Below are 57,671 nucleotides of genomic sequence, written 5' to 3' on the forward strand. Positions count from 1 at the left end.
ATGAACCGGCGCTACGCGAAGGTTTACCGCTGCGTCGCAGCGACTGGGATGCCTATCTCCAGTGGGGCGTGGAGGCTTTCCGTATCAACGCTGCCGTAGCGAAAGATGACACGCAAATCCATACTCACATGTGTTACTGCGAGTTCAACGACATCATGGATTCTATTGCGGCGCTGGACGCAGACGTCATCACAATCGAAACCTCGCGTTCCGACATGGAGTTGCTGGAGTCGTTTGAAGAGTTTGATTATCCGAATGAAATTGGCCCTGGCGTCTATGACATTCACTCGCCGAACGTACCGAGTGTGGAATGGATTGAATCCCTGCTGAAGAAAGCAGCACAACGTATTCCGGCAGAGCGCCTGTGGGTCAACCCGGACTGCGGTCTGAAAACGCGCGGCTGGCCAGAAACCCGCGCGGCGCTGGCGAACATGGTGCAGGCGGCTCAGAATTTGCGTCGGGGGTAAATACAAATCGGGTGGTAACACCACCCGTGAGATTGCTGACAAACGCAAAACTGCCTGATGCGCTACGCTTATCAGGCCTACGAAGTTCCTGCAATATATTGAATTTGCGCATTTTTGTAGGCCGGATAAGGCGTTCACGCCGCATCCGGCATGAACAACGTGCACTTTGCAAACAATCTGTCGGGTGGCAACGCCACCCGTTTTTCTCATTACAGCGACTTCTTCCCACCATACTGCGTAAACCATTCCAGCATTCGCTGCCAGCCATCTTTCGCCGACTCGGCGTGATAGCTCGGGCGATAATCCGCATTGAACGCATGCCCGGCATCCGGGTAAACAATAATTTCTGCTTTCGCATTAGCAGCCCGCAGCGCCTGACGCATGGTTTCGACGCTCTCCTGCGGAATGCTGTTATCCTGACCGCCATATAAGCCAAGAACCGGCGCGTTAAGATCGGTTGCGATATCAACCGGTTGTTTCGGTGAGTTCAGCGACTTATCGCCTGTCAGCTTGCCGTACCACGCTACCGCCGCTTTCAGCTGTGGGTTGTGCGCGGCATACAGCCAGGTGATACGTCCACCCCAGCAAAATCCGGTGATCATTAAGCGATGAACATCGCCGCCGTTGCGTGACGCCCAACTGGCGACATGATCGAGATCGGCCAGCACTTGTGAGTCAGGCACTTTCGCCACCAGACTGCTTAGTAGTGTGGGGATATCGGCGAAATCATTCGGATCGCCTTCGCGGAAGTAAAGTTCTGGTGCGATAGCCAGATACCCCTCCAGCGCCAGACGGCGACAAATATCGCGGATATGTTCATGCACGCCAAAAATTTCTTGCACTACAATGACCACAGGCAGCGGGCCATCGCTTTGCTTTGGTCTGGCGTGGTAAGCAGGCATGTTATCCCCTTGTGAAGGGATAGAGGTGAAGCCTGCCACAATCGCGTCGTCCGGGGTCTGAACGATGGTCGAAGCGAGAGGTGATGCAGCAGGTGCAAATCCAGATTGTTGTGTTGTTGTCATGGGACTCTCCGTACCCTTATAAAAATTTGCGCAATGTTAACTATAGACAGCGTGCAACAATTCACATTGCCTCAAATGGTTCATCTTTTAAGCAGTGTTACTGAATTAAGAGTTAATTGTGTGATTTACGTCACTTTTGATGAGTAAATTTATGCAACACATTTGCATCATGGTGATGAGTGTCACGAAAAAATGTTAAATCCTTCGGTAAAGTGTCTTTTTGCTTCTTCTGACTAAACCGATTCACAGAGGAGTTGTATATGTCCAAGTCTGATGTTTTTCATCTCGGCCTCACTAAAAACGATTTACAAGGGGCTACGCTTGCCATCGTCCCTGGCGACCCGGATCGTGTGGAAAAGATCGCCGTGCTGATGGATAAGCCGGTTAAACTGGCATCTCACCGCGAATTCACCACCTGGCGCGCGGAGCTGGATGGTAAACCTGTTATCGTCTGCTCTACCGGTATCGGCGGCCCGTCTACTTCTATTGCTGTTGAAGAGCTGGCACAACTGGGCATTCGCACCTTCCTGCGTATCGGTACAACTGGCGCTATCCAGCCGCATATTAATGTTGGTGATGTACTGGTTACCACGGCGTCTGTTCGTCTGGATGGCGCGAGCCTGCACTTCGCACCGCTGGAGTTCCCGGCTGTTGCTGATTTTGAATGTACGACTGCGCTGGTCGAAGCCGCGAAATCTATTGGCGCAACCACTCACGTTGGCGTAACCGCCTCTTCTGATACCTTCTACCCAGGCCAGGAACGTTACGACACCTATTCCGGTCGCGTTGTGCGTCACTTTAAAGGTTCGATGGAAGAGTGGCAGGCAATGGGCGTGATGAACTATGAAATGGAATCTGCAACTCTGCTGACCATGTGTGCAAGTCAGGGCCTGCGCGCCGGTATGGTGGCGGGCGTTATCGTTAACCGCACCCAACAAGAGATCCCGAATGCTGAGACGATGAAACAAACCGAAAGCCATGCGGTGAAAATCGTAGTGGAAGCGGCGCGTCGTCTGCTGAAGTAAAAAACGCCCCCGACTTTGGGGAGCATTCAGATGGTTGATAACATGCGCTTTGTTCATGCCGGATGCGGCATGGACGCCTTATCCGGCCTACAAAAGTATGCAAATTCAATACATTGCATTTCTGTGGTAGGCCTGATAAGCGCAGCGCATCAGGCAATTTAGCGTTTGCCATCAGTCTCACATTTCCCAACATCAGGGAGCGATATCAATTACTGACGCCGTAAGCGCATAATTTTGCGGATTATTGGCGTCAGTAGCGTAAAGGCTGCCAGTGTCAGTAATGCCAGTGTGATCGGTCGGGTATACAGAAAGTCGAGTGACCCCCCTGAAAGCGACAACGCGCGGCGAAAATTACTTTCCGCCATTGGCCCCATAATCAATGCCAGTACTACGGGTGACGCCGGATATCCCCCTTTCTGCATGAAATAGCCCACTACGCCCGCAATCAGCATAATGCCGACATCAAACAGGCTATTGTTCAGTGCATAAGTCCCGACAACACAAAGCGCGAGAATCATCGGCGTGAGAATATTACCGGGAATTTTCACCACGTTGCCGATGACTTTCAAAGAGAGCAGTCCAAGAACCAGCAGCATGAAGTAACAGAAGATCATGCCGACAAACAGCGTATAAACCATATCGCCGTGGTCGGTAAACATCAGCGGGCCTGGTTGCATTCCCTGTAACGTTAACGCGCCCAGCATGATGGCGGTTACCGCATCGCCAGGGATCCCCAGCGTCAGCATAGGTAACAATGCGCCACCGGTGCAGCCATTCGCGCCTGCCTCACAGGAGGCCACAGCTTTAATTTCACCCTTACCAAAGTTTTCTGGTGTATTACTGAAACGACGTGTTTCGTTATAGGCAACAAAAGCTGCAATATCTGCCCCCGCACCGGGGATCATGCCGATAAAAACCCCTAATCCTGATGAGCGCAAAATGGTGAGTGCGATACGGCGTAGTGTTTGCCAGGGCAGTAGCAGACTGCCGATAACCACTTTCGCACCCTGACGAATTTGCTGATTTTGCTCCATAGAGCGGAATGCTTCTGAAGCCGCGAATAAACCAATCATCACTGGGATAAATGGCACATTCATCAGTTCCACAAATCCGTCCGTGAAGCGTGGAAAACCGCCCATTGGATCAAGGCCTATCGTTGCGATCAGCAATCCACCAACCCCGGCAATCAGCCCTTTAATCAACGACTCACCGGAAATACTGGCAATAATGCTCAGTCCGAAAGTTGCCAGGGCGAAAGACTCCGAGGCACTAAATTTCAACGCCCAACTTGCAAGTAGTGGAGAGAGAAACATCAACACGATAATGCTGATCGTTCCGCCACTAAAGGAAGAGAAGGTGGCAGTGCTCAATGCCAGCCCGGCTTTTCCCTGCTTCGTCAGTTCATAACCGTCAATTGCAGTGGCTGCTGCGGCAGGCGTTCCTGGAATTTTGAGCAAAATCGCAGTTATGGAACCGCCATATACGCCGCCAAAAAAGACGCCGCAAATCATCAACAAACCAGACACAGGCTCCATGCCGTAGGTGAAAGGCAGCAAAATCGCCACTCCCATGGTCGCTGTCAGACCGGGCAAGGCGCCAATCACAATGCCCAGCATCACCCCAAAAGTGGCAAACAGCAGCGCCTGAGGATGGCTGAACAGCGTCGATAAACCCTGAGCTAAAAGTTCACTTTCAAACATTGCTGGCCCCTGTTATTCGAAAAATGTGCCGACGGGTAAGGGAACCTGTAACGCTTCGACAAACAGCAACCAGAGGATCGCTGTCAACAGTAGCGCAATAACGGGTGTGAGTAGCCATCGTCTGTAGCCCATCAACGTCATAATGATGATGAGAAAAACAGGTGTGGTAATGAGATAACCGCAGTAACTCATCGCCACAATATAAAAAGCGGTTGTCGCAATTCCCGCTGTTGTTTTCCTGAATGCCGGTTTTTCCTGTGGGAGGAGAGGGGATTCAGATGTTGTCAGCATTGAATTACGTATCACCAACAAGATAGCGAGCACAATCAGGGCGCAGGCATAAAAGGTAGGGAAGGCGCTTGCACCGGGATCTGTTTCAATGGCGGTTGCTGGAAAATCAGCGGCATTAAAAATAACCGTTCCAGCAACCACACAAAGTAACAACGCCACCACCACGGTGGATGAGAGGCGTTTGCGGTGCGGCACGGCAAGTTGAGCAACAGACTGTTTTGTGTTCATCTACCGTACCTTGTGGTTATTTTTTCAGACCCAGGCGAGTCAGTAATTCATCAAAGTACTGTTCCTGAGCGCTGATTTGCGTCTGGAAGCTGGCACCGTCAAGCCATGCATAGTTGAGATTCAGCTTTTGCAGTGAATCCTGGAATGCGGGCTCTTCAGCCGTCTCTTTTGCTGCCTTCGATAGAACCTCAACAACATCTTGCGGTGTTTTTTGCGACACAATCAGGCCGCGCCAGGTGCCGATGGAGAGATCAACGCCTTTCTCTTTTAACGTCGGTACGTCAGGCATGGTTTTCACGCGTTCATCAGCCATCACCACCAATGTCTTAAGCTTGCCGCCCTTCACATGGTTGATAACTTCGCCAGGGCTAACAGCAACCGCTTCAATATGTCCGCCTAACAGACCTGTAATTGCAGGCGCTGCGCCGTCATAAGGGACATGAGAAAACTTCGCGCCCGTTTTGTCTTCCAGCGCAGCCGCCGCCAGATGCCAGATAGCCCCGGTGCCTGAGTTGCCAATGCGTACTTTTCCGGGATTCGCTTTGGCGTAAGTCATAAATTCGTCATAGCTATTCCACGGTGCGTCAGCACGGACGGTGATAGCCGCTGGATCAGCATTCAGACGGGCGATGGGTTTGAAGTCGCTGGTTTTAAAACGCACCATTCCGAGGCTGGGAAGGGTGGTCAGTTCAACCGTGCCTAAACCGATTTTGTATCCGTTAGGGCGGGCAGCCGCGATTTCACTCAGGCCGATAGCACCGCCGCCGCCAGGTTTATTGATAACCCCGACGCTGACAGGTAAATGGTTTTTGGCGGCATCAGCAAAGGCGCGAGCAACAAGGTCTGTACCGCCTCCGGCAGCATAGGGCACGATGAGTTCGATCTGTTTCGTTGGGTAGGAAGCAGCCTGTACAGGCGCAGTGCTGAGTGTAACGCCTGCAAGAAGTGCCAGAGCTGCTATTTTTTGGGGTAAGGTAAGATGCTTTATCATTATTTCATATCCTTATTTATCAGTTAGTTGTTATTCAAATTGTTCCATGTGTTCACAAACTGCACTGCATTTTCATAAACTTGCTCCGGCGTCATGCCGGGGCGATATAGCGCAGAACCGAGGCCAAAGCCGTTTGCGCCGTGGTTCAGGTAACGCGCCATTGTTTCCGGTGTGATACCGCCAACCGGTAACATCGGAATGGATTGAGGAATAACCGCACGCCAGGCTTTGGTGACTTCTGGCGTAATTTGTTCAGCCGGGAACAGCTTGATGGCATTGGCGCCATGTTCAATGGCAGCAAAAGCTTCGGTGGGCGTAGCGACACCTGGCGCACAATACATACCCAGTGCACGGGCGCGACGGATCACCGCAGTATCGCAATGTGGCATCACGATAATCTGGCCTCCTGCTTCTTTAACCGCGACCACCTGCTCTACCGAAAGCACAGTTCCGGCGCCAACCAGACCGTCCTTAGGCAGGGCGTCACGCAGTAAACTGATACTTTGCAACGGCTCCGGCGAGTTCATGGGGATCTCCATTAAACGAAATCCGGCGGCGTACAGCTTTTCGCCGATGGCGACAACCTCATCCGGTTTCACGCCGCGTAAAATGGCGACTAACCCGGTTTTTTGTAAAAGCGTATTAAATGGCATGGGTACATTCCCTGGCGTTGGTGATGAGTAGCCCGGCAGCGTGAGCGATTTGCCATAATCCCTGTTCAGTGGCATTAGGAATGGTGTGTAGCTGTCTGTCGGGAAAAATGTGGCTGAATGCTCGTGAATAGCGGCTGTTCAGAGTGGCGCTACCGATTAAGGCGATCGGTGTTGTGGCGGGTAAATCGCGCAGCAAACTGGATGCCAGGCCACATAATTCATGACCTATCAGTAACCCGGAAAGGTAATCGCCCTGTGAGGACGGTGTGAGATTATCGGTCAGCAGGCGCGAACGAGTCGAAAACAGTGTCGATAATAATCCGGTCTGATGATGTTCACGTGCAGCCTCCAACCCAAGAGCAAAGGCGTCCCAGTATGGTTCATCTCCTGGACGCATGGTGGCACCGAGAATCGAATGGCGGGATAAAACATCAAATAACTCGCCCGTCATAAAAGTTCGGAAATCGGTAATGGTGTTGTTTTCAATGATTGCCCATTTCGCATGTGTGCCAGGTAAGCCAATCAGCACCGGCACATTTTTACGAATAGCATCTTGCATGACCGGTTCTATTGCGATGGCACCGAAGATTTGCGTCTCTTCGCCACGCATTACTTCGGGCATTTCACCTTCTTTAATCACACCGGGAATGATGTGCAGCATTGTCTGCTGCTGGTGGATAACAGGCGTCAGCTGCTTTGCCAGACTATCGACAGTGACCGGGCAAGGTAAATAAGCCGCTGGTTGCCATCCTTGCGCACTGCCGATCATGCCGCAAGCCAGAACCTGGCATGGGGATTGCGCCAGCCAGTCGCCGCAGACACGTAAAAACGTATTGTGGAAAGCTTCCTCACGTGTTGCTGTCTGGGAAGGTAATTTCATGATCCCCCAGGGGAATTCACGTTTTTCTTGTGGATTTGGTGAGTCGCCAAAACGCCATGCACGAAGCGATGATGTTCCCCAGTCCAGGGCAATAAATGAGGGTGCTTCCGACATTAGTCGTTTCCTTTAGTCATGGTTTAATTATCTTTGCGGATGTGCTTACCCCAGCCCAGTTCAGCGGATATCTCTTCTGCACAGGATTTGACGTAAGGTGCCAGTTCTTCAAGACGTGTCAGGGACATATATGTGGTGGTACTGGCGACAGAAATGGCCGCCACAATTTCATCCCGGGCGTTGTAAATGGGGGCTGCAACGCAACGGATAGTCGGCTCATTCTCTTCCAGATCAAAAGCAAAACCACAGGCGGCATAACGGCGCATGTTTTGTATAAATGCGCCCAGTTTCGTTTCATCACCGCAAGTCAAAAACAACGTGCGCCACTCCTCTTCCGTTCGGTTGAGAATCAATGCTTTACCAATTCCCGTGATTGCCAGCGGCATGCGATGCCCGGGACGTGAGCGCATTTCTAACCCGCGCTGACTGTTGATCTTTTCCAGATAAAGTACTGCGTTGTCGTCAACGACCCCCAGATGCACCGTATCGAGGGTATAGCGAGCAAGACGCTGCAAAATGGGTTGCGCTACTTCATACAGTGAGGTGCTTTCCAGAGCACGGGCGCCGAATTCGATTAGTTTCGCGCCGAGTTGGTAGCCTTGCGTCGGGACATGACGCAGATAGCGTTGTTCTACCAGAACAGTGACTAAACGGTGGGTTGTACTACGGGTAGTTCCCGTAAACTCACCGATGCTTTTCAGGTCATGGCAGCCGTTATAAACAGCGTTGAGAACCTCCAGCCCACGTAATAACGTTTGTGCGCCGGTGGTATTTAGCGTGGTTTTTGCCATAAGTTTCTCCTGATGATGTTGCTGAAGTTTTCCACAGAATGAAGTACGGAAAAGGTGATTGTTCCCACAATATAAAATCAATCTCATATAGTGGGATTGGTTTGCGTAAATTAACGATCGTTTTGCGGAGCGCCTCGCAGGAAATGCCTTTCCAACTGGACGTTTGTACAGCACAATTCTATTTTGTGCGGGTAAGTTGTTGCGTCAGGAGGCTTTGTGGATTTCTCAATCATTGTTTATGCCATTATTGCGCTGGTTAGTGTGGCCATTGGCTGGCTGTTTGCCAGTTATCAGCATGCACAGCAAAAAGCCGAGCAATTAGCTGAACGTGAAGAGATGGTCGCGGAGTTAAGTGCGGCAAAACAACAAATTACCCAAAGTGAGCACTGGCGCACAGAGTGTGAATTGCTCAATAACGAAGTGCGTAGCCTACAAAGTATCAATACCTCTCTGGAGGCGGATCTGCGTGAAGTGACCACGCGGATGGAAGCTGCACAGCAACATGCTGACGATAAGATTCGCCAGATGATCAACAGCGAACAGCGGCTCAGTGAACAGTTTGAAAATCTCGCCAATCGAATTTTTGAGCACAGTAATCGTCGTGTTGATGAACAAAATCGTCAGAGTTTGAACAGCTTGCTATCGCCGCTACGGGAGCAACTGGATGGCTTTCGCCGCCAGGTACAGGACAGTTTTGGTAAAGAAGCACAAGAACGCCATACCCTGACTCACGAAATTCGTAATCTACAGCAACTCAACGCGCAAATGGCCCAGGAAGCGATCAACCTGACTCGCGCGCTGAAAGGCGATAATAAAACACAGGGGAACTGGGGCGAGGTGGTGTTAACGCGCGTGCTGGAGGCATCTGGCTTGCGTGAAGGGTATGAATATGAAACCCAGGTCAGCATAGAAAACGATGCGCGTTCGCGGATGCAGCCAGATGTTATCGTACGGTTGCCACAGGGGAAAGATGTGGTGATCGACGCCAAAATGACGTTGGTCGCGTATGAGCGCTACTTCAACGCGGAAGATGACTATACCCGCGAAAGCGCGCTGCAGGAGCATATCGCCTCGGTGCGTAATCACATTCGCTTGCTGGGACGCAAAGATTATCAACAGCTGCCGGGGCTGCGAACTCTGGATTACGTGCTGATGTTTATTCCTGTGGAACCGGCATTTCTACTGGCGCTGGACCGTCAGCCGGAGTTAATTACCGAGGCGTTAAAGAACAACATAATGCTGGTTAGTCCCACCACGCTGCTGGTGGCGTTGCGTACTATCGCCAACCTGTGGCGTTATGAGCATCAAAGCCGCAACGCTCAGCAAATCGCCGACCGCGCCAGCAAGCTGTACGACAAGATGCGTCTGTTTGTCGATGATATGTCTGCGATTGGTCAAAGCCTGGACAAAGCGCAGGATAACTATCGTCAGGCAATGAAAAAACTTTCTTCAGGTCGCGGAAATGTGCTGGCGCAGGCAGAAGCGTTTCGCGGTTTAGGGGTAGAAATTAAACGCGAGATTAATCCAGATTTGGCGGAACAAGCGGTGAGTCAGGATGAAGAATATCGACTGCGATCAGTTCCAGAGCAGCCGAATGATGAAGCTTATCAACGCGATGATGAATATAATCAGCAATCGAACTAGCCCATTAGGGGTAGTTGCACCGGGTAGAAATCTAGGGCAACGACGCCCAATCTGTTACACTTCTGGAACAATTTTTTGATGAGCAGGCATTGAGATGGTGGATAAGTCACAAGAAACGACGCACTTTGGTTTTCAGACCGTCGCGAAGGAACAAAAAGCGGATATGGTCGCCCATGTTTTCCATTCCGTGGCATCAAAATACGATGTCATGAATGATTTGATGTCATTTGGTATTCATCGTTTATGGAAGCGATTCACGATCGATTGTAGCGGCGTACGCCGTGGGCAGACCGTGCTGGATCTGGCTGGCGGTACTGGCGACCTGACAGCGAAATTCTCCCGTCTGGTCGGCGAAACTGGCAAAGTCGTGCTCGCTGATATCAATGAATCCATGCTCAAAATGGGTCGCGAGAAGCTGCGTAATATCGGTGTGATTGGCAATGTTGAGTATGTTCAGGCGAACGCTGAGGCGCTGCCGTTCCCGGATAACACCTTTGACTGCATCACTATTTCGTTTGGTCTGCGTAACGTCACCGACAAAGATAAAGCGCTACGTTCGATGTATCGCGTGCTGAAACCCGGCGGTCGTCTGTTGGTACTTGAGTTCTCGAAGCCGATTATCGAGCCGCTAAGTAAAGCCTATGATGCTTACTCCTTCCATGTGCTGCCGCGTATTGGTTCGCTGGTGGCGAACGACGCCGATAGCTACCGTTATCTGGCAGAATCTATCCGTATGCATCCCGATCAGGATACTTTGAAAGCCATGATGCAGGATGCCGGATTTGAAAGTGTCGACTATTACAACCTGACGGCAGGTGTTGTGGCGCTGCATCGTGGTTATAAGTTCTGACAGGAGTACGACTATGCCTTTTAAACCTTTAGTGACGGCAGGAATTGAACGTCTGCTCAACACCTTCCTGTATCGCTCACCCGCGCTGAAAACGGCCCGTTCGCGTCTGCTGGGTAAAGTGCTGCGCGTGGAGGTAAAAGGCTTTTCTACGTCGCTGATTTTGGTATTCAGTGAACGCCAGGTCGATGTGCTCGGTGAATGGGCGGGTGATGCTGATTGCACTGTGATCGCTTACGCCAGCGTGTTGCCGAAACTCCGCGATCGTCAGCAGCTTGCCGCGCTGATCCGTAGTGGCGAGCTGGAAGTGCAGGGCGATATTCAGGTCGTACAGAACTTCGTGGCGTTGGCTGATTTGGCTGAGTTTGATCCTGCGGAATTGCTGGCGCCTTATACCGGTGATATTGCTGCCGAAGGTATCAGCAAAGCGCTGCGTGGTGGTGCAAAGTTTCTATATCATGGCATTCAGCGCCAGCAACGTTATGCGGCGGAAGCGATTACTGAAGAGTGGCGTATGGCGCCGGGTCCGCTGGAAGTCGCCTGGTTTGCGGAAGAGACGGCTGCCGTTGAGCGTGCTGTAGATGCCCTGGCCAAACGGTTGGAAAAACTGGAGGCAGTTTAATGACGCCAGGTGAAGTACGGCGCCTGTATTTCATCATTCGCACTTTTTTAAGCTACGGACTTGATGAACTGATTCCTAAAATGCGTATCACCCTGCCGCTACGGTTGTGGCGATATTCATTATTCTGGATGCCGAATCGGCACAAAGACAAACCGTTAGGTGAACGGCTTCGGCTGGCGCTGCAAGAACTGGGTCCGGTATGGATCAAGTTCGGGCAGATGCTGTCGACGCGCCGTGACCTTTTCCCGCCGCATATTGCTGACCAACTGGCGCTCTTACAGGATAAAGTTGCGCCTTTTGATGGCGAACTGGCGAAGCAACAGATTGAAACTGCAATGGGTGGCCTGCCGGTGGAAGCGTGGTTTGACGATTTTGAAATCAAGCCGCTGGCGTCGGCCTCTATCGCTCAGGTTCATACCGCGCGATTGAAATCGAATGGCAAAGAGGTGGTGATTAAAGTCATCCGCCCGGATATTTTGCCGGTTATTAAAGCGGATCTGAAACTTATCTACCGCCTGGCCCGTTGGGTACCGCGTTTGCTGCCGGATGGTCGCCGTCTGCGTCCAACCGAAGTGGTGCGTGAGTATGAAAAAACGCTGATAGATGAACTGAATTTGCTGCGGGAATCTGCTAACGCCATTCAGCTTCGGCGCAATTTTGAAAATAGCCCGATGCTCTACATCCCGGAAGTTTACCCTGACTATTGCAGTGAAGGGATGATGGTGATGGAGCGTATTTACGGCATACCCGTTTCTGATGTCGCAGCCCTGGAGAAAAACGGCACCAACATGAAATTGCTGGCAGAACGCGGCGTGCAGGTGTTCTTTACTCAGGTTTTTCGTGACAGCTTTTTTCATGCCGATATGCACCCAGGCAACATTTTCGTAAGCTATGAACACCCGGAAAACCCGAAATATATCGGTATTGATTGCGGTATTGTCGGTTCGCTAAACAAAGAAGATAAACGCTATCTGGCAGAGAACTTTATCGCCTTCTTTAACCGTGACTACCGCAAAGTGGCAGAACTGCATGTCGATTCCGGCTGGGTTCCTCCAGATACTAACGTTGAAGAGTTCGAATTTGCCATTCGTACTGTCTGCGAGCCTATCTTTGAAAAACCGCTGGCCGAAATTTCGTTTGGACATGTGCTGTTAAATCTGTTTAATACGGCACGTCGCTTTAATATGGAAGTACAGCCGCAACTGGTGTTACTTCAGAAAACCCTGCTCTATGTTGAAGGGGTAGGACGGCAGCTTTATCCGCAGCTTGATTTATGGAAAACTGCAAAACCTTTCCTTGAGTCGTGGATTAAAGAGCAGGTCGGCATCCCCGCGCTGGTGAGGGCATTTAAGGAAAAAGCGCCATTCTGGATCGAAAAAATGCCAGAACTGCCTGAACTGGTTTATGACAGTTTGCGCCAGGGCAAGTATTTACAGCACAGTGTTGATAAGATTGCGCGCGAGTTACAGTCTAACCATGTGCGTCAGGGGCAATCCCGTTATTTATTGGGGATTGGGGCGACGTTAGTGTTAAGTGGCACATTCTTGCTGGTCAGCCGACCTGAATGGGGGCTGATGCCGGGTTGGTTAATGGCGGCTGGCCTGGTGGCCTGGTTTGTCGGCTGGCGCAAAATGCGCTGATTTTTTCATCGCTCAAGGCGGGCTGCATAACGTATAATGTGGCCTTATTCAATCATCATCTACCACAGAGGAACATGTATGGGTGGTATCAGTATTTGGCAGTTATTGATTATTGCCGTCATCGTTGTACTGCTTTTTGGCACCAAAAAGCTCGGCTCCATCGGTTCCGATCTTGGTGCGTCGATCAAAGGCTTTAAAAAAGCAATGAGCGATGATGAACCTAAGCAGGATAAAACCAGTCAGGATGCTGATTTTACTGCAAAAACTATCGCCGATAAGCAGGCGGACGTGAATCAGGAACAGGCTAAAACAGAAGACGCAAAGCGCCACGATAAAGAGCAGGTGTAATCCGTGTTTGATATCGGTTTTAGCGAACTGCTATTGGTATTCATTATCGGCCTCGTTGTTTTGGGGCCGCAACGACTGCCTGTGGCGGTAAAAACGGTAGCGGGCTGGATTCGTGCGTTGCGCTCACTGGCGACAACGGTGCAGAACGAACTGACCCAGGAGTTAAAACTCCAGGAGTTTCAGGACAGCCTGAAAAAGGTTGAAAAAGCGAGCCTGACTAACCTGACGCCAGAGCTGAAAGCGTCAATGGATGAACTGCGCCAGGCTGCGGAGTCGATGAAACGTTCTTACGTTGCGAATGATCCTGAAAAGGCAAGCGATGAAGCGCACACCATCCATAATCCGGTGGTGAAAGGCAATGAGTCTGCGCATGAGGGAGTAATCCCTGCTGCTGCCGAAACACAGGTTAGTTCGCCGGAACAAAAACCGGAGACTACGCCAGAACCGGTGGTAAAACCTGCTGCGGACGCTGAGCCGAAAACCGCTGCACCTTCCCCTTCGTCGAGTGATAAACCGTAAACATGTCTGTAGAAGATACTCAACCGCTTATCACGCATCTGATTGAGCTGCGTAAGCGTCTGCTGAACTGCATTATCGCGGTGATCGTGATATTCCTGTGTCTGGTCTATTTTGCCAATGACATCTATCACCTGGTCTCTGCGCCGTTGATTAAGCAGCTGCCGCAAGGTTCAACGATGATTGCCACTGACGTGGCGTCGCCGTTCTTTACGCCGATCAAGCTGACCTTTATGGTGTCGCTGATTTTGTCAGCGCCAGTGATTCTCTACCAGGTGTGGGCGTTTATTGCCCCCGCACTGTATAAGCACGAACGTCGCCTGGTGGTGCCGCTGCTGGTCTCCAGTTCTCTGCTATTTTATATCGGTATGGCGTTCGCCTATTTTGTGGTTTTTCCGTTGGCGTTTGGTTTTCTCGCCAATACCGCACCGGAAGGAGTACAGGTATCTACCGACATCGCCAGCTATTTAAGCTTCGTGATGGCGCTGTTTATGGCGTTCGGCGTTTCGTTCGAAGTGCCGGTGGCGATTGTACTTCTGTGCTGGATGGGGATTACCACACCAGAAGATTTGCGCAAAAAACGGCCGTATGTACTGGTCGGCGCATTCGTCGTCGGGATGTTGTTGACGCCGCCGGATGTCTTCTCGCAAACGCTGCTGGCAGTTCCGATGTATTTTCTGTTTGAAATCGGTGTTTTCTTCTCACGCTTTTACGTTGGTAAAGGTCGAAACCGGGAAGAAGAAAATGACGCTGAAGCAGAAAGCGAAAAAACTAAAGAATAAATTCAACCGCCCGTCAGGGCGGTTGTCATATGGGGGGCAGGATGTTTGATATTGGCGTTAATTTGACCAGCTCACAATTTGCGAAAGATCGTGATGATATCGTAACGCGTGCTTTTGCTGCGGGGGTTAATGGGCTGCTCATCACCGGTACTAACTTGCGCGAAAGCCAGCAGGCGCAAAAGCTGGCGCGGCACTATCCGCGCTGTTGGTCAACGGCGGGCGTGCATCCTCATGACAGCAGTCAATGGCAAGCTGCGACCGAAGAAGCGATCATTGAGCTGGCCTCGCAGCCAGAAGTAGTGGCGATTGGCGAGTGCGGCCTCGACTTTAACCGCAACTTTTCCACGCCGGAAGAGCAAGAACGAGCCTTTGTCGCCCAGTTGCGCATTGCTGCAGAGTTAAATATGCCGGTATTTATGCACTGTCGTGATGCCCACGAGCGATTTATGACGTTGCTGGAGCCGTGGCTGGATAAACTGCCTGGCGCAGTGTTGCACTGTTTTACCGGTACGTGCGAAGAGATGCAGGAGTGCGTGGCGCGTGGGATTTATATCGGCATTACCGGTTGGGTTTGCGACGAACGACGTGGACTGGAACTGCGGGAACTGTTGCCGTTGATTCCGGCGGAGAAATTACTGGTTGAGACTGATGCGCCGTATTTGCTCCCACGCGATCTCACTCCGAAGCCATCGTCACGGCGCAATGAACCCGCGAATCTTCCCCATATTCTGCAACGCATTGCGCACTGGCGTGGGGAAGATGCTGCGTGGCTGGCGGCAACCACAGATAACAACGTTAAAACGCTGTTTGGGATCGCGTTTTAGAGCTTACGGAACTCGGTGTTCTTCACACTGTGCTTAATCTCTTTATTGATCAGATTAAGGAGTAGCATGGAACGCGCTTCACCGTCGGGCTCGGTAAAAATGGCCTGAAAACCTTCGAATGCGCCTTCAGTGATAATTACTTTATCACCAGGATACGGCGTTGATGGATCGACAATATCTTCCGGTTTATATATCGATAACTGATGAATTACGGCAGATGGAACTATCGCTGGCGACGGACCAAAGCGCACGAAGTGGCTGACGCCGCGAGTGGCACTGATGGTCGTGGTATGAATCACTTCTGGATCGAATTCTACAAACAGGTAGTTGGGGAACAACGGTTCACTGACTGCGGTACGTTTGCCACGCACGATTTTCTCCAGAGTGATCATCGGCGCCAGGCAATTAACCGCCTGTCTTTCGAGGTGTTCCTGGGCACGTTGAAGTTGCCCGCGCTTGCAGTACAGTAAATACCAGGCTTGCATAATGACTCTTATCCGTTTAATCGGGGCGAAAGGATAGCAAAAGCTTTACGCTAAGTTAATTATATTCCCCGGTTTGAGTTATACCGTCAGAGTTCACGCTAATTTAACAAATTTACAGCATCGCGCAGATGAACGCCGTATAATGGGCGCAGATTAAGAGGCTACAATGGACGCCATGAAATATAACGACTTACGCGACTTCTTGACGCTGCTTGAACAGCAAGGTGAGTTAAAACGTATTACGCTTCCGGTGGACCCGCATCTGGAAATCACTGAAATTGCCGACCGCACGTTGCGTGCCGGTGGTCCTGCGCTGTTGTTCGAAAACCCGAAGGGTTATTCAATGCCGGTGCTGTGTAACCTGTTTGGTACGCCAAAGCGCGTGGCAATGGGCATGGGGCAAGAAGATGTTTCGGCACTGCGTGAAGTCGGTAAATTATTAGCGTTTCTGAAAGAACCTGAGCCGCCAAAGGGATTTCGCGATCTGTTTGATAAACTGCCGCAGTTTAAGCAGATATTAAACATGCCGACGAAACGACTGCGCGGTGCGCCCTGCCAACAAAAAATCGTCTCCGGTGATGATGTCGATCTCAACCGCATTCCCATCATGACCTGCTGGCCGGAAGATGCCGCGCCGCTGATTACCTGGGGGTTGACCGTGACGCGCGGTCCGCATAAAGATCGGCAGAATCTGGGGATTTATCGCCAGCAGTTGATTGGTAAAAACAAGCTGATTATGCGCTGGCTGTCGCATCGCGGCGGCGCGCTGGATTATCAGGAGTGGTGCGCGGCGCATCCGGGCGAACGTTTCCCGGTTTCTGTGGCGCTGGGAGCCGATCCGGCAACAATTCTTGGTGCGGTAACGCCCATTCCAGATACTCTCTCAGAATATGCATTTGCCGGATTGTTACGCGGCACCAAAACTGAAGTGGTGAAGTGCATTTCTAATGATCTGGAAGTGCCAGCCAGCGCGGAGATTGTGCTGGAGGGCTATATTGAGCCGGGCGAGATGGCGCCGGAAGGGCCGTATGGCGACCACACGGGGTACTACAATGAAGTAGACCGCTTCCCTGTCTTTACCGTGACGCATATTACCCAGCGTGAAGACGCTATTTATCACTCTACCTACACCGGGCGTCCGCCGGATGAACCTGCGGTGCTGGGCGTGGCATTGAACGAAGTGTTCGTGCCGATTCTGCAAAAGCAGTTCCCGGAAATCGTCGATTTTTATCTGCCGCCGGAAGGCTGCTCGTACCGCCTGGCCGTCGTGACGATCAAAAAACAGTACGCCGGACACGCAAAGCGCGTCATGATGGGCGTCTGGTCGTTCTTACGTCAGTTTATGTACACTAAATTTGTGATCGTTTGCGATGATGACGTCAACGCACGCGACTGGAACGATGTGATTTGGGCGATTACCACCCGAATGGACCCCGCGCGGGACACGGTACTGGTTGAAAACATGCCCATTGATTATCTGGATTTTGCTTCGCCTGTTTCTGGGCTGGGCTCAAAAATGGGGCTGGATGCCACAAATAAATGGCCGGGGGAAACCCAGCGTGAGTGGGGACGTCCCATCAAAAAAGATTCGGATGTCGTCGCGCGTGTTGATGCAATCTGGGATGAGCTGGCTATTTTTAACAACGGTAAAAGCGCCTGATGCGCGTTTGTTTTGCCCTATTTATCGATCCGACAGAGAAAGCGCATGACAACCTTAAGCTGTAAAGTGACCTCGGTAGAAGCTATTACGGATACCGTGTACCGCGTTCGAATTGTGCCAGACGCGGCCTTTTCTTTTCGTGCTGGTCAGTATTTGATGGTAGTGATGGATGAGCGCGATAAACGCCCGTTTTCGATGGCCTCGACGCCGGATGAAAAAGGTTTCATTGAGCTGCATATAGGTGCTTCTGAAATCAATCTTTACGCAAAAGCCGTCATGGATCGCATCCTTAAAGATCACCAAATCGTGGTGGATATTCCTCACGGTGAAGCCTGGTTGCGCGATGATGACGAGCGTCCAATGATTCTTATCGCGGGCGGTACAGGGTTCTCTTATGCCCGTTCGATTTTGCTGACGGCGCTGGCGCGTAACCCTAATCGTGATATCACCATTTACTGGGGCGGGCGTGAAGAGCAGCATCTTTATGATCTCTCCGAACTTGAGGCGCTTTCGCTTAAGCATTCTGGTCTGCAAGTGGTGCCGGTGGTCGAACAACCGGAAGCGGGCTGGCGTGGTCGTACTGGCACAGTGTTAACCGCGGTGTTGCAGGATCACGGTACGCTGGCGGAGCATGATATTTATATCGCCGGGCGTTTTGAGATGGCAAAAATCGCTCGTGACCTGTTCTGCAATGAGCGTAGTGCGCGGGAAGATCGCCTGTTTGGCGATGCATTTGAGTTTATCTGAGCCATAAAAAACCCGCCCCTGACAGGCGGGAAAAACGGCAACTAAAACTTTATACAGTGGCATTACTCTACGTCGCATCTGGCAAACAATGCCCGATGCGACGCAGTCGCGTCTTATCGTGCCTACCGGAGTTTTGAACCGTAGGCCGGATAAGGCGTTTACGCCGCATCCGGCAAACAATGCCCGATGTGACGCTGGCGCGTCTTATCGTGCCTACCGGAGTTTTGAACCGTAGGTCGGATAAGGCGTTTACGCCGCATCCGGCAAGTGTTTATACCCGCTCAAACACCGTCGCAATACCCTGACCCAGACCGATGCACATCGTCGCCAGACCAAACTGAACGTCTTTGCGTTCCATCAGATTCAGCAGCGTGGTGCTGATACGCGCACCGGAACACCCCAGCGGATGACCCAGCGCGATCGCACCACCATTGAGGTTGATCTTCTCGTCAATCTGCTCCATTAGCCCCAGATCTTTAATGCACGGCAGGATCTGCGCGGCAAAAGCTTCGTTCATCTCGAATACGCCGATATCGCTGGCAGAAAGTCCCACTTTTTTCAGCGCCAGTTTTGAGGCCGGAACCGGGCCGTAACCCATAATCGACGGATCACAACCAACGACCGCCATCGAACGCACACGGGCGCGCGGCTGAAGGCCTAATTCACGAGCGCGGCTTTCACTCATCACCAGCATGGCAGCCGCGCCATCGGAAAGCGCAGAAGATGTACCCGCCGTTACCGTACCGCTGACGGGATCGAACGCCGGACGCAGCGTGGCGAGGGCTTCCACGGTGGTTTCCGGGCGAATCACTTCGTCGTAATTAAACTGCTTCAGGACGCCGTCGGCATCGTGACCACCGGTCGGGATAATTTCATTTTTAAATGCGCCTGATTGCGTGGCGGCCCAGGCGCGAGCATGTGATCGCGCGGCAAAGGCATCCTGCATTTCACGGCTGATACCGTGCATACGCGCCAGCATTTCTGCCGTTAAGCCCATCATGCCCGCTGCTTTGGCGACATTGCGGCTCAGGCCGGGGTGAAAATCGACACCGTGGCTCATTGGCACATGGCCCATATGCTCCACGCCGCCAACCAGACATGCCTGCGCATCGCCAGTCATAATCATCCGTGCTGCGTCATGCAGTGCCTGCATGGATGAACCACACAAGCGATTGACGGTCACCGCTGGGACAGAGTGTGGTACTTCTGCCAACAGCGCCGCGTTACGGGCGATGTTAAAACCTTGCTCCAGCGTTTGCTGCACACAACCCCAGTAAATATCGTCGAGGGCCGCTGCTTCCAGCGCCGGGTTACGTGCCAGCAGGCTACGCATTAAATGAGCGGAGAGATCTTCCGCACGCACGTGACGAAAAGCACCGCCCTTCGAACGGCCCATCGGGGTGCGAATTGCATCGACAATGACAACCTGTTCCATTGTGACTCCTTAAGCCGTTTTCAGGTCGCCAACCGGACGGGCTGGCTCAACCGGGGGATAGTACGGTTCGTTATGACGTGCTTTATTACGCAGACCTTCCGGCACTTCATACAGCGGGCCGAGGTGCTGATATTGCTGTGCCATATCGAGGTATTTTGCGCTGCCGAGGGTGTCCAGCCAGCGGAACGCGCCGCCGTGGAACGGAGGGAAGCCCAGGCCGTAGACCAGCGCCATATCCGCTTCTGCCGGAGTGGCGATAATGCCTTCTTCCAGACAGCGCACTACTTCGTTGACCATTGGGATCATCATGCGGGCGATAATCTCTTCCTCGCTAAAATCGCGCTTCGGCTGGCTCACTTCTGCCAGCAGGTCGTCAACGACAGCGTCTTCTTCTTTCTTCGGCTTACCTTTGCTGTCTTCTTTATAACGCCAGAAACCGAGGCCGTTCTTCTGACCAAAGCGGTTGGCATCAAACAGCGCGTCGATGGCATCGCGATAATCTTTCTGCATCCGCTGCGGGAAGCCCGCTGCCATGACTGCCTGGGCGTGATGCGCGGTATCAATCCCCACGACGTCCAGCAGATATGCCGGACCCATCGGCCAGCCGAACTGTTTTTCCATTACTTTGTCGATCTTGCGGAAATCCGCGCCGTCGCGCAGCAACTGGCTGAAACCAGCAAAGTAGGGGAACAGCACGCGGTTAACAAAGAAGCCGGGGCAGTCATTAACCACAATTGGCGTTTTACCCATCTTGCTCGCCCATGCGACAACTTTCGCGATGGTTTCGTCGGAGCTTTTCTCACCGCGAATAATTTCCACCAACGGCATCCGGTGCACTGGGTTAAAGAAATGCATCCCGCAGAAGTTTTCCGGGCGTTCCAGCGCGTTGGCCAGTTCGCTGATAGGAATGGTTGACGTGTTAGACGCCAGCACGGTATCCGGGCGTACTTTCTGCTCGGTTTCTGCCAGCACAGCTTTTTTCACTTTCGGGTTTTCAACCACCGCTTCTACCACAACATCCACGCGGTCAAATCCGGCGTAGTCGAGCGTTGGATGAATCGTGGAGATCACGCCAGCCAGTTTCAGACCATCGATCTTGCCGCGCTCAAGCTGCTTGTTCAGCAGTTTTGCGGCTTCAGTCATACCGAGGGTTAACGACTTGTCGTTGATATCTTTCATGACAACCGGTACGCCTTTCCACGCAGACTGGTAAGCGATGCCGCCACCCATGATGCCTGCGCCCAGCACAGCGGCCTGTTTCGGGGTTTCAACGTCTTTGGCGAGTTTCTTCGCTTTGCTTTTTACATATTGATCGTTAAGGAAAATGCCGACCAGTGCGCGGGCTTCGTTGGTGTGCGCCAGCGGGACAAAGCTTTTGTTTTCCAGGTTTAAGGCTTCTTCACGACCAAAACGGGCCGCGGCCTCAATGGTTTTTACGGCGGTGATGGGGGCTGGATAATGTTTTCCTGCCGTTTGCGCGACCATCCCTTTAGCGATGGTGAAGCTCATGGTGGCTTCAATCTTGCTCAGTTTTAGCGGTTCCAGCTTCGGCTGACGTTTCGCTTTCCAGTCGAGGTCGCCGTTAATAGCCTGACGTAAAATCGCTATCGCGCCTTCAATCAGTTTTTCTGCTTTGACTACGCCATCCACCAGACCGATTTTCAGCGCCTGATCCGCGCCGACATCTTTACCGGCGGCAATGATTTCCAGCGCACTGTCAGCGCCCAGCATACGTGGCATACGTACAGAACCGCCAAAGCCCGGCATGATGCCCAGTTTGGTTTCCGGCAGACCGATGCGCAGATCCGGCGTCGCCAGACGATAATCGGTCGCCAGTACGCATTCGCAGCCACCGCCCAGCGCATAGCCGTTGACGGCGGCAATGGTCGGCACCGGCAGATCTTCCAGGCGATTAAACACGCTATTGGCAAAATGCAGCCACTGGCTTAACTGTTCTTCAGGAACGAGGAACAGGGACAAGAATTCGGTGATATCAGCACCGACGATAAAGGCTGCTTTGTTCGAACGCAGCAGCAGCCCTTTTAGATCTGATTGCTGTTCCAGCACGCCGATGGCCTCGCCGAGGCTGGCGACGGTCGCAGTGTCGAGTTTATTAACTGAACCTGAGGCATCAAATACCAGTTCGGCAATGCCATCTTCCAGCCAGTCAAGGTACAGGGTGTCGCCTTTGTAAAGCATGTCAGTCTCCTGAATCCGCAAGGTGATCTGGTCGTACCAGATGCATCGAAGTGTGTGTTTTGTGTTAAAAATATGCAAATAAAAGATTAAAGAAATGCCAGTCTGATCACGCTCGGCAGAAATCACGCTCTGGATGAACGATGTGCTAAGATGCGGAGACTTAAGGTCAAAAAAACAGAAGGGTAAAAAATGGAATCACTGGCCTCGCTCTATAAAAATCATATAGCTACCTTACAGGAACGGACTCGCGATGCGCTGGCGCGCTTCAAACTGGATGCGTTACTTATTCACTCCGGCGAACTGTTCAACGTTTTTCTCGACGATCATCCCTATCCGTTTAAAGTGAACCCACAATTCAAAGCGTGGGTGCCGGTAACTCAGGTGCCAAACTGCTGGTTGCTGGTGGATGGCGTGAACAAGCCGAAACTGTGGTTCTATCTGCCGGTTGATTATTGGCACAACGTCGAACCGCTGCCGACTTCCTTCTGGACTGAGGACGTAGAAGTAATTGCGCTGCCGAAAGCCGATGGCATTGGTAGCTTGTTGCCTGCTGCGCGCGGCAATATTGGCTATATTGGCCCGGTGCCGGAACGTGCGCTGCAACTGGGTATTGAGGCCAGCAACATCAACCCGAAAGGGGTTATCGACTACCTGCATTACTATCGCTCCTTCAAAACTGAGTACGAACTGGCCTGTATGCGTGAAGCGCAGAAAATGGCGGTCAACGGTCATCGCGCGGCAGAAGAAGCGTTCCGTTCTGGCATGAGTGAGTTCGATATCAACATTGCCTATCTGACCGCGACCGGCCATCGTGATACCGACGTACCTTACAGCAACATTGTGGCGCTTAACGAACACGCTGCGGTGTTGCATTACACCAAACTGGATCATCAGGCACCGGAAGAGATGCGCAGCTTCCTGCTGGATGCCGGGGCCGAATATAACGGCTATGCGGCTGACCTGACCCGTACCTGGTCGGCAAAAAGCGACAACGACTACGCGCAACTAGTGAAGGACGTTAATGATGAGCAACTGGCGTTGATCGCTACCATGAAGGCGGGCGTCAGCTATGTGGATTACCACATCCAGTTCCATCAGCGCATCGCCAAACTGCTGCGTAAACATCAAATCATCACCGATATGAGTGAAGAGGCGATGGTTGAAAACGATCTCACCGGTCCGTTTATGCCGCATGGTATCGGCCATCCGCTGGGGCTGCAGGTGCATGACGTAGCTGGTTTTATGCAGGATGATAGCGGTACGCACCTCGCGGCACCGACAAAATATCCGTACCTGCGCTGCACCCGTATTCTCCAGCCGGGCATGGTGTTAACCATCGAACCGGGTATCTACTTCATCGAATCGCTGTTGGCGCCGTGGCGTGAAGGGCAGTTCAGTAAACACTTCAACTGGCAGAAGATTGAAGCACTGAAACCGTTCGGCGGTATTCGTATCGAAGACAACGTGGTGATCCACGAAAACAACGTGGAAAACATGACCCGGGATCTGAAACTGGCGTGATGGAAAGCTGGTTAATTCCTGCGGCGCCGGTCACGGTTGTTGAAGAGATCAAAAAGAGCCGCTTCATTACGCTGTTGGCGCATACCGATGGCGTCGAGGCGGCGAAAGCGTTTGTTGAATCGGTGCGGGCAGAACACCCCGATGCCCGACACCATTGCGTGGCGTGGGTAGCTGGCGCACCGGATGATTCTCAGCAACTGGGTTTCTCTGACGACGGAGAACCGGCGGGAACGGCAGGTAAACCGATGCTCGCCCAACTGATGGGCAGCGGCGTCGGGGAAATTACCGCTGTGGTGGTGCGCTACTATGGCGGTATATTGCTGGGCACTGGCGGGTTAGTGAAGGCTTACGGCGGCGGTGTAAATCAGGCGCTGCGCCAGCTTACGACCCAACGCAAGACGCCATTAACCGAATATACTTTGCAGTGTGAATATAGTCAGTTAACCGGCATTGAAGCGTTGCTGGGACAGTGTGACGGCAAGATTATCAACAGTGATTATCAGGCATTCGTCCTGCTGCGGGTGGCGCTTCCGGCAGCGAAAGTGGCTGAGTTTTCCGCAAAACTGGCGGATTTTAGCCGTGGTTCATTGCAATTGTTAGCGATTGAAGAATAATCCCCACTTCGTTTTGCAGAACTAAGGAAGCGGCAGAGATGCATTTTCGCGCCATTACCCGAATCGTTGGACTACTGGTCATCTTATTTTCAGGGACCATGATTATCCCTGGGCTGGTAGCACTCATTTACCGGGATGGGGCGGGCCGCGCTTTTACCCAGACCTTTTTTGTTGCCCTCGCCATTGGCTCTATGCTGTGGTGGCCGAACCGTAAAGAGAAGGGCGAACTGAAATCCCGTGAAGGGTTTCTGATAGTGGTGCTGTTCTGGACTGTGCTGGGTAGCGTCGGTGCGCTCCCTTTTATCTTCTCGGAAAGCCCGAACCTCACGATTACCGATGCGTTTTTTGAATCTTTCTCCGGTCTGACTACCACGGGGGCAACTACGCTGGTGGGGCTGGATTCGCTTCCTCACGCCATCCTCTTTTATCGCCAGATGCTGCAATGGTTTGGCGGGATGGGGATCATCGTGTTGGCGGTCGCGATACTGCCTATCCTCGGCGTGGGTGGGATGCAGCTCTATCGCGCGGAAATGCCCGGCCCGCTGAAAGATAACAAAATGCGCCCGCGAATTGCGGAAACGGCGAAAACCCTGTGGTTGATTTATGTCTTGCTGACCGTCGCCTGTGCGCTGGCGTTGTGGTTTGCCGGGATGTCCGCCTTTGATGCTATTGGTCATAGCTTCGCAACGATTGCTATTGGCGGCTTCTCGACCCATGATGCCAGCGTTGGCTATTTTGACAGTCCGACCATTAATACCATTATTGCTATCTTCCTGCTGATTTCTGGCTGTAACTACGGCCTGCATTTCTCGTTGCTGAGTGGACGTAGCCTTAAGGTCTATTGGCGGGATCCAGAATTTCGCATGTTTATCGGCGTGCAGTTTTCGCTGGTGGTTATTTGTACCCTCGTACTGTGGTTTCATAATGTCTACAGTTCGGCGCTGATGACAATTAATCAGGCGTTTTTCCAGGTGGTGTCGATGGCGACAACCGCCGGGTTTACGACTGACAGCATTGCCCGCTGGCCGCTCTTCTTGCCAGTACTGCTGTTATGTTCTGCTTTTATCGGCGGTTGCGCCGGGTCAACGGGCGGTGGCCTGAAAGTGATTCGTATCCTGTTGCTGTTCAAGCAGGGGAACCGTGAGCTGAAACGACTGGTGCACCCGAACGCCGTCTATAGCATTAAGCTGGGGAACCGCGCACTGCCGGAACGTATCCTCGAAGCTGTGTGGGGATTTTTCTCCGCCTATGCATTGGTGTTTATTGTCAGTATGCTGGCGATTATCGCCACGGGCGTGGATGACTTTTCAGCCTTCGCGTCGGTTGTTGCGACCTTGAATAACCTGGGACCAGGGCTTGGCGTGGTGGCTGATAACTTTACCAGCATGAACCCGGTGGCTAAATGGATCCTGATTGCCAACATGCTGTTTGGTCGTCTTGAGGTCTTTACATTGCTTGTACTCTTTACCCCGACTTTCTGGCGTGAATGATGGAGTGATACGTGAAAACATTAATTCTTTTCTCAACAAGGGACGGACAAACGCGCGAGATTGCCTCCTATCTGGCTTCGGAACTGAAAGAACTGGGGATCCAGGCGGATGTCGCTAATGTGCACCGCACTGAAGAACCGCAGTGGGAAAACTACGATCGCGTGGTCATTGGCGCTTCTATTCGCTATGGACATTACCATTCAGCGTTCCAGGAATTTGTTAAAAAGCATGCGACGCGGCTGAATTCAATGCCGAGCGCCTTTTACTCCGTAAACCTGGTGGCGCGCAAACCGGAGAAGCGTACTCCACAGACCAACAGCTACGCGCGGAAGTTTCTGATGAGTTCGCAATGGCGTCCCGATCGCTGTGCCGTCATTGCCGGGGCGCTGCGTTATCCACGTTACCGCTGGTATGACCGCTTTATGATCAAGCTGATTATGAAAATGTCAGGCGGAGAAACGGACACGCGCAAAGAAGTTGTCTATACCGATTGGGAGCAAGTAGCGAATTTCGCCCGAGAAATCGCCCATTTAACCGACAAACCGACGCTGAAATAAGCATAAAGAATAAAAAATGCGCGGTCAGAAAATTATTTTAAATTTCCTCTTGTCAGGCCGGAATAACTCCCTATAATGCGCCACCACTGACACGGAACAACGGCAAACACGCCGCCGGGTCAGCGAGGTTCTCCTGAGAATCTCGGCAGAGAAAAGCAAAAAATGCTTGACTCTGTAGCGGGAAAGCGTATTATGCACACCCCGCGCCGCTGAGAAAAAGCGAAGCGGCACTGCTCTTTAACAACTTATCAGACAATCTGTGTGGGCACTCGAAGATACGGATTCTTAACGTCGCAAGACGAAAATGAATACCAAGTCTCAAGAGTGAACACGTAATTCATTACGAAGTTTAATTCTTTGAGCATCAAACTTTTAAATTGAAGAGTTTGATCATGGCTCAGATTGAACGCTGGCGGCAGGCCTAACACATGCAAGTCGAACGGTAACAGGAAGAAGCTTGCTTCTTTGCTGACGAGTGGCGGACGGGTGAGTAATGTCTGGGAAACTGCCCGATGGAGGGGGATAACTACTGGAAACGGTAGCTAATACCGCATAACGTCGCAAGACCAAAGAGGGGGACCTTCGGGCCTCTTGCCATCGGATGTGCCCAGATGGGATTAGCTTGTTGGTGAGGTAACGGCTCACCAAGGCGACGATCCCTAGCTGGTCTGAGAGGATGACCAGCCACACTGGAACTGAGACACGGTCCAGACTCCTACGGGAGGCAGCAGTGGGGAATATTGCACAATGGGCGCAAGCCTGATGCAGCCATGCCGCGTGTATGAAGAAGGCCTTCGGGTTGTAAAGTACTTTCAGCGGGGAGGAAGGGAGTAAAGTTAATACCTTTGCTCATTGACGTTACCCGCAGAAGAAGCACCGGCTAACTCCGTGCCAGCAGCCGCGGTAATACGGAGGGTGCAAGCGTTAATCGGAATTACTGGGCGTAAAGCGCACGCAGGCGGTTTGTTAAGTCAGATGTGAAATCCCCGGGCTCAACCTGGGAACTGCATCTGATACTGGCAAGCTTGAGTCTCGTAGAGGGGGGTAGAATTCCAGGTGTAGCGGTGAAATGCGTAGAGATCTGGAGGAATACCGGTGGCGAAGGCGGCCCCCTGGACGAAGACTGACGCTCAGGTGCGAAAGCGTGGGGAGCAAACAGGATTAGATACCCTGGTAGTCCACGCCGTAAACGATGTCGACTTGGAGGTTGTGCCCTTGAGGCGTGGCTTCCGGAGCTAACGCGTTAAGTCGACCGCCTGGGGAGTACGGCCGCAAGGTTAAAACTCAAATGAATTGACGGGGGCCCGCACAAGCGGTGGAGCATGTGGTTTAATTCGATGCAACGCGAAGAACCTTACCTGGTCTTGACATCCACAGAACTTTCCAGAGATGGATTGGTGCCTTCGGGAACTGTGAGACAGGTGCTGCATGGCTGTCGTCAGCTCGTGTTGTGAAATGTTGGGTTAAGTCCCGCAACGAGCGCAACCCTTATCCTTTGTTGCCAGCGGTTAGGCCGGGAACTCAAAGGAGACTGCCAGTGATAAACTGGAGGAAGGTGGGGATGACGTCAAGTCATCATGGCCCTTACGACCAGGGCTACACACGTGCTACAATGGCGCATACAAAGAGAAGCGACCTCGCGAGAGCAAGCGGACCTCATAAAGTGCGTCGTAGTCCGGATTGGAGTCTGCAACTCGACTCCATGAAGTCGGAATCGCTAGTAATCGTGGATCAGAATGCCACGGTGAATACGTTCCCGGGCCTTGTACACACCGCCCGTCACACCATGGGAGTGGGTTGCAAAAGAAGTAGGTAGCTTAACCTTCGGGAGGGCGCTTACCACTTTGTGATTCATGACTGGGGTGAAGTCGTAACAAGGTAACCGTAGGGGAACCTGCGGTTGGATCACCTCCTTACCTGAAAGAACTGTACTTTGCAGTGCTCACACAGATTGTCTGATGAAAAGTGAAAAGCAAGGCGTCTTGCGAAGCAGACTGATACGTCCCCTTCGTCTAGAGGCCCAGGACACCGCCCTTTCACGGCGGTAACAGGGGTTCGAATCCCCTAGGGGACGCCACTTGCTGGTTTGTGAGTGAAAGTCACCTGCCTTAATATCTCAAAACTCATCTTCGGGTGAAGTTTGAGATATTTGCTCTTTAAAAATCTGGATCAAGCTGAAAATTGAAACACTGAATAGTCGAAAGATTATTCGTGAGTCTCTCAAATTTTCGCAACACGGTGATGAATCGAAAGAAACATCTTCGGGTTGTGAGGTTAAGCGACTAAGCGTACACGGTGGATGCCCTGGCAGTCAGAGGCGATGAAGGACGTGCTAATCTGCGAAAAGCGTCGGTAAGGTGATATGAACCGTTATAACCGGCGATGTCCGAATGGGGAAACCCAGTGTGTTCCGACACACTATCATTAACTGAATCCATAGGTTAATGAGGCGAACCGGGGGAACTGAAACATCTAAGTACCCCGAGGAAAAGAAATCAACCGAGATTCCCCCAGTAGCGGCGAGCGAACGGGGAGGAGCCCAGAGCCTGAATCAGTGTGTGTGTTAGTGGAAGCGTCTGGAAAGGCGCGCGATACAGGGTGACAGCCCCGTACACAAAAATGCACATGCTGTGAGCTCGAAGAGTAGGGCGGGACACGTGGTATCCTGTCTGAATATGGGGGGACCATCCTCCAAGGCTAAATACTCCTGACTGACCGATAGTGAACCAGTACCGTGAGGGAAAGGCGAAAAGAACCCCGGCGAGGGGAGTGAAAAAGAACCTGAAACCGTGTACGTACAAGCAGTGGGAGCCTCTTAATGGGGTGACTGCGTACCTTTTGTATAATGGGTCAGCGACTTATATTCTGTAGCAAGGTTAACCGAATAGGGGAGCCGGAGGGAAACCGAGTCTTAACTGGGCGTTAAGTTGCAGGGTATAGACCCGAAACCCGGTGATCTAGCCATGGGCAGGTTGAAGGTTGGGTAACACTAACTGGAGGACCGAACCGACTAATGTTGAAAAATTAGCGGATGACTTGTGGCTGGGGGTGAAAGGCCAATCAAACCGGGAGATAGCTGGTTCTCCCCGAAAGCTATTTAGGTAGCGCCTCGTGAATTCATCTCCGGGGGTAGAGCACTGTTTCGGCAAGGGGGTCATCCCGACTTACCAACCCGATGCAAACTGCGAATACCGGAGAATGTTATCACGGGAGACACACGGCGGGTGCTAACGTCCGTCGTGAAGAGGGAAACAACCCAGACCGCCAGCTAAGGTCCCAAAGTCATGGTTAAGTGGGAAACGATGTGGGAAGGCCCAGACAGCCAGGATGTTGGCTTAGAAGCAGCCATCATTTAAAGAAAGCGTAATAGCTCACTGGTCGAGTCGGCCTGCGCGGAAGATGTAACGGGGCTAAACCATGCACCGAAGCTGCGGCAGCGACGCTGATGCGTTGTTGGGTAGGGGAGCGTTCTGTAAGCCTGTGAAGGTGTGCTGTGAGGCATGCTGGAGGTATCAGAAGTGCGAATGCTGACATAAGTAACGATAAAGCGGGTGAAAAGCCCGCTCGCCGGAAGACCAAGGGTTCCTGTCCAACGTTAATCGGGGCAGGGTGAGTCGACCCCTAAGGCGAGGCCGAAAGGCGTAGTCGATGGGAAACAGGTTAATATTCCTGTACTTGGTGTTACTGCGAAGGGGGGACGGAGAAGGCTATGTTGGCCGGGCGACGGTTGTCCCGGTTTAAGCGTGTAGGCTGGTTTTCCAGGCAAATCCGGAGAATCAAGGCTGAGGCGTGATGACGAGGCACTACGGTGCTGAAGCAACAAATGCCCTGCTTCCAGGAAAAGCCTCTAAGCATCAGGTAGCATCAAATCGTACCCCAAACCGACACAGGTGGTCAGGTAGAGAATACCAAGGCGCTTGAGAGAACTCGGGTGAAGGAACTAGGCAAAATGGTGCCGTAACTTCGGGAGAAGGCACGCTGATGGTAGGTGAAGCGACTTGCTCGTGGAGCTGAAATCAGTCGAAGATACCAGCTGGCTGCAACTGTTTATTAAAAACACAGCACTGTGCAAACACGAAAGTGGACGTATACGGTGTGACGCCTGCCCGGTGCCGGAAGGTTAATTGATGGGGTCAGCGCAAGCGAAGCTCTTGATCGAAGCCCCGGTAAACGGCGGCCGTAACTATAACGGTCCTAAGGTAGCGAAATTCCTTGTCGGGTAAGTTCCGACCTGCACGAATGGCGTAATGATGGCCAGGCTGTCTCCACCCGAGACTCAGTGAAATTGAACTCGCTGTGAAGATGCAGTGTACCCGCGGCAAGACGGAAAGACCCCGTGAACCTTTACTATAGCTTGACACTGAACACTGGTCCTTGATGTGTAGGATAGGTGGGAGGCTTTGAAGTGTGGACGCCAGTCTGCATGGAGCCGTCCTTGAAATACCACCCTTTAATGGCTGGTGTTCTAACGTTGGCCCCTTATCGGGGTTGCGGACAGTGTCTGGTGGGTAGTTTGACTGGGGCGGTCTCCTCCTAAAGAGTAACGGAGGAGCACGAAGGTTGGCTAATCCTGGTCGGACATCAGGAGGTTAGTGCAATGGCATAAGCCAGCTTGACTGCGAGCGTGACGGCGCGAGCAGGTGCGAAAGCAGGTCATAGTGATCCGGTGGTTCTGAATGGAAGGGCCATCGCTCAACGGATAAAAGGTACTCCGGGGATAACAGGCTGATACCGCCCAAGAGTTCATATCGACGGCGGTGTTTGGCACCTCGATGTCGGCTCATCACATCCTGGGGCTGAAGTAGGTCCCAAGGGTATGGCTGTTCGCCATTTAAAGTGGTACGCGAGCTGGGTTTAGAACGTCGTGAGACAGTTCGGTCCCTATCTGCCGTGGGCGCTGGAGAACTGAGGGGGGCTGCTCCTAGTACGAGAGGACCGGAGTGGACGCATCACTGGTGTTCGGGTTGTCATGCCAATGGCACTGCCCGGTAGCTAAATGCGGAAGAGATAAGTGCTGAAAGCATCTAAGCACGAAACTTGCCCCGAGATGAGTTCTCCCTGAGACTTAGAGTCTCCTGAAGGAACGTTGAAGACGACGACGTTGATAGGCCGGGTGTGTAAGCGCAGCGATGCGTTGAGCTAACCGGTACTAATGAACCGTGAGGCTTAACCTTACAACGCCGAAGGTGTTTTGGCGGATTGAGAGAAGATTTTCAGCTCAGATTCAGAGTCCGAAGGGTTTTACGCTGAGACAAGGCGGCAAATGAAGCGAAGGAAGGAGCATACTGAAGTATGTGACTGACTTTCGGGAATGCAGCCGGCGCAGTATCAGTGGAAAAGACACAGGACAGAGCACAAAGAATTTGCCTGGCGGAGATAGCGCGGTGGTCCCACCTGACCCCATGCCGAACTCAGAAGTGAAACGCCGTAGCGCCGATGGTAGTGTGGGGCTTCCCCATGCGAGAGTAGGGAACTGCCAGGCATCAAATTAAACAGAAGGCCATCCATAAGGATGGCCTTTTTGCGCTGGGGCAAAAAATGCCGGATGCGACGCTGGCGCGTCTTATCCAGCCTACTTTTACTTATCCGTCCTGCTTTTGCATCCACTCCACCACAAAATCAGCCAGCCCCTCAACATCATTAATATCCAGTAAGGCGACATCAATATTTAGCGGTACATCGCTGGCCACAGCAATAACATGCTCGTCCATCACCAGCTCTTCCGGTCGATGTCCGGCTCCATCGCGAAATAGCACAATCTTTGCGATCTCTTCATGCTTAAACCCTTCGACCAGAATCAAATCCAGCTTTGAGGTATCCATCCGACTTGCGAGAAAATGTAGATCCAGCTCTTCTTCGTCTGGTGTTTCCGTCATCAAGGCCCATCGCTGCTGGCTGGCAACGATGGTTTGCGCCGCGCCAGCCTTGCGCAGCTCATAGCTATCTTTGCCCGGTTTATCAACATCCATATCATGGTGTGTATGCTTAATCAGCCCCGGACGGATCCCTCTGGCGCATAATGCTGGGATGAGTTTTTTCAGTAGCGTAGTTTTTCCGGTGCCACTCCACGCGGCAAAGGCGAGTAACGGTATCATCGTTTTTCCTGCCATCGGGCAAGCTCCTCTGGCGTATTCACGTTTACAAATGCATCTTTATGATCGCTGAAATCAACCGCATGACCGCCAGCCAGCCGCATAAATGCCATTACCCGGCGTTCTCCTGCTTGCAGATATTCCAGTAATAACGGTTCAATAGCGCGGTTTACCAGAGCAATAGTCGGGTGATCGCGTTCACCGTCGTGGACCCACACGACAGGCGCATCTTTTTTGCGCTGATGATTAAGCCGGGAGGCTAAAGCATGGGGAATGTAAGGCGTATCGCACGGACAAAACAAAAACCACTCACCCGCTTCCTGCTGCATTACTGAAAGCATTCCTGCCAGAGGGCCTGGGTAATCCGCCAGAGAATCCGCTATCACTTTCAGGCCGCTTGCCTGATAGATTTCCTGATGGCGATTGGCATTAACCACGACGTGAGAGAGCTGCGTCATAAGCGCGTCAGCGACATGTTGCCATAACGGTTTGCCGTTTAATTCAAGCAATCCTTTATCCGCGCCGCCCATCCGTCTGGCCTTACCGCCCGCCAGTACTACGCCTGTTATCGTCGTCATCAGATTCACCGATATCGCCTCTTTTATTGTGGGATTGACCCTGCTAACGTGTCTGTCTCAAGAGTAAGGAGCATTACCATGAAATGTAAACGTCTGAATGAAGTTATTGAACTCCTCCAGCCAGCCTGGCAAAAAGAGCCGGATCTTAACCTGCTGCAATTTTTGCAAAAATTGGCGAAAGAGTCAGGTTTTGATGGTGAACTGGCGGATTTGACGGATGATATTCTGATCTATCATCTGAAAATGCGTGATTCCGCGAAAGACGCGGTGATCCCTGGTTTACAGAAAGATTATGAAGAAGATTTCAAAACGGCGCTGTTACGTGCACGTGGCGTAATTAAAGAGTAAAAGCTTGTAAGCGCCGCCAACAAAATCATCGCGAAATGATATCCTTCATCATTCGTAATGTTTTCCGGATGATGGGATGAATAACAACGCATTTACTTTCCAGACACTACACCCGGATACCATCATGGATGCTCTGTTTGAGCAAGGGATCCGGGTGGATTCCGGTCTTACCCCGCTTAACAGCTATGAAAACCGTGTCTATCAATTTCAGGACGAAGATCGCCGACGCTTTGTCGTCAAATTCTATCGCCCTGAACGTTGGACAGCCGAGCAAATCCTCGAAGAACATCAATTTGCGTTGCAGTTAGTAAACGATGAAGTTCCGGTCGCAGCGCCTGTGGTCTTTAATGGTCAGACTTTATTGCGTCATCAGGGATTTTATTTCGCCGTTTTTCCAAGTGTCGGTGGTCGTCAGTTCGAAGCTGATAATATCGATCAGATGGAAGCGGTTGGGCGTTATTTAGGGCGTATGCACCAGACGGGGCGCAAACAGCTTTTTATCCATCGTCCGACCATCGGTTTGAATGAATATCTCATTGAGCCACGCAAACTGTTTGAGGACGCTACACTGATACCTTCCGGGTTGAAAGCGGCATTCTTGAAAGCGACAGATGAGTTGATCGCTGCCGTTACAGCACACTGGCGGGAAGATTTTACCGTTCTGCGGTTACATGGAGACTGCCATGCCGGGAATATTCTCTGGCGTGATGGACCCCTGTTTGTCGATTTAGACGATGCACGTAATGGCCCAGCTGTACAGGATCTTTGGATGTTGCTGAATGGCGATAAAGCCGAGCAAAGGATGCAGCTGGAAACCATTATTGAAGCTTATGAAGAGTTTAGCGATTTCGACACCGCTGAAATTGGACTTATTGAACCTTTACGCGCTATGCGTTTGGTTTATTATCTTGCCTGGCTAATGCGGCGTTGGGCTGATCCCGCGTTCCCGAAAAATTTCCCGTGGTTAGTCGGGGAAGATTACTGGCGGCGGCAGACAGCGACCTTTATAGAGCAGGTAAAAGTTCTACAAGAACCCCCTTTGCAATTAACACCTATGTATTAATCGGAGAGAGTAGATCATGAAAAAGATTTGGCTGGCGCTGGCTGGTTTAGTTTTAGCGTTTAGCGTATCGGCGGCGCAGTATGAAGATGGTAAACAGTACACCACTCTGGAAAAACCGGTTGCTGGCGCGCCGCAAGTGCTGGAGTTTTTCTCTTTCTTCTGCCCACACTGCTATCAGTTTGAAGAAGTTCTGCATATTTCAGATAACGTGAAGAAAAAACTGCCGGAAGGCGTGAAGATGACTAAATACCACGTCAGTTTCATGGGCGGGGACCTGGGCAAAGATCTGACTCAGGCATGGGCTGTAGCGATGGCTCTGGGTGTAGAAAATAAAGTGACTGTTCCGCTGTTTGAAGGCGTACAGAAAACGCAAACTATTCGCTCTGCGGCTGATATCCGTGATGTCTTTATCAACGCGGGTATTAAAGGTGAAGAGTACGACGCGGCATGGAACAGCTTTGTTGTTAAATCCCTGGTCGCACAGCAAGAAAAAGCGGCAGCCGATCTGCAATTGCAGGGGGTTCCGGCGATGTTCGTTAACGGCAAATATCAGCTGAACCCGCAGGGTATGGACACCAGTAATATGGATGTTTTTGTTCAGCAATATGCTGATACGGTGAAATATCTGTCCGAGAAGAAATAAGCTTTCTCATATTATAAAAAGCCCGTGAATATTCACGGGCTTTTTAGTTATTAGAATAAATATAAATACTTTCTGATAATTCATCTCGTTGCTGGATAATATGAATCCTGTAGAGGATATTCGCGTAGCGATATACTTAATCGCGTTACTCTTCTTCAGGGATAAATTTATGATACGTAAATCAATCGCCGGTTTGGTTATTGCTGTCGTTGTCATTCTGGGTAGTGGTACATGGTTTTCTGGTATGAAAACGCAAACCACTGTGGAGCATATTATTAACGGTTTTAATAAAGCCAATAAAAATAGCAATAGCACTCATGATATGACGCTGAGCTATAAAAATTATAAAAGGGGATTTTTTAGTTCATCTTTCCAGATTGCTCTGACCTTTAATAATGGTATTACAGAGAGTGAAATTAAATCCGGTCAGAGTATTGTACTGAATATCAATGTTGATCATGGCCCCTTTCCGCTGAGCCAGCTTTCAAAGGGTAATATAAAGCCAACTATAGCAACGACAAAGGTATCTCTGGCCAAGAATGAGGTTACACAATCCTACTACACTGCAACGAAAGGTAAGACACCGTTCGCTGCTGATATTGTGGCTGCATTTGGTGGAGCGCTAACCACAGAGGTGAATATAACACCAGCAAAATTTCAGGATATCTCTTATGAAGATGGTAAGTTCATGTTTCGTGGTGATGATAGTTCACCGTCAAATATGGCAGTAACTGGATACCTGAATAATGTTATCGTAAATCTGGACTCCATAACTAAACTTACAGCAAATTCGATGACTGTTAACGCATTATCTCATATGGAGGAAATGAGATATCCAGTGGGAATAAGTGATTTAAAATTTAATAAGGTTAGGCTTCAGGTACTTGATAACGATATTGCTAAAATTAATGCTTTTACTGCCAAAACAATACTTGAACGCACAAAGGATAAGAAATATATAAATGCTAATTTTTCCTACGCTATTGACACTTTAAAAAAGGGCGATCAGAACTTTGGTGGTGGCGATATGTTATTACAATTTAATGCTATTGATCCCAACGCTTTCAGAGCATTTATTGAATACTACAATACTTCATTACGCAATCAGTTGGCAAATAATTCTGATTTAATAAAAGATGAAAATGCGATGGATGATCTCCGGGTTGGGGTACTGGGAGAAAGTTTGCCCATTTTGTTAAAAAGTGAACCTGTTATTCAGATCCCTGTTAAATGGAAAAATACTGTTGGGGAATTGAAGGGGCACCTGAATATTGCTACGGCTGATGCTCGATCTGTTGATAATAGTATAAAGTCGTTGGGCCTGAATATTTTTCTGCCATTTAATGTTATTGGTGAATTGGAGAAACAGATCAATTTATCAGAAGGTAAAAACACCGAGACTGCACAGCGAATGGCAGAACAAGCGCTCGCAGAATTTAAGGATACGGGGCAACAACTTGATTTATTTAAGTTTAATGATAATACAGCTTCACTACAACTTCACTATGAACAGGGAAAAGTGAATTTTAACGGTAATGAAATGACAGACATGGCGTTTTTTATGCGTATGGCACGTTTGATGCCGTGATATCTGTTGCTCGCCCCGGGAATTTCCGGGGCGAGCAACGCTACTCAATCTTGCCGATGGGAAGAAATAAGCGTGTTCAGGTACTGATCTTTCTCTTGCCAGAGAGTGTTTAGCCATAACTGAAATCGACGCTTAAATGCCTTATCGTTCACATAATCGCCATGTAATTCATCAGCAATGGGCTGCAGCTCAACCTTTACAACAATTCGCGTTAACTTGCCACTTAACATATCGAAAAAGGGCTGACGATTGTTTTCTGGATAACAGAGCGTGACATTAAGCAATTTATCAAATTGTTTGCCCAGCACATTCAATGCCATTGCAATCCCCGCCGCTTTTGGTGGCAACAGATTTTTATAGGGGGAACGTGTTTGCAGATGTTTTTCTTCAGTGAAGCGGGAGCCTTCGACAAAATTAACAATTGTGGTGGGATGCAGGCGAAACTTCTCACATGAGCGCCGGGTGGTTTCCACGTCCTTACCGCGTCGTTCCGGGTGGCGCAGTAAATAAGCGCGGGAATAGCGCCTCATAAACGGCATATCCAGTGCCCAGCATGCCAGACCAAGAAAAGGCACCCAGGCTAGCTGCTGTTTGAGAAAATATTTATTCATCGGAATGTGCTTACGAAACAGCACGCACAGTACAACAATATCTGCCCAGCTACGGTGGTTACAAATAAGCAGATACCAGTTCTTTTTACTTAACCCTTCCAGCCCATGAACTTCCCATTGTAGATGTGGATTAAGATGCAGCAATAGCGCCAGCCCTTCACACCAACAAAACATCATAAAATCACAGAAACTCGACACCTTTCGCCAAATTATTGGCACAGGGAACAATAGCTTTACGATCCCGGCAATGATGATCGGGACAGAACAAAATATAGTGACCAGGATGGTCAATACGATACTCAGCAAAAGGGTTATCGCAGCGAGTATTCTCGTCATAATTAATTTATTCAAAAAGTTAGCCATAGACAGTGCGCGAAAGACGCGCAAGGCGCAGATTTTATCAGAAAACGGTACAAATAACGGATGATCCTTAAATAGAAAAACAAATTATATCTATCCACATTAGAAAAAATCCCTCCCTCCTAATTATTAGCAAGGAATTTAATTTTAACCATATGAAAAACAACAACAAATATTATTCTGTAAAAAGCATGATAATAAATTAAAAACGATGTAAATAATTTATGCACAAAGTTATCCACATGGTGATTTGCGAGCGATCCAGAAGATCTACAAAAGATTCTCGCCAGAAGTGGTGAAAAACTCATGTTTTCATCCTGTCTGTGGCATCCTTTACTCATAATCTGATAAACAGGTACGGACATTATGGTTCAGATCCCCCAAAACCCACTTATCCTTGTAGATGGTTCATCTTATCTTTATCGCGCATATCACGCGTTTCCGCCGCTGACCAACAGTGCAGGCGAACCGACAGGTGCGATGTACGGTGTCCTCAACATGCTGCGCAGTCTGATCATGCAATATAAACCGACGCACGCTGCGGTGGTCTTTGACGCCAAGGGAAAAACCTTTCGTGATGAACTGTTTGAACATTACAAATCACATCGCCCGCCGATGCCGGACGATCTGCGAGCGCAGATCGAGCCCTTGCATGCGATGGTAAAAGCGATGGGCCTACCGCTGCTGGCCGTTTCTGGCGTAGAAGCGGACGATGTTATCGGCACTCTGGCGCGCGAAGCAGAAAAAGCTGGGCGTCCAGTGCTGATCAGCACCGGTGATAAAGATATGGCGCAACTGGTGACGCCTAATATCACTCTGATCAATACCATGACGAATACCATCCTCGGCCCGGATGAAGTTGTGAACAAATACGGCGTACCGCCAGAATTGATTATCGATTTCCTGGCGTTGATGGGCGATTCCTCCGATAACATTCCGGGCGTACCGGGTGTAGGTGAAAAAACTGCGCAGGCACTGCTACAAGGTCTTGGTGGGCTGGATACGCTGTATGCCGAGCCAGAAAAAATCGCCGGACTGAGCTTCCGTGGCGCCAAAACAATGGCGGCAAAGCTCGAGCAAAATAAAGAAGTGGCTTATCTCTCATATCAACTGGCGACGATTAAAACCGATGTTGAGCTGGAGTTAACTTGTGAGCAACTGGAAGTGCAGCAACCTGCGGCGGAAGAGTTGCTGGGACTGTTTAAGAAGTATGAGTTCAAACGCTGGACTGCCGATGTAGAAGCAGGTAAATGGCTGCAGGCTAAAGGGGCGAAACCTGTCACTAAGCCGCAAGAAACTCTCGTTACCGACGAAACACCGAAAGTGAATGCGACGACGATATCCTATGACAATTATGTCACTATCCTGGACGAAGACACGTTGAAAGCGTGGATTACCAGGCTGGAGAAAGCGCCGGTGTTTGCTTTTGATACTGAAACCGACAGCCTCGATAACATCTCAGCCAATCTGGTTGGGCTTTCTTTTGCTATCGAGCCGGGCGTAGCGGCATATGTTCCGGTTGCTCATGATTATCTTGATGCGCCCGAGCAGATATCGCGCGAACGCGTGTTGGAACTGCTAAAACCGCTGCTGGAAGATGAGAAGGCGCTGAAGGTCGGGCAAAACCTGAAATACGATCGCGGTATCCTGGCGAACTACGACATTGAACTACGCGGTATTGCGTTTGATACCATGCTGGAGTCCTACATTCTCAATAGCGTTGCCGGACGTCATGACATGGACAGCCTCGCGGAACGTTGGTTGAAGCACAAAACCATTACTTTTGAAGAGATTGCGGGTAAAGGCAAAAATCAACTCACCTTTAATCAGATAGCTCTGGAAGAGGCCGGACGTTATGCTGCTGAAGATGCGGATGTCACCTTACAGTTGCATCTGAAAATGTGGTCAGAGCTGCAAAAACATAAAGGTCCGTTGAACGTCTTTGAGAACATCGAAATGCCGCTGGTGCCGGTGATTTCACGCATTGAACGTAACGGCGTGAAGATCGATCCGAAAGTACTGCACAATCATTCTGAAGAGCTCACTCTGCGTCTGGCGGAGCTGGAAAAGAAAGCGCACGAGATTGCCGGGGAAGAGTTTAATCTTTCTTCTACCAAGCAGTTACAAACTATTCTGTTTGAAAAACAGGGAATTAAGCCGCTGAAGAAAACACCGGGTGGCGCGCCGTCAACGTCGGAAGAAGTGCTGGAAGAGCTGGCGCTGGATTATCCGTTGCCGAAAGTCATTCTGGAGTATCGAGGTCTGGCGAAGCTGAAGTCGACTTACACCGACAAGCTGCCGTTGATGATCAACCCGAAAACCGGGCGCGTGCATACGTCGTACCACCAGGCGGTGACGGCAACAGGACGTTTGTCGTCAACGGATCCTAACCTGCAAAACATTCCGGTACGTAACGAAGAAGGCCGCCGTATCCGCCAGGCGTTTATTGCGCCGCAGGATCACGTGATTGTTTCGGCGGACTACTCGCAGATTGAACTGCGTATCATGGCGCATCTCTCGCGTGACAAGGGGTTGCTGACGGCGTTCGCCGAAGGAAAAGATATCCATCGGGCTACGGCGGCAGAAGTGTTTGGTTTGCCGCTGGAGACTGTCAGCAGCGAACAACGTCGTAGCGCAAAAGCCATCAACTTTGGTTTGATTTACGGCATGAGTGCTTTCGGCCTGGCGCGCCAACTGAATATTCCACGCAAAGAGGCGCAGAAGTACATGGACCTTTACTTCGAACGCTATCCGGGCGTGCTGGAGTATATGGAGCGCACTCGTGCTCAGGCGAAAGAACAAGGTTATGTTGAAACGCTGGAAGGCCGTCGTCTGTATCTGCCGGATATTAAGTCCAGCAATGCCGCACGTCGTGCAGGAGCGGAACGTGCGGCAATTAACGCACCAATGCAGGGAACCGCCGCTGACATTATTAAACGGGCGATGATTGCCGTTGATGCCTGGCTACAAGCCGAGAAACCGCGCGTGCGCATGATTATGCAGGTACACGATGAACTGGTGTTTGAAGTTCACAAAGACGATCTCGATGTGGTGGCGAAGAAGATCCATCAACTGATGGAAAACTGTACTCGTCTGGATGTGCCGTTGCTGGTGGAAGTCGGTAGCGGAGAAAACTGGGATCAGGCGCACTAAGATTCTCCCGAACAAGCCTTTTTTTCGTAAGTAAGCAACATAAGTAGCAATGTTTTGTGATGGGTATTAGAAATTCCTATGCAACAACTGAAAAAAAATTACAAAAAATGCTTTCTGAACTGAACAAAAAAGAGTAAAGTTACTCGCGTAGGGTACAGAGGTAAGATGTTCTATCTTTCAGACCTTTTACTTCACGTAATCGGATTTGGCTGAATATTTTAGCCGCCCCAGTCAGTAATGACTGGGGCGTTTTTTATTGGACGAAAGAAAAGATGCGTGATGCCTGATGCGCGATGTTAACCAGGCCCACGGTATAATTGTAATTTATTAAATTTGCATGATTTTATGGGTCGGATACGTGATATCCGGCCCATGCATCAGAGCAAGAAAATTATTCGCCGTCCTGCGTTTCTTCGACGGGCTGCATCTCGCTAAACCAGGTATCCAGCTTCTGGCGCAGTTTATCCACACCTTGCTTCTTCAGCGAAGAGAAGGTTTCAACTTGCACATCACCGTTAAACGCCAGAACCGCTTCACGCACCATATTCAATTGCGCTTTACGTGCGCCGCTCGCTAGTTTGTCTGCCTTTGTCAACAGCACCAGCACAGCGATATTGCTGTCTACCGCCCACTCAATCATTTGCTGATCAAGATCTTTCAGCGGATGGCGAATATCCATCAGCACCACCAGACCTTGCAGACTCTGGCGCTTTTCGAGATATTCGCCGAGCGCGCGTTGCCATTTGCGCTTCATCTCTTCGGGAACTTCCGCATAGCCATAGCCGGGCAGGTCGACCAGGCGCTTACCGTTAGCCACTTCAAACAGGTTAATAAGCTGGGTACGGCCCGGGGTTTTTGAAGTCCTTGCCAGACTTTTCTGATTAGTCAGCGTGTTCAGCGCGCTGGATTTACCTGCGTTGGAACGGCCTGCAAAAGCCACTTCAATTCCAGTATCGGAAGGTAAGTGGCGAATATCAGGCGCACTCATCACAAAATGCGTCTGTTGATAATTCAAATTAGTCAAAGCGGTCGTCTCCGTCAGTCAAAGCTTTGCGGCGATTATACCTGAACCACAATAAAAGGCGGATTTTTCGGCGTGAACCGTGTAAGTAAAAGCCATACGCTTTGTGAGACATTGCCGATAACCTTTATGCGAAATTTAGGAGTAAATTCTGCGACACATGTCAAATAAGCTAAATAAATCAGTTGATTGCTTTTATGTAATAATCTGAAAATAAAACCATACTGGTGGTGGTTGATTGTTTGTTTAACGCAGAAGCGTAAAGTAGCCCCCATAGAGCGAGGACGCGAACAGGAACGATGACTCAGGATGAGGGTCAGGAGCGCCAGGAGGCGAAGACAGAGGATTGTCAGGAAGACAAACGTCGGAGACGTAACTAAAGGGAAATGGAATCAACATGGAATGTTCCGGCTGATGGAAAAACAGGGTGTGTTGGCGGCCTGCAAGGATTGTAAGACCCGTTAAGGGTTATGAGTCAGGAAAAAAGGTGACAGAGTAATCTGTCGCCTTTTTTCTTTGCTCGCTTTCTGTTAGATTCCGCCGCAAATCTATACTGAATAAAACGGCTAAAAGACGAATCACTATGAAACCATCATCTTCAAACTCACGCGGCAAAGGTCACGCAAAAGCGCGTCGTAAAACGCGCGAAGAGCTGAATCAGGAAGCTCGTGACCGCAAGCGTCAGAAAAAACGCCGTGGCCATGCGCCTGGCAGCCGTGCAAATGGCGGTAACGTTACTTCTGGCAGCAAAGGTCAGAGTACACCGAAAGATCCACGTATCGGCAGTAAAACCCCTATTCCATTGGGCGTGACTGAAAAAGTCACCAAACAGCATAAACCGAAGAGTGAGAAACCTATGCTTTCACCGCAGGCTGAGTTGGAGTTACTGGAAACGGATGAGCGTCTGGATGCGCTGCTGGAACGTCTGGAAGCAGGCGAAACCCTGAGCGCCGAAGAGCAATCCTGGGTTGATGCCAAATTGGATCGTATCGATGAGCTGATGCAGAAACTCGGCCTTTCTTATGACGACGATGAAGAAGAGGAAGAAGACGAGAAGCAAGAAGATATGATGCGTCTGTTGCGGGGCAACTAACGAATTGCCGCCGTGGGCCTTCCTGTTCTGCTGATAACCCTTCCGGTTATATGTTATCTGGTGTGGTTATTCGTTAAACTACAGCGGTTGTCGCGGCGACAAAAGTGGCTGCGCAACCGGCTGATGATCCGAAACGGGCATCATCCGGTACGCCGTAGCCGCCAGAGACGCCATCGGAAGGAGTGAGCATGTCTGTACAGCAAATCGACTGGGACCTGGCCCTGATCCAGAAATATAACTATTCCGGGCCACGATACACCTCGTACCCGACCGCACTGGAGTTTTCAGAAGACTTCGGTGAACAGGCGTTTTTACAAGCCGTGGCGCGATACCCTGAGCGTCCCTTATCTCTCTACGTACATATCCCGTTCTGTCATAAACTTTGTTACTTCTGCGGTTGCAATAAGATTGTCACTCGCCAGCAGCACAAGGCCGATCAGTATCTGGACGCACTGGAGCAAGAAATTATCCATCGCGCGCCGCTGTTCGCCGGGCGGAAAGTCAGCCAATTGCACTGGGGCGGCGGTACGCCAACATACCTGAACAAAGCGCAAATCAGCCGCCTGATGAAGTTACTGCGCGAAAACTTCCAGTTTAATGTTGATGCGGAGATCTCGATCGAAGTCGATCCGCGTGAAATCGAGCTGGATGTACTCGATCATTTACGCGCCGAAGGCTTTAATCGTCTGAGTATGGGCGTGCAGGACTTCAACAAAGAAGTACAACGTCTGGTCAACCGTGAGCAGGATGAAGAGTTCATCTTCGCGTTGCTTCACCATGCGCGTGAAATTGGCTTTACTTCCACCAATATTGACCTCATTTACGGTCTGCCGAAACAGACGCCGGAAAGTTTTTCCTTTACCCTGAAACGCGTGGCGGAACTGAACCCTGATCGTCTGAGCGTCTTTAACTACGCGCATCTGCCGACCATTTTTGCCGCCCAGCGCAAAATCAAAGATGCTGACTTGCCGAGTCCGCAGCAAAAACTCGATATCCTGCAGGAAACCATCGCCTTCCTGACGCAATTGGGCTATCAGTTTATCGGTATGGATCACTTTGCTCGCCCGGATGACGAGCTGGCGGTGGCCCAGCGTGAAGGCGTGCTGCATCGTAATTTCCAGGGCTACACCACCCAGGGCGATACCGATCTGCTGGGGATGGGCGTTTCCGCCATCAGCATGATTGGCGACTGCTATGCGCAGAACCAGAAAGAGTTAAAGCGCTACTACCAGCAGGTGGATGAACAAGGCAATGCGCTGTGGCGTGGTATTGCGTTAACGCGTGATGATTGCATTCGCCGCGATGTGATTAAATCGCTGATCTGCAACTTCCGTCTGGATTACGCACCTGTTGAACAACAGTGGGATTTGCACTTCGCTGATTACTTTGCGGAAGATCTTAAGCTGCTGGCCCCGTTAGCAAAAGACGGGCTGGTGGATGTGAGTGAGAAGGGGATTCAGGTGACGGCGAAAGGTCGTCTGCTGATCCGCAACATTTGCATGTGCTTTGATACTTACTTGCGCCAGAAAGCGCGAATGCAGCAGTTCTCTCGGGTGATTTAAAGAGTGAATGGCGCTTCGTTTACCTGGTAGAAAACGAAAGCGCCATCAATGTGCTGAGAACAAGATTGCCTGATGCACAACGCTTATCAGATCTACAAAACCTGTTGAAATTATTGCTTTTGTAGGCCGGATAAGACGTTCACGCCGTATCTGGCATGAACAATGAGCGCTTCATCAGCAATCTGAAACTCAACTAAACAGCCCTATCATCGCCGCACATAGCACGGCAGCAACGGCTGTTTGTGGTGTGTGGCTGTCAACTGCGCCACTCGATACCAGATTAATTATTGATTCCAGCATAATGACTCTCCCCGTTTTCCGGGCACGATCATACTGAACTTACCAGAACAGTAAAGCGCAAAATAACAGCTATTTGAGCTCAATAAACAATCTTTACACAGCAAAGCGGAATCACTCCATCCCCAGCTCTTTTAACTTACGCGTCAGGGTGTTACGTCCCCAACCAAGCAGTCGCGCCGCTTCCTGTTTATGTCCTTGCGTATGCCGCAATGCGGTGGTCAGTAATGTCCGCTCCAGCTCTGGCTGTGCTTCAGAAAGCAAGTTTTGATGACCGGAACGCAGTGCTTTATCCGCCCATTGCGCTAACAACGTTGCCCAATTGTCCGGGTGAATAGTGGAAGGGGTTTCCGCAACGGTTGATTCGAACAGTTCAGCAGGTAAATCCTGAATCAGCACTTCCTGCCCGGCGGCCATCACAGTTAGCCAACGACAGGTGTTTTCCAGCTGACGCACGTTGCCTGGCCATGCCAGACGCGTCAGAGCGATTTCAGTTTCTGGATGTAGCAACTTTGCTTCTACGCCCAGCTCGTGCGCGGCAACTTGCAGAAAATGGCGCGCCAGACGGGGAATATCTTCCCGACGCTCGCGCAGCGGCGGCAGATGAACGCGGATAACGTTCAGGCGGTGGAACAGATCCTCACGGAACTTGCCTTCCTGTACGCGTAGCTCCAGATTCTGGTGAGTGGCAGCGATAATCCGCACATCCACTTTCACCGGCGCATAGCCGCCAACGCGATAAAACTGACCGTCTGCCAGCACGCGCAGTAAACGGGTCTGCACATCCAGCGGCATATCGCCAATTTCATCAAGGAATAACGTACCGCCATCGGCCTGTTCAAAGCGCCCCTGGCGAACGGTATTCGCGCCAGTAAACGCGCCTTTCTCATGCCCAAACAGCTCTGATTCGATCAAATCTTTCGGTATTGCCGCCATATTCAGCGCGATAAACGGCGCTTTGGCTCGCGGGCTATGGCGATGCAGAGCATGAGCGACCAGTTCTTTACCGGTACCGGACTCACCGTTGATCAACACGCTAATCGAAGAGCGCGAAAGCCGACCGATAATACGGAACACATCCTGCATGGCCGGCGCTTCGCCGATGATATCGGTCGTTGGACCGTTAAGCTGGATATTGCGCGGCTGTTGCTGTTCCTGGTAATGGCTGATGGCGCGCTCAACCAGCGCCACGGCCTCGTAGATATCAAACGGTTTGGGCAGATAATCAAACGCCCCTTGTTGATAGGCGCTGACAGCGGCATCCAGATCGGAATGCGCGGTCATAATGATGACCGGAAGCATCGGATGACGCTGTTTAATCTGTTTAAGCAGCGCCAGCCCGTCCATGCCCGGCATACGGATATCCGAAAGCAGCACATCCGGCGTTTTGCTCGCCAGCGCCTCCAGCACCTCCGCGCCGTTCTCAAACGTCGTACAGGTTAACCCCGCCCCAGCGAGCGCACGTTCAAGCACCCAACGGATGGAACTATCGTCATCGACTACCCAGACTATCCCTCGTTGCATAAACGTCACCTTTATTTCCTGATAGGCAGGTAAACCGAGAACTCGGTATGCCCTGGCCAACTGGTAAATTCAATTTTGCCTGAATGCTGATCAATCAAATTACGGGCGATGGATAAGCCAAGCCCGGTGCCACCTTCGCGGCCGCTGACCATCGGGTAAAACAGCGTATCCTGCAAATGAGGCGGAATGCCTGGTCCGTTATCTTCCACATCAATCCGCGCCGTCAGTCGATAGCGCTCGCCATGTAAGGTCAGTTGAAACGCGGTGCGGGTACGCAGAATGATTTCGCCGCCCTCCGGCCCCAGCGCCTGTAGCGCATTGCGCACAATATTCAGCAATACCTGTTCTATCTGCTCCGGGTCGTGCGCCAGCTCCGGCAGGCTGGGGTCGTAATCACGAATCAACCGCACGTTGTCCGGTAATTCCATTGATACCAGCGTCACCACACGCTCTGCGACTTTGTGAATGCTTTCGGTAACGCGCGTTCCGGGCAGTTGCGGCCCCAACAGGCGATCGACCAGATTTCGCAGCCGGTCCGCCTGTTCGATAATCACTTTGGTATATTCCAGCAGTGACGGGTCAGGTAATGCTTTGCTGAGTAGCTGCGCTGCACCACGTAAACCGCCAAGTGGATTTTTAATCTCATGCGCCAGGCCGCGCACTAAATCACGGGCAGCAACCTGCTGGGCGTGTTGTAGCTGTTCCTGACTTAAACGGCGCTGGTTATCCATCGGCGCCATCTCCAGCAGGATCATGCCGTCTGGCATACGCTGGGCCGTCACAGAAAGGATATGCGAGCGACTGTCGATCACCAGCGTCACTTCGTTATCGGTAAAACCTTGCCCCGCCTCCAGGCTTTCTTGCATCAGCCCGATATTTAATGAGAAGTAGCTCAGCAGTTCCGGTAACGGCGTACCAAATAGTTTGCGGGAGCTTTGGGCAAGCAGTTGTTGCGCGGCGGGATTGGCGTAATGCACTGCCAGGTCGTCATCGACCAGCAGAATGCTGTTAATCAGAGAGTTGAGGATCTGCCCAGCATCGGGCTGCATGCCTGTTGCCATTAAGCAGTCTCCTGAAGAGGTTGCACCATTTTAGTGCATTATAGCTTTTTACGGATAAAAAGCGCGAAGCATTAGAGAAGTTACGGAGAAAAAAGCCCATGCAGAGATGGGCTACAGATAGCTGACAAACTTCACTTCGGAGAGCGACTTCACCTGTTCCGGCCTACCGCATAATCACTGTGTAGGCCGGATAAGATGCAATTTGCGTCGTATCCGGCATGACGTGCTTGCCATCGATCTCAAGCCTGCCAGGGACAGGCGAAAAGTTTCCACGGCAACTAAAACACTTAGACGCTGTAGTACAGCTCAAACTCTACCGGGTGCGGAGTCATACGCACGCGGTCATCTTCTTCGCGACGCAGGGCGATATACGCATCGATTGCTTCATCAGTGAACACGCCACCGGCTTTCAGGAACTCGCGGTCCAGATCCAGTTCGTTCAGTGCTTCTTCCAGAGAACCTGCAACCTGTGGGATCTCTTTCGCTTCTTCTGGAGGCAGGTCATACAGGTTTTTGTCCATGGCTTCGCCCGGATGGATCTTGTTCTTGATACCATCAAGACCGGCCATCAGCAGGGCAGCAAAGCACAGGTACGGGTTAGCCGCCGGGTCCGGGAAACGGACTTCAATACGACGTGCTTTCGGAGAAGAAACCACCGGAATACGGATAGACGCAGAACGGTTACGCGCAGAGTAAGCCAGCATTACCGGCGCTTCGTAGCCCGGGACCAGACGCTTGTAAGAGTTGGTGGTCGGGTTTGCCAGGGCGTTAATCGCTTTAGCGTGTTTGATTACGCCGCCAATGTAGTACAGCGCCTGTTCAGACAGACCTGCGTATTTGTCGCCTGCGAACAGGTTGACGCCATTCTTAGACAGCGACATGTGGCAGTGCATACCGGAACCGTTATCACCGAACATCGGTTTTGGCATAAAGGTCGCGGTTTTACCGAAGCGGTGCGCCACGTTGTGCACGACATATTTGTAGATCTGAATTTCGTCAGCTTTTTTGGTCATGGTATTGAAGCGGGTAGCCACTTCGTTCTGACCCGCGGTCGCCACTTCGTGGTGATGTGCTTCAACCACCAGGCCCATCTGTTCCATCACCAGACACATTTCAGAACGGATGTCCTGAGCAGAGTCTACCGGCGGAACCGGGAAGTAACCGCCTTTCACTGCCGGACGGTGACCTTTGTTACCACCTTCGTACTGGGTGGAGGAGTTCCATGCGCCTTCGATATCGTCGATGGCAACGTGAGAACCGGAGATAGAAGTCCCGAAACGGATATCATCGAACAGGAAGAATTCTGGTTCTGGCCCGAACAGGACGGTGTCGGCGATGCCAGTAGAGCGCAGGTAATCTTCGGCGCGCTTCGCAATGGAGCGCGGGTCACGGTCATAGCCTTGCAGGGTGCCAGGTTCAAGGATATCGCAACGGATAATCAGGGTAGTATCTGCGAAGAATGGGTCAATGACTGCGGTGGACGCGTCTGGCATCAGCACCATGTCGGATTCGTTAATGCCTTTCCAGCCGCCAATCGAGGAGCCGTCAAACATTTTGCCTTCTTCGAAGAATTCAGCATTCACCTGATGAGCAGGGATAGTGACGTGCTGTTCTTTACCTTTGGTATCAGTGAAGCGCAAATCAACAAACTTCACTTCGTGCTCGTTCAGCATCGTCAGTACGTGTTCAGCGGACATACTTTAACTCTCCTGGATTGGTCATTGTCGTCGTGGTAACGAAATCTGCAATTAAATGGGCCGTGTCGCCATAAAAAAGATAAAGCGAAATCTGTGCCAACTTTTAAATTTCCCCTAAAAGGCGTTATCATGAGCATCATCGTGCAAAAGGGCTGCACCATGATGCGAATGTTGCACCAATATAGTGCTTTAATGGGAACATTAAGCACCATATTGGTGCAATGACCTTTGGATAACCCTTTTTATGCTCCGTGAAAGCGATCACAAAGCAACTCTGCAATACTTGTTTGCGGAGGATGTTTGTGATCCTGTTTTGTAGTGCGATTAATCCGTGTACAATAACGCGCTATTTCTAATGCCTGAGGCAAAGTTGTGATCGAAAAATTGCGTAATATCGCCATCATCGCGCACGTAGACCATGGTAAAACCACCCTGGTAGACAAGCTGCTCCAACAATCCGGTACGTTCGACTCTCGTGCCGAAACTCAAGAGCGCGTGATGGACTCCAACGATTTGGAGAAAGAGCGTGGGATTACTATCCTCGCGAAAAACACCGCTATCAAATGGAATGATTACCGTATCAACATCGTTGATACCCCGGGGCACGCCGACTTCGGTGGTGAAGTTGAACGTGTCATGTCCATGGTAGACTCAGTGCTGCTGGTGGTTGACGCATTTGACGGCCCGATGCCGCAAACGCGCTTCGTGACCAAAAAAGCGTTTGCCTACGGCTTGAAACCCATTGTGGTTATTAACAAAGTTGACCGTCCTGGTGCGCGTCCTGACTGGGTTGTGGATCAGGTATTCGACCTGTTCGTTAACCTCGACGCGACTGACGAGCAGCTGGATTTCCCGATCGTTTACGCTTCTGCGCTGAACGGTATTGCGGGTCTGGACCACGAAGACATGGCGGAAGACATGACTCCGCTCTACCAGGCGATTGTTGACCACGTGCCAGCGCCGGACGTAGACCTTGACGGTCCGTTCCAGATGCAGATTTCCCAGCTCGATTACAACAGCTATGTTGGCGTTATCGGTATTGGCCGCATCAAGCGCGGTAAAGTGAAGCCGAACCAGCAGGTGACTATCATTGATAGCGAAGGCAAAACCCGTAACGCGAAAGTCGGTAAAGTGCTGGGCCACCTCGGTCTGGAACGTATCGAAACCGAAGTGGCGGAAGCTGGCGATATCGTGGCCATCACCGGCCTTGGCGAACTGAACATTTCTGACACCGTTTGCGATACGCAAAACGTTGAAGCGCTGCCGGCACTCTCCGTTGATGAGCCGACCGTTTCCATGTTCTTCTGCGTTAACACCTCGCCGTTCTGCGGCAAAGAAGGTAAATTCGTTACTTCTCGTCAGATCCTGGATCGTCTGAACAAAGAACTGGTACACAACGTTGCGCTGCGTGTAGAAGAAACCGAAGACGCCGATGCGTTCCGCGTTTCTGGTCGTGGTGAACTGCACCTGTCCGTTCTTATCGAAAACATGCGTCGTGAAGGTTTCGAGCTGGCGGTATCCCGTCCGAAAGTCATCTTCCGTGAAATCGATGGCCGTAAACAAGAGCCGTTCGAAAACGTGACTCTAGACGTTGAAGAGCAGCATCAGGGTTCTGTCATGCAGGCGCTGGGCGAACGTAAAGGCGAGCTGAAAAACATGAACCCAGACGGTAAAGGCCGCGTACGTCTCGACTACGTGATCCCGAGCCGTGGTCTGATTGGTTTCCGTTCTGAGTTCATGACCATGACTTCTGGTACGGGTCTGCTGTACTCCACCTTCAGCCACTACGACGACGTTCGTCCGGGTGAAGTGGGTCAGCGTCAGAACGGCGTATTGATCTCTAACGGTCAGGGTAAAGCGGTGGCGTTCGCGCTGTTCGGTCTGCAGGATCGCGGTAAGCTGTTCCTCGGTCACGGTGCAGAAGTTTATGAAGGTCAGATTATCGGTATTCACAGCCGCTCTAACGACCTGACTGTAAACTGCCTGACCGGTAAGAAACTGACCAACATGCGTGCTTCCGGTACTGACGAAGCTGTTGTTCTGGTTCCGCCTATCCGCATGACTCTGGAACAAGCGCTGGAGTTTATCGATGATGACGAACTGGTAGAAGTGACTCCGACCTCTATCCGTATTCGTAAACGTCACCTGACGGAAAACGATCGTCGTCGTGCCAACCGCGCATCGAAAGACGATTAATTTCGTTTTTTAGTCATGAAAAACCTGCCAGAGATGGCAGGTTTTTTTTGGCCTGTCATAAGTTCTCGCCAGCATAAGTATCTCCCTTGCAAGTCTGTGGTTACTGCAATAGAGAGCTTTGTCACAATTATCTGCAAAGTCATGCGCCGTTAATTGCTTTCTTTTTTGGCGTAGGCGTAAGATGCCTCATCTGGTTTAAACCAAAAGGGTTAAACAATGATAGGGAATCAATCCACCGTAGAAAATGCAAAAGAGAAACTGGATCGGTGGTTAAAAGATGGCATCACCACGCCGGGGGGAAAACTCCCTTCGGAAAGAGAGTTGGGAGAATTGCTGGGCATTAAACGTATGACGTTGCGCCAGGCGTTGCTTAATCTTGAGGCAGAATCCAAAATCTTTCGTAAGGATCGTAAAGGTTGGTTCGTGACTCAACCGCGATTTAATTACAGCCCGGAACAGTCGGCGAGTTTTCAGCGGGCTGCTATTGAACAAGGGCGGGAACCTTCCTGGGGATTTACCGAGAAAAATCGTACCCACAATATTCCCGAAACGCTCATGCCACTGATTGCAGTTACGCCATCAACCGAACTCTACCGCATTACTGGTTGGGGGGCGCTGGAAGGGCATAAAGTTTTCTATCATGAAACATATATTAATACTGAGGTTGCCCCAGGTTTTATTGAGCAACTTGAAAACCATTCATTTTCTTCAGTATGGGAAAAATGCTACCAAAAAGAGACGGTAGTGAAAAAATTGATTTTCAAACCTGTCAGAATGCCAGGCGATATCAGTAAGTTTCTTGGCGGCTCAGCAGGTATGCCTGCGATCTTAATTGAAAAACATCGTGCTGACCAGCAAGGGAATATTGTCCAGATAGATATTGAATATTGGCGATTTGAGGCTGTGGATCTCATCATTAATCTGTAGGTGCTTTATGGTGACAATAAATAACGCAAGAAAGATTCTACAACGTGTCGATGTTCTTCCTCTTTATTTGCATGCCTATGCTTTTCATTTAAATATGCGGCTGGAAAGAGTATTGCCTGCTGATTTACTTGATATTGCGAATGAAAATAATCTGAGAGGCGTCAAAATCCATGTTCTGGACGGCGAGCGTTTTTCTCTTAGTAATATGGACGATAACGAACTCTCTGCCTTTGGTGATAAAGCCCACCGCCTGAACCTTGATATTCATATTGAAACCAGTGCCTCAGATAAGGCGTCGATTGATGAAGCCGTCGCCATTGCGTTGAAAACTGGGGCATCGTCCGTGCGCTTTTATCCGCGTTATGAAGGCAATTTGCGCGACGTATTATCGATCATCGCTAACGACATTGCCTATATACGGGAAACTTATCAGGACAGCGGCCTGACCTTTACGATCGAACAACATGAAGATTTAAAAAGCCATGAACTGGTGTCGCTGGTCAAAGAAAGTGAGATGGACACTCTCTCCTTACTGTTTGATTTTGCAAACATGATCAATGCAAACGAGCACCCACTGGATGCTTTAGAAATCATGGCGCCACATATCACACAGGCGCATATTAAAGATGCATTGATCGTCAAAGAAGAGCGTGGTCTGGGTCATAAAGCTTGTATTTCAGGTCAGGGTGATATGCCGTTCAAGTCATTATTGACGCAGCTTATTTGCCTGGGAGATGAAGAACCGCAGGTGACTGCGTATGGCCTGGAAGAAGAGGTTGATTATTATGCCCCAGCCTTCCGCTTTGAAGATGAGGGGGATAATCCATGGATTCCTTATCGCCAGATGAGTGAAACGCCATTGCCAGAAGAACATTTGCTGGATGAGAGGTTGCGTAAAGAAAAAGAGGATGCGATTAATCAGATAAATCATGTCCGTAATGTACTACAACAAATCAAACAAGAGGCAAGCTATCTTCTAAATCACTAATAAGTTTCAACACATATATAGTTAATAAAAACCATTCAATAAAATGGCCGGTATCCTATTACCTTTAAAATAGTGATTTTAAAAATCGCTTAGGGGATGTTATGCTCACGAAAAAGAAATGGGCGTTATTTAGTCTATTAACACTGTGTGGCGGCACAATTTATAAATTACCGTCATTGAAAGATGCGTTTTATATCCCGATGCAGGAGTATTTTCATTTGACCAATGGTCAAATTGGCAATGCCATGTCAGTAAACTCATTTGTTACGACGGTGGGATTTTTTCTGTCTATTTATTTTGCCGATAAATTACCGCGCAGATACACTATGTCGTTTTCCCTTATTGCGACTGGATTACTGGGTGTTTATTTGACGACAATGCCGGGCTATTGGGGCATCCTTTTTGTCTGGGCGCTATTTGGCGTTACCTGCGACATGATGAACTGGCCTGTCTTGCTTAAGTCGGTGAGCCGGTTGGGTAATAGCGAACAACAAGGTCGTTTGTTTGGTTTCTTTGAAACGGGGCGTGGCATTGTTGATACCGTGGTAGCATTTTCTGCTCTGGCAGTATTTACCTGGTTTGGCAGTGGTTTATTAGGCTTTAAAGCAGGTATTTGGTTCTATTCCCTCATTGTGATCGTCGTGGGTATTACCATTTTCTTTGTACTGAATGACAAAGAAGAAGCGCCTTCCGTTGATGAGAAAAAAGACGAACAAGCATCGCAAAACACCAGTATGACCTCGGTGCTGAAAGACAAAACCATCTGGCTTATCGCTTTTAACGTCTTCTTCGTTTACGCGGTTTACTGTGGCCTGACATTCTTCATTCCATTCCTGAAAAACATCTATCTGCTGCCCGTTGCGCTGGTGGGTGCTTACGGCATCATTAACCAATACTGTCTGAAAATGATCGGTGGACCGATTGGTGGCATGATTTCAGATAAGCTCCTGAAATCACCGAGTAAATACCTGTGCTACACTTTTCTTATCAGCACCGCTGCACTCGTACTGTTGATTATGCTGCCGCACGAAAGTATGCCGGTTTATTTAGGGATGGCATGTACATTGGGCTTTGGCGCGATTGTCTTTACGCAGCGAGCTGTATTCTTTGCGCCCATTGGCGAAGCGAAAATTGCTGAAAATAAAACAGGTGCGGCGATGGCGTTGGGGAGTTTTATTGGTTATGCCCCGGCGATGTTCTGCTTCAGTCTGTATGGTTACATTCTGGATTTAAATCCGGGAATTATTGGCTACAAAATTGTGTTTGGCATTATGGCCTGCTTCGCATTCTGTGGTGCGGTGGTTTCTGTAATGCTGGTTAAGCGAATTAGCCAACGTAAGAAAGAGATGCTGGCGGCTGAAGCTTAATTAATGGCCGGATGTGTTTAATCCGGCCAACGAAAACCGTATCAACCGTAGGCCGGATAAGGCGTTTACGCCGCATCCGGCAGTTTCACATCAGAAGAAATACTTCGCGCCAATACGAATCTGATTTTGCTCGCGGTGATACGGTTCGACGTTACGGTCTAACCAGCGTAATTCAATATAGGGCAGCCAGTGTTCGTTAATGCGGTAACGGAAAGTGTTAGTGATTTCCCAGTGGTGCTTCGTACCATTGCTACTGTTGAAATCATTCAGGTTATAAAAATAGTGCGGTTCAAAGGTATAAGAGAATTTATCAGTAATAATAAAGTTCCAGTAGTTACCAATCTCGTAGCTGTCATTATTATCCAGTTCACCATTTAAATCAGTGGAACTGTAGTTGTTATGGTTATAGCGATTTCGCACTGTCAGGTTAAACCACGGCATAAATTTGTAATTGACGTCCAGATACACAGCACCACCGGAGCCAATACTTTTATCATTGATTAAGCCTCCGGGTTGAATGGTTAATTTATCGGTTGGTTTAAATAATGGATACCAACCTTCAATTTCATTATAGCCGTGCTTTAGTTCATCTTTTCTCTGAAAGTTATAGGTATTGGTTAACATAATACCCGCGCCCATATCGAAGTTATAACCCACACGTAGCATAACCTCGCCCTGATCGGAGGCGAGATTATATGCCTCCCTGTTTTCGACATACGCTCCAGCAAATACGGAAGTCGAGATCACAGAGGAGAGCAATATTAATGATTTTAACTTTTTCATAATAAGTCCATTTTTTAAGCGTAGGGAGGCCGCCATCCATCAGGATGAAATAGCGGCTATCGACTTTATAACGTTACGGAAGCGGTCTTTTCTTCTGTAACACTCTCTTGGTTTTTACGTTGGTTTATTTCCTCAATAATTAACGCAAAACGTTTTTCATTGAGCGTGTAAAAGAATCCCATTGTCAGAGCGGCAATAATAGCCAGCGCACAAGGCCAGATAAAAATGAGCTGACGCAAACCCTGCAATGTTGCATCGCTTTGCGCGATGTTGGGAACATAGCCGATTTGCGTCAGCATAATGCCTGGCAAGAAGCCAGCAAGTGCGGCAGAAATTTTACGAAAGAAGGTATAACCGGTATAAACAGAGCCTTCGGCGCGGATACCGGTTTTCCATTCTCCGTAGTCCACGGTGTCAGGCACCAGCGCCCAGTTCAGGCTGTTCACAAAGGCGGTACCAAAAAAGGCGACACAAGAGAACATAACGAAGGTAAATGAATTACTGCCCCAGAAAAAGTTCAGCATATCACCCACGGCCCACAGTACCATGCCGGATAAATAAACCTGTTTTTTGCCAAAATATTTTACGGTTAGTGGCACCAGTAATACGCCGACGAGAATGCATCCCATACTGAAAAATCCCATCCACGATAATAAGTGGATATCATTCAGTACATATTGAGTGTAATACACCTGAATGGCCAGTTTGATATTAAATGCCGCCAACGTACAAAGGTTAGCAATACATAATACCAGTAATGGTGGGTTACAGAATATCGCGCAAAATGATTTGAGAATACTGGCTTTATGTCCGGTTGGCGTGGTATCGACATAATGTTCTTTGACACCTCTGTAGCAGAGCATCATAAAAATAAAACCGCCAATGGAAAATATCAGCGCCGCACAGGCATAACCGACCGTGGAGTCAGAGAAAAGCGACTGCAACGGAATAAATGCGACCGTACAAATTAATAGCCCGATAGTTGCGCCACCCTGACGATAAGCCGCAAGTTGTGCGCGTTCATTCGGGTTTTTAGTGATCGCCGGGATCATTGCGCCATAGGAACAATTCATCAGACTATAAGACAACCCAAACATCATAAACAGCGCGGTGGCAATCGTCGTTTTAACCGGCAAACTAAAGGTGGTAGCAATAAACTGTAATGTCGCAATGAATGCAGCCGGAACCGCAGCGTATAAAATAAAGGGGCGGAATTTTCCTTTTGGCCCAATATGTTTTCGGGAATCGAGTAAAAATCCAGTGAGCATATCGGTAAATGCGGTAAAGAACTTCGCTACCAGAAAGATAATTCCGCCATAGTAAGCAGGCATCCCTAGTTCATCGGTATAAAATTTGAGAAGATACAGAGTGCCGATGCACAACATTAAATTAGAACCGACGTCACCCATGCCATAGGCGATTTTTTCCCGCAGATTCAGTTTTAATGTCAGTGGATTATGGTCAAACATAATCACTCCTTATAACGCCCCGTAGGGCGTCGTTTATTATCATTATTAAGCCGTACGTTTACGGGCTTCTATTTCTTCAACAATACGGACGTACATTTTCTCGTTCAGGCTGTAAAAACAGCCCATTGCAACAATGGTTATTACCGCCAGCGCGCTTGGGTAGATGAAGATCAACTGACGTAAACCTTCGATGGTATGGTCGGCCTGCGCCACGTTTGGTACATAGCCGATTTGCGTGAGCATCCAGCCAGGGAAGAAGCCTGCCAGTGCCTGGGACACCTTGCGAAAGAAGGTAAAGCCGGTGTACACCGTGCCTTCCGAACGCACGCCAGTACGCCATTCGCCATATTCCACGGTGTCGGAAACCAACGCCCAGTTCAGGCTGTTTACAAACGCCGAACCGAAGAACGCCAGACAAGAGAAGGCGACAAAACTGACCGAACCGCCGCCACAGAAATAGTTGAGTAAATCACCCAGTATCCAGATCAGCAGGCCGCCGATATAGACTTTCTTCTTACCGAAACGTCTGACCGCGCCAGGCATCAGGAATACGCCGATGAAGATGCAACCCATGCTGAAAAATCCCATATACGACAACAAAATAGGATCATTAAGCACGTACTGGGTGTAATAGACCTGTATAGCGAGCTTGACGTTAAACGCCCCTAACGTGCAGAGGTTGGCAATGCACAGAATGAACAGCGGGCGGTTACCGGCGATGGCGCGGAAAGACTGCAACAGGCCCGGTTTTTGTGCCGGATTTGCAGGCTGTGTTTCGACATAACGTTCTTTCACGCCCGAGTAACAGACCCACATAAACAGCAGACCGAAGAGCGAAAACAGCGTGGCGGCGAACACGTAGCTGAGTTGTGGATTACCCTCGATAAGATTCATCACTGGCACGAACCCCACCGTACACAGCAGCAGGCCCAGCGTGGCGCCGCCCTGACGCCATGCCGCCAGCGACGCGCGTTCGTTCGGGTTTTTAGTGATAGCCGGGACCATTGCGCCATAGGAGCAGTTCATCATGCTGAAGAACAGCCCGTACAGCATGAACAAAATGGTGGCGACGACCGTTTTGCCGGTAACGTCGAACGGCGTACCGACAAAGTTGGCGATTGCCAGTAAGGTGACAGGAAAAGAGGCATACAGAA

49 protein-coding genes, 1 tRNA gene, 3 rRNA genes and 1 pseudogene (2 of these 54 cut by a window edge) are annotated in these 57,671 nt (G+C 50.4%); 33 read left to right on the forward strand and 21 right to left on the reverse strand.

The genetic code is table 11. The features are described from left to right. A protein-coding gene (gene metE / locus PS053_RS14870; RefSeq protein ID WP_256879341.1) for a 5-methyltetrahydropteroyltriglutamate--homocysteine S-methyltransferase crosses the window boundary here: on the forward strand, positions 1 to 467 show its 3' end. The gene continues 1,795 nt to the left of window position 1, outside the view; only the last 467 of its 2,262 coding nucleotides appear in the window; the start codon falls outside the window, past its left edge; the stop codon is at positions 465 to 467. Positions 468 to 676: 209 nt separating this feature from the next. On the opposite strand, the gene PS053_RS14875 is transcribed toward metE, so the two are convergent. Further along, positions 677 to 1,492 (reverse strand): dienelactone hydrolase family protein, encoded by an 816-nt coding sequence (locus PS053_RS14875; RefSeq protein WP_002460524.1) that lies wholly within the window; start codon positions 1,490 to 1,492, stop codon positions 677 to 679. 260 nt (positions 1,493 to 1,752) lie between these two features. Here PS053_RS14875 and udp point away from each other — a divergent pair, with 260 nt between their 5' ends. Next, positions 1,753 to 2,517: a uridine phosphorylase gene (gene udp, locus PS053_RS14880; RefSeq protein WP_044710406.1), complete on the forward strand. Its 765-nt coding sequence runs from the start codon at positions 1,753 to 1,755 to the stop codon at positions 2,515 to 2,517. Between the two features lie 209 nt (positions 2,518 to 2,726). Here the strand turns inward: udp and PS053_RS14885 are convergent, their stop codons facing one another. From PS053_RS14885 to PS053_RS14910, 6 genes are read right to left on the reverse strand one after another with little or no spacing between them, the layout of a single operon-like run. Next, a complete protein-coding gene (locus PS053_RS14885) occupies positions 2,727 to 4,217 on the reverse strand; it encodes a tripartite tricarboxylate transporter permease (protein WP_256879340.1) in 1,491 nt (496 codons plus the stop codon). A gap of 12 nt (positions 4,218 to 4,229) precedes the next feature. Beyond that, positions 4,230 to 4,736 (reverse strand): tripartite tricarboxylate transporter TctB family protein, encoded by a 507-nt coding sequence (locus PS053_RS14890; RefSeq protein WP_044710402.1) that lies wholly within the window; start codon positions 4,734 to 4,736, stop codon positions 4,230 to 4,232. Between the two features lie 16 nt (positions 4,737 to 4,752). Then, positions 4,753 to 5,727 (reverse strand): Bug family tripartite tricarboxylate transporter substrate binding protein, encoded by a 975-nt coding sequence (locus PS053_RS14895; RefSeq protein WP_044710401.1) that lies wholly within the window; start codon positions 5,725 to 5,727, stop codon positions 4,753 to 4,755. A 23-nt stretch (positions 5,728 to 5,750) separates the two neighbouring features. Then, positions 5,751 to 6,380 carry a 2-dehydro-3-deoxy-6-phosphogalactonate aldolase gene (locus tag PS053_RS14900; protein ID WP_059229049.1) on the reverse strand — a complete coding sequence of 210 codons (630 nt, stop codon included), beginning with the start codon at positions 6,378 to 6,380 and terminating at the stop codon, positions 5,751 to 5,753. Continuing rightward, a complete protein-coding gene (locus PS053_RS14905) occupies positions 6,370 to 7,374 on the reverse strand; it encodes a 2-dehydro-3-deoxygalactonokinase (RefSeq protein WP_151401573.1) in 1,005 nt (334 codons plus the stop codon). The genes PS053_RS14900 and PS053_RS14905 overlap by 11 nt, the downstream gene beginning before the upstream one ends. 23 nt (positions 7,375 to 7,397) lie before the next feature. Then, entirely contained in the window at positions 7,398 to 8,165 is a 768-nt protein-coding gene (locus PS053_RS14910) for an IclR family transcriptional regulator (protein WP_151401572.1), read from the reverse strand. A 216-nt stretch (positions 8,166 to 8,381) separates the two neighbouring features. Between PS053_RS14910 and rmuC the strand changes: the two genes are divergently transcribed. From rmuC to tatD, 8 genes are all read left to right on the forward strand, one after another. Next, entirely contained in the window at positions 8,382 to 9,809 is a 1,428-nt protein-coding gene (gene rmuC, locus PS053_RS14915) for a DNA recombination protein RmuC (RefSeq protein ID WP_059215798.1), read from the forward strand. 94 nt (positions 9,810 to 9,903) lie between these two features. Next, positions 9,904 to 10,659 carry a bifunctional demethylmenaquinone methyltransferase/2-methoxy-6-polyprenyl-1,4-benzoquinol methylase UbiE gene (ubiE, locus tag PS053_RS14920; protein WP_000227958.1) on the forward strand — a complete coding sequence of 252 codons (756 nt, stop codon included), beginning with the start codon at positions 9,904 to 9,906 and terminating at the stop codon, positions 10,657 to 10,659. 13 nt (positions 10,660 to 10,672) lie between these two features. After that, on the forward strand, positions 10,673 to 11,278 hold the full coding sequence (gene ubiJ / locus PS053_RS14925; RefSeq protein WP_149450394.1) for a ubiquinone biosynthesis protein UbiJ: 606 nt from the start codon (positions 10,673 to 10,675) through the stop codon (positions 11,276 to 11,278). Continuing rightward, positions 11,278 to 12,918 carry a ubiquinone biosynthesis regulatory protein kinase UbiB gene (gene ubiB / locus PS053_RS14930; RefSeq protein ID WP_000187539.1) on the forward strand — a complete coding sequence of 547 codons (1,641 nt, stop codon included), beginning with the start codon at positions 11,278 to 11,280 and terminating at the stop codon, positions 12,916 to 12,918. Before ubiJ ends, ubiB begins: the two co-directional genes overlap by 1 nt. A 78-nt stretch (positions 12,919 to 12,996) precedes the next feature. Next, positions 12,997 to 13,266, forward strand: a complete 270-nt coding sequence (gene tatA / locus PS053_RS14935) for a Sec-independent protein translocase subunit TatA (protein WP_000508967.1) — start codon at positions 12,997 to 12,999, stop codon at positions 13,264 to 13,266. Positions 13,267 to 13,269: 3 nt separating this feature from the next. Next, the gene (gene tatB, locus PS053_RS14940; protein WP_000459602.1) at positions 13,270 to 13,785 is read left to right on the forward strand and encodes a Sec-independent protein translocase protein TatB; all 516 of its coding nucleotides are present in this window, start codon (positions 13,270 to 13,272) and stop codon (positions 13,783 to 13,785) included. Between the two features lie 2 nt (positions 13,786 to 13,787). After that, positions 13,788 to 14,564, forward strand: a complete 777-nt coding sequence (gene tatC, locus PS053_RS14945; protein WP_000109948.1) for a Sec-independent protein translocase subunit TatC — start codon at positions 13,788 to 13,790, stop codon at positions 14,562 to 14,564. 41 nt (positions 14,565 to 14,605) lie between these two features. Further along, entirely contained in the window at positions 14,606 to 15,388 is a 783-nt protein-coding gene (gene tatD, locus PS053_RS14950; protein ID WP_059217581.1) for a 3'-5' ssDNA/RNA exonuclease TatD, read from the forward strand. On the opposite strand, the gene rfaH is transcribed toward tatD, so the two are convergent. Then, positions 15,385 to 15,873, reverse strand: coding sequence for a transcription/translation regulatory transformer protein RfaH (gene rfaH, locus PS053_RS14955; RefSeq protein ID WP_001149536.1), 489 nt, complete (start codon positions 15,871 to 15,873; stop codon positions 15,385 to 15,387). The genes tatD and rfaH overlap by 4 nt on opposite strands. 166 nt (positions 15,874 to 16,039) lie before the next feature. Here rfaH and ubiD point away from each other — a divergent pair, with 166 nt between their 5' ends. Continuing rightward, on the forward strand, positions 16,040 to 17,533 hold the full coding sequence (gene ubiD / locus PS053_RS14960) for a 4-hydroxy-3-polyprenylbenzoate decarboxylase (protein ID WP_256879339.1): 1,494 nt from the start codon (positions 16,040 to 16,042) through the stop codon (positions 17,531 to 17,533). 45 nt (positions 17,534 to 17,578) lie between these two features. Next, positions 17,579 to 18,280, forward strand: coding sequence for an NAD(P)H-flavin reductase (fre, locus tag PS053_RS14965; RefSeq protein WP_002460532.1), 702 nt, complete (start codon positions 17,579 to 17,581; stop codon positions 18,278 to 18,280). 271 nt (positions 18,281 to 18,551) lie between these two features. On the opposite strand, the gene fadA is transcribed toward fre, so the two are convergent. Continuing rightward, positions 18,552 to 19,715: an acetyl-CoA C-acyltransferase FadA gene (gene fadA / locus PS053_RS14970; protein WP_054411928.1), complete on the reverse strand. Its 1,164-nt coding sequence runs from the start codon at positions 19,713 to 19,715 to the stop codon at positions 18,552 to 18,554. A gap of 9 nt (positions 19,716 to 19,724) precedes the next feature. Next, positions 19,725 to 21,914 (reverse strand): fatty acid oxidation complex subunit alpha FadB, encoded by a 2,190-nt coding sequence (fadB, locus tag PS053_RS14975; RefSeq protein ID WP_059215801.1) that lies wholly within the window; start codon positions 21,912 to 21,914, stop codon positions 19,725 to 19,727. A 189-nt stretch (positions 21,915 to 22,103) separates the two neighbouring features. On the opposite strand from fadB, the gene pepQ reads away from it, so the two are divergent. The 8 genes from pepQ (at position 22,104) to rrf (ending at position 31,578) form a co-directional block, all read left to right on the forward strand. Then, positions 22,104 to 23,435, forward strand: a complete 1,332-nt coding sequence (gene pepQ, locus PS053_RS14980; RefSeq protein ID WP_180246407.1) for a Xaa-Pro dipeptidase — start codon at positions 22,104 to 22,106, stop codon at positions 23,433 to 23,435. Continuing rightward, complete coding sequence (locus PS053_RS14985) at positions 23,435 to 24,049, forward strand: IMPACT family protein (RefSeq protein WP_001295262.1); 615 nt, start codon at positions 23,435 to 23,437, stop codon at positions 24,047 to 24,049. Before pepQ ends, PS053_RS14985 begins: the two co-directional genes overlap by 1 nt. Before the next feature lie 38 nt (positions 24,050 to 24,087). After that, on the forward strand, positions 24,088 to 25,539 hold the full coding sequence (trkH, locus tag PS053_RS14990) for a Trk system potassium transporter TrkH (protein WP_000545682.1): 1,452 nt from the start codon (positions 24,088 to 24,090) through the stop codon (positions 25,537 to 25,539). 11 nt (positions 25,540 to 25,550) lie between these two features. Next, positions 25,551 to 26,096: a menaquinone-dependent protoporphyrinogen IX dehydrogenase gene (hemG, locus tag PS053_RS14995; RefSeq protein ID WP_000853967.1), complete on the forward strand. Its 546-nt coding sequence runs from the start codon at positions 25,551 to 25,553 to the stop codon at positions 26,094 to 26,096. A 374-nt stretch (positions 26,097 to 26,470) separates the two neighbouring features. Next, positions 26,471 to 28,012, forward strand: a 16S ribosomal RNA gene (locus PS053_RS15000). An 85-nt stretch (positions 28,013 to 28,097) separates the two neighbouring features. Further along, positions 28,098 to 28,173: transfer RNA gene (locus PS053_RS15005), tRNA-Glu, on the forward strand. Positions 28,174 to 28,368: 195 nt separating this feature from the next. After that, positions 28,369 to 31,270, forward strand: a 23S ribosomal RNA gene (locus PS053_RS15010). A 192-nt stretch (positions 31,271 to 31,462) separates the two neighbouring features. Further along, positions 31,463 to 31,578: ribosomal RNA gene (rrf, locus tag PS053_RS15015) — 5S ribosomal RNA — on the forward strand. Together the 16S, 23S and 5S rRNA genes with 1 tRNA gene alongside form the textbook arrangement of a ribosomal RNA operon. A gap of 100 nt (positions 31,579 to 31,678) precedes the next feature. Here the strand turns inward: rrf and mobB are convergent. Then, the gene (mobB, locus tag PS053_RS15020; RefSeq protein WP_256879435.1) at positions 31,679 to 32,206 is read right to left on the reverse strand and encodes a molybdopterin-guanine dinucleotide biosynthesis protein MobB; all 528 of its coding nucleotides are present in this window, start codon (positions 32,204 to 32,206) and stop codon (positions 31,679 to 31,681) included. Continuing rightward, positions 32,188 to 32,775, reverse strand: a complete 588-nt coding sequence (gene mobA, locus PS053_RS15025; protein WP_256879434.1) for a molybdenum cofactor guanylyltransferase MobA — start codon at positions 32,773 to 32,775, stop codon at positions 32,188 to 32,190. The genes mobB and mobA overlap by 19 nt, the downstream gene beginning before the upstream one ends. Before the next feature lie 69 nt (positions 32,776 to 32,844). Here mobA and PS053_RS15030 point away from each other — a divergent pair, with 69 nt between their 5' ends. The 4 genes from PS053_RS15030 to PS053_RS15045 all read left to right on the forward strand — a co-directional run bounded on the left by PS053_RS15030 (position 32,845) and on the right by PS053_RS15045 (position 36,408). Next, complete coding sequence (locus tag PS053_RS15030) at positions 32,845 to 33,114, forward strand: YihD family protein (protein ID WP_001295263.1); 270 nt, start codon at positions 32,845 to 32,847, stop codon at positions 33,112 to 33,114. 76 nt (positions 33,115 to 33,190) lie between these two features. Then, the gene (srkA, locus tag PS053_RS15035; RefSeq protein WP_001062020.1) at positions 33,191 to 34,177 is read left to right on the forward strand and encodes a stress response kinase SrkA; all 987 of its coding nucleotides are present in this window, start codon (positions 33,191 to 33,193) and stop codon (positions 34,175 to 34,177) included. 16 nt (positions 34,178 to 34,193) lie between these two features. Further along, entirely contained in the window at positions 34,194 to 34,820 is a 627-nt protein-coding gene (gene dsbA / locus PS053_RS15040; protein ID WP_256879433.1) for a thiol:disulfide interchange protein DsbA, read from the forward strand. Positions 34,821 to 34,989: 169 nt separating this feature from the next. Then, on the forward strand, positions 34,990 to 36,408 hold the full coding sequence (locus PS053_RS15045) for a DUF945 family protein (RefSeq protein WP_256879432.1): 1,419 nt from the start codon (positions 34,990 to 34,992) through the stop codon (positions 36,406 to 36,408). A gap of 44 nt (positions 36,409 to 36,452) precedes the next feature. Here PS053_RS15045 and PS053_RS15050 read toward each other — a convergent pair whose 3' ends face one another. Continuing rightward, complete coding sequence (locus tag PS053_RS15050) at positions 36,453 to 37,382, reverse strand: acyltransferase (protein ID WP_149450200.1); 930 nt, start codon at positions 37,380 to 37,382, stop codon at positions 36,453 to 36,455. Positions 37,383 to 37,745: 363 nt separating this feature from the next. On the opposite strand from PS053_RS15050, the gene polA reads away from it, so the two are divergent. Beyond that, a complete protein-coding gene (gene polA, locus PS053_RS15055; RefSeq protein ID WP_149477085.1) occupies positions 37,746 to 40,532 on the forward strand; it encodes a DNA polymerase I in 2,787 nt (928 codons plus the stop codon). A 165-nt stretch (positions 40,533 to 40,697) separates the two neighbouring features. Continuing rightward, a complete protein-coding gene (gene spfP, locus PS053_RS23230; protein WP_071892919.1) occupies positions 40,698 to 40,745 on the forward strand; it encodes a small protein SpfP in 48 nt (15 codons plus the stop codon). A 178-nt stretch (positions 40,746 to 40,923) separates the two neighbouring features. On the opposite strand, the gene yihA is transcribed toward spfP, so the two are convergent. Next, positions 40,924 to 41,556 carry a ribosome biogenesis GTP-binding protein YihA/YsxC gene (gene yihA / locus PS053_RS15060; protein WP_125060171.1) on the reverse strand — a complete coding sequence of 211 codons (633 nt, stop codon included), beginning with the start codon at positions 41,554 to 41,556 and terminating at the stop codon, positions 40,924 to 40,926. 234 nt (positions 41,557 to 41,790) lie between these two features. Here yihA and PS053_RS23085 point away from each other — a divergent pair. The 3 genes and pseudogenes from PS053_RS23085 to hemN all read left to right on the forward strand — a co-directional run bounded on the left by PS053_RS23085 (position 41,791) and on the right by hemN (position 44,208). Beyond that, positions 41,791 to 42,018 (forward strand): annotated as a pseudogene (locus tag PS053_RS23085) (hypothetical protein). 118 nt (positions 42,019 to 42,136) lie between these two features. Then, entirely contained in the window at positions 42,137 to 42,646 is a 510-nt protein-coding gene (yihI, locus tag PS053_RS15065; RefSeq protein WP_000804890.1) for a Der GTPase-activating protein YihI, read from the forward strand. A 188-nt stretch (positions 42,647 to 42,834) separates the two neighbouring features. Beyond that, positions 42,835 to 44,208 (forward strand): oxygen-independent coproporphyrinogen III oxidase, encoded by a 1,374-nt coding sequence (hemN, locus tag PS053_RS15070; protein ID WP_059216123.1) that lies wholly within the window; start codon positions 42,835 to 42,837, stop codon positions 44,206 to 44,208. A gap of 189 nt (positions 44,209 to 44,397) precedes the next feature. Here the strand turns inward: hemN and PS053_RS15075 are convergent, their stop codons facing one another. The 4 genes from PS053_RS15075 to glnA form a co-directional block, all read right to left on the reverse strand. Beyond that, positions 44,398 to 44,508 carry a YshB family small membrane protein gene (locus PS053_RS15075; protein ID WP_000893994.1) on the reverse strand — a complete coding sequence of 37 codons (111 nt, stop codon included), beginning with the start codon at positions 44,506 to 44,508 and terminating at the stop codon, positions 44,398 to 44,400. A 111-nt stretch (positions 44,509 to 44,619) separates the two neighbouring features. After that, positions 44,620 to 46,029, reverse strand: a complete 1,410-nt coding sequence (glnG, locus tag PS053_RS15080) for a nitrogen regulation protein NR(I) (RefSeq protein ID WP_273774155.1) — start codon at positions 46,027 to 46,029, stop codon at positions 44,620 to 44,622. Between the two features lie 11 nt (positions 46,030 to 46,040). Beyond that, entirely contained in the window at positions 46,041 to 47,090 is a 1,050-nt protein-coding gene (gene glnL / locus PS053_RS15085) for a nitrogen regulation protein NR(II) (RefSeq protein WP_059219369.1), read from the reverse strand. A gap of 287 nt (positions 47,091 to 47,377) precedes the next feature. Next, a complete protein-coding gene (gene glnA, locus PS053_RS15090) occupies positions 47,378 to 48,787 on the reverse strand; it encodes a glutamate--ammonia ligase (protein WP_001271723.1) in 1,410 nt (469 codons plus the stop codon). Between the two features lie 372 nt (positions 48,788 to 49,159). Here glnA and typA point away from each other — a divergent pair, with 372 nt between their 5' ends. The 4 genes from typA (at position 49,160) to PS053_RS15110 (ending at position 54,265) form a co-directional block, all read left to right on the forward strand. Then, positions 49,160 to 50,983 (forward strand): ribosome-dependent GTPase TypA, encoded by a 1,824-nt coding sequence (gene typA, locus PS053_RS15095; RefSeq protein WP_000570676.1) that lies wholly within the window; start codon positions 49,160 to 49,162, stop codon positions 50,981 to 50,983. 216 nt (positions 50,984 to 51,199) lie between these two features. Further along, complete coding sequence (locus PS053_RS15100; protein WP_059217718.1) at positions 51,200 to 51,910, forward strand: GntR family transcriptional regulator; 711 nt, start codon at positions 51,200 to 51,202, stop codon at positions 51,908 to 51,910. A gap of 7 nt (positions 51,911 to 51,917) precedes the next feature. Continuing rightward, on the forward strand, positions 51,918 to 52,898 hold the full coding sequence (locus PS053_RS15105) for a sugar phosphate isomerase/epimerase family protein (protein ID WP_256877624.1): 981 nt from the start codon (positions 51,918 to 51,920) through the stop codon (positions 52,896 to 52,898). A 101-nt stretch (positions 52,899 to 52,999) separates the two neighbouring features. Next, positions 53,000 to 54,265, forward strand: coding sequence for an MFS transporter (locus PS053_RS15110; RefSeq protein ID WP_000956333.1), 1,266 nt, complete (start codon positions 53,000 to 53,002; stop codon positions 54,263 to 54,265). Between the two features lie 90 nt (positions 54,266 to 54,355). Here PS053_RS15110 and ompL read toward each other — a convergent pair whose 3' ends face one another. From ompL to PS053_RS15125, 3 genes are all read right to left on the reverse strand, one after another. Next, positions 54,356 to 55,048, reverse strand: coding sequence for a porin OmpL (gene ompL, locus PS053_RS15115; RefSeq protein ID WP_000734382.1), 693 nt, complete (start codon positions 55,046 to 55,048; stop codon positions 54,356 to 54,358). 65 nt (positions 55,049 to 55,113) lie between these two features. Next, positions 55,114 to 56,517 (reverse strand): MFS transporter, encoded by a 1,404-nt coding sequence (locus PS053_RS15120; protein WP_256879431.1) that lies wholly within the window; start codon positions 56,515 to 56,517, stop codon positions 55,114 to 55,116. 45 nt (positions 56,518 to 56,562) lie between these two features. Further along, on the reverse strand, positions 56,563 to 57,671 hold the 3' portion of the coding sequence (locus tag PS053_RS15125) for an MFS transporter (protein ID WP_000018358.1). It continues 277 nt past the right edge of the window; the window shows 1,109 of its 1,386 coding nt (coding positions 278-1,386); the start codon falls outside the window, past its right edge; it ends in the stop codon at positions 56,563 to 56,565.

Origin of the sequence: Escherichia albertii, assembly GCF_028622335.1 — a bacterium.
In the GTDB taxonomy this organism is placed as follows: domain Bacteria; phylum Pseudomonadota; class Gammaproteobacteria; order Enterobacterales; family Enterobacteriaceae; genus Escherichia; species Escherichia albertii.

Coding starts and splice junctions, on each gene's coding strand:
- PS053_RS15120 (WP_256879431.1), bottom strand. CDS start 56,517: ATGTTTGACCATAATCCACTGACATTAAAACTGAATCTGCGGGAAAAA.
- glnL (WP_059219369.1), bottom strand. CDS start 47,090: ATGGCAACAGGCATGCAGCCCGATGCTGGGCAGATCCTCAACTCTCTG.
- mobB (WP_256879435.1), bottom strand. CDS start 32,206: ATGGCAGGAAAAACGATGATACCGTTACTCGCCTTTGCCGCGTGGAGT.
- glnA (WP_001271723.1), bottom strand. CDS start 48,787: ATGTCCGCTGAACACGTACTGACGATGCTGAACGAGCACGAAGTGAAG.
- fadB (WP_059215801.1), bottom strand. CDS start 21,914: ATGCTTTACAAAGGCGACACCCTGTACCTTGACTGGCTGGAAGATGGC.
- PS053_RS15100 (WP_059217718.1), top strand. CDS start 51,200: ATGATAGGGAATCAATCCACCGTAGAAAATGCAAAAGAGAAACTGGAT.
- fadA (WP_054411928.1), bottom strand. CDS start 19,715: ATGGAACAGGTTGTCATTGTCGATGCAATTCGCACCCCGATGGGCCGT.
- PS053_RS14895 (WP_044710401.1), bottom strand. CDS start 5,727: ATGATAAAGCATCTTACCTTACCCCAAAAAATAGCAGCTCTGGCACTT.
- PS053_RS15050 (WP_149450200.1), bottom strand. CDS start 37,382: ATGGCTAACTTTTTGAATAAATTAATTATGACGAGAATACTCGCTGCG.
- yihI (WP_000804890.1), top strand. CDS start 42,137: ATGAAACCATCATCTTCAAACTCACGCGGCAAAGGTCACGCAAAAGCG.
- tatC (WP_000109948.1), top strand. CDS start 13,788: ATGTCTGTAGAAGATACTCAACCGCTTATCACGCATCTGATTGAGCTG.
- trkH (WP_000545682.1), top strand. CDS start 24,088: ATGCATTTTCGCGCCATTACCCGAATCGTTGGACTACTGGTCATCTTA.
- srkA (WP_001062020.1), top strand. CDS start 33,191: ATGAATAACAACGCATTTACTTTCCAGACACTACACCCGGATACCATC.
- udp (WP_044710406.1), top strand. CDS start 1,753: ATGTCCAAGTCTGATGTTTTTCATCTCGGCCTCACTAAAAACGATTTA.
- PS053_RS15075 (WP_000893994.1), bottom strand. CDS start 44,508: ATGCTGGAATCAATAATTAATCTGGTATCGAGTGGCGCAGTTGACAGC.
- PS053_RS14905 (WP_151401573.1), bottom strand. CDS start 7,374: ATGTCGGAAGCACCCTCATTTATTGCCCTGGACTGGGGAACATCATCG.
- PS053_RS15105 (WP_256877624.1), top strand. CDS start 51,918: ATGGTGACAATAAATAACGCAAGAAAGATTCTACAACGTGTCGATGTT.
- pepQ (WP_180246407.1), top strand. CDS start 22,104: ATGGAATCACTGGCCTCGCTCTATAAAAATCATATAGCTACCTTACAG.
- tatA (WP_000508967.1), top strand. CDS start 12,997: ATGGGTGGTATCAGTATTTGGCAGTTATTGATTATTGCCGTCATCGTT.
- PS053_RS14885 (WP_256879340.1), bottom strand. CDS start 4,217: ATGTTTGAAAGTGAACTTTTAGCTCAGGGTTTATCGACGCTGTTCAGC.
- ubiB (WP_000187539.1), top strand. CDS start 11,278: ATGACGCCAGGTGAAGTACGGCGCCTGTATTTCATCATTCGCACTTTT.
- tatD (WP_059217581.1), top strand. CDS start 14,606: ATGTTTGATATTGGCGTTAATTTGACCAGCTCACAATTTGCGAAAGAT.
- PS053_RS15030 (WP_001295263.1), top strand. CDS start 32,845: ATGAAATGTAAACGTCTGAATGAAGTTATTGAACTCCTCCAGCCAGCC.
- ubiJ (WP_149450394.1), top strand. CDS start 10,673: ATGCCTTTTAAACCTTTAGTGACGGCAGGAATTGAACGTCTGCTCAAC.
- fre (WP_002460532.1), top strand. CDS start 17,579: ATGACAACCTTAAGCTGTAAAGTGACCTCGGTAGAAGCTATTACGGAT.
- rfaH (WP_001149536.1), bottom strand. CDS start 15,873: ATGCAAGCCTGGTATTTACTGTACTGCAAGCGCGGGCAACTTCAACGT.
- PS053_RS15045 (WP_256879432.1), top strand. CDS start 34,990: ATGATACGTAAATCAATCGCCGGTTTGGTTATTGCTGTCGTTGTCATT.
- ubiD (WP_256879339.1), top strand. CDS start 16,040: ATGGACGCCATGAAATATAACGACTTACGCGACTTCTTGACGCTGCTT.
- polA (WP_149477085.1), top strand. CDS start 37,746: ATGGTTCAGATCCCCCAAAACCCACTTATCCTTGTAGATGGTTCATCT.
- ompL (WP_000734382.1), bottom strand. CDS start 55,048: ATGAAAAAGTTAAAATCATTAATATTGCTCTCCTCTGTGATCTCGACT.
- ubiE (WP_000227958.1), top strand. CDS start 9,904: ATGGTGGATAAGTCACAAGAAACGACGCACTTTGGTTTTCAGACCGTC.
- PS053_RS14900 (WP_059229049.1), bottom strand. CDS start 6,380: ATGCCATTTAATACGCTTTTACAAAAAACCGGGTTAGTCGCCATTTTA.
- PS053_RS14985 (WP_001295262.1), top strand. CDS start 23,435: ATGGAAAGCTGGTTAATTCCTGCGGCGCCGGTCACGGTTGTTGAAGAG.
- PS053_RS14875 (WP_002460524.1), bottom strand. CDS start 1,492: ATGACAACAACACAACAATCTGGATTTGCACCTGCTGCATCACCTCTC.
- PS053_RS14910 (WP_151401572.1), bottom strand. CDS start 8,165: ATGGCAAAAACCACGCTAAATACCACCGGCGCACAAACGTTATTACGT.
- dsbA (WP_256879433.1), top strand. CDS start 34,194: ATGAAAAAGATTTGGCTGGCGCTGGCTGGTTTAGTTTTAGCGTTTAGC.
- hemN (WP_059216123.1), top strand. CDS start 42,835: ATGTCTGTACAGCAAATCGACTGGGACCTGGCCCTGATCCAGAAATAT.
- PS053_RS15110 (WP_000956333.1), top strand. CDS start 53,000: ATGCTCACGAAAAAGAAATGGGCGTTATTTAGTCTATTAACACTGTGT.
- glnG (WP_273774155.1), bottom strand. CDS start 46,029: ATGCAACGAGGGATAGTCTGGGTAGTCGATGACGATAGTTCCATCCGT.
- PS053_RS14890 (WP_044710402.1), bottom strand. CDS start 4,736: ATGAACACAAAACAGTCTGTTGCTCAACTTGCCGTGCCGCACCGCAAA.